This window comes from Pseudomonas sp. B21-021 (assembly GCF_024749205.1).
In the GTDB taxonomy this organism is placed as follows: domain Bacteria; phylum Pseudomonadota; class Gammaproteobacteria; order Pseudomonadales; family Pseudomonadaceae; genus Aquipseudomonas; species Aquipseudomonas paraglycinae.
Map to the genome: position 1 here is coordinate 875,172 of NZ_CP087192.1, position 57,671 is coordinate 932,842.

42 protein-coding genes, 1 other RNA gene and 2 pseudogenes (2 of these 45 cut by a window edge) are annotated in these 57,671 nt (G+C 57.3%); 27 read left to right on the top strand and 18 right to left on the bottom strand.

Features of this window, described 5'->3' with window-relative positions:
- Nucleotides 1-54, top strand: the end of a protein-coding gene (locus LOY31_RS03760; RefSeq protein ID WP_258712865.1) for a DUF1329 domain-containing protein. 1,320 nt of this gene lie to the left of the window's left edge; the window shows 54 of its 1,374 coding nt (coding positions 1,321-1,374); its start codon lies beyond the left edge, outside the window; the stop codon is at nucleotides 52-54.
- A gap of 109 nt (nucleotides 55-163) precedes the next feature.
- Here LOY31_RS03760 and LOY31_RS03765 read toward each other — a convergent pair whose 3' ends face one another.
- The 3 genes and pseudogenes from LOY31_RS03765 to LOY31_RS29440 all read right to left on the bottom strand — a co-directional run.
- On the bottom strand, nucleotides 164-547 hold the full coding sequence (locus LOY31_RS03765; RefSeq protein WP_007953801.1) for a DUF6124 family protein: 384 nt from the start codon (nucleotides 545-547) through the stop codon (nucleotides 164-166).
- 470 nt (nucleotides 548-1,017) lie between these two features.
- The gene (locus tag LOY31_RS29435; RefSeq protein WP_371321019.1) at nucleotides 1,018-1,881 is read right to left on the bottom strand and encodes a methyl-accepting chemotaxis protein; all 864 of its coding nucleotides are present in this window, start codon (nucleotides 1,879-1,881) and stop codon (nucleotides 1,018-1,020) included.
- 42 nt (nucleotides 1,882-1,923) lie between these two features.
- Nucleotides 1,924-2,937 (bottom strand): annotated as a pseudogene (locus LOY31_RS29440) (methyl-accepting chemotaxis protein); the annotation flags it as partial.
- A gap of 243 nt (nucleotides 2,938-3,180) precedes the next feature.
- Between LOY31_RS29440 and LOY31_RS03775 the strand changes: the two are divergent.
- Nucleotides 3,181-3,852, top strand: a complete 672-nt coding sequence (locus LOY31_RS03775; protein ID WP_258712867.1) for a histidine phosphatase family protein — start codon at nucleotides 3,181-3,183, stop codon at nucleotides 3,850-3,852.
- Nucleotides 3,849-4,670, top strand: coding sequence for a phosphatase PAP2 family protein (locus LOY31_RS03780; RefSeq protein WP_221534443.1), 822 nt, complete (start codon nucleotides 3,849-3,851; stop codon nucleotides 4,668-4,670). Before LOY31_RS03775 ends, LOY31_RS03780 begins: the two co-directional genes overlap by 4 nt.
- 64 nt (nucleotides 4,671-4,734) lie before the next feature.
- Here LOY31_RS03780 and LOY31_RS03785 read toward each other — a convergent pair whose 3' ends face one another.
- The 3 genes from LOY31_RS03785 to LOY31_RS03795 form a co-directional block, all read right to left on the bottom strand.
- A complete protein-coding gene (locus LOY31_RS03785; protein WP_258712868.1) occupies nucleotides 4,735-6,168 on the bottom strand; it encodes a glycosyltransferase family 39 protein in 1,434 nt (477 codons plus the stop codon).
- A 68-nt stretch (nucleotides 6,169-6,236) separates the two neighbouring features.
- A complete protein-coding gene (gene rimJ / locus LOY31_RS03790) occupies nucleotides 6,237-6,824 on the bottom strand; it encodes a ribosomal protein S5-alanine N-acetyltransferase (protein ID WP_258712869.1) in 588 nt (195 codons plus the stop codon).
- Nucleotides 6,825-7,040: 216 nt separating this feature from the next.
- Nucleotides 7,041-7,409, bottom strand: a complete 369-nt coding sequence (locus tag LOY31_RS03795) for a DUF6124 family protein (protein ID WP_258712870.1) — start codon at nucleotides 7,407-7,409, stop codon at nucleotides 7,041-7,043.
- A 230-nt stretch (nucleotides 7,410-7,639) separates the two neighbouring features.
- On the opposite strand from LOY31_RS03795, the gene LOY31_RS03800 reads away from it, so the two are divergent.
- The 10 genes from LOY31_RS03800 to LOY31_RS03845 all read left to right on the top strand — a co-directional run bounded on the left by LOY31_RS03800 (nucleotide 7,640) and on the right by LOY31_RS03845 (nucleotide 30,126).
- A complete protein-coding gene (locus tag LOY31_RS03800; protein ID WP_258712871.1) occupies nucleotides 7,640-8,371 on the top strand; it encodes a GGDEF domain-containing protein in 732 nt (243 codons plus the stop codon).
- A 613-nt stretch (nucleotides 8,372-8,984) separates the two neighbouring features.
- Nucleotides 8,985-11,660: an ATP-binding domain-containing protein gene (locus tag LOY31_RS03805; protein WP_258712872.1), complete on the top strand. Its 2,676-nt coding sequence runs from the start codon at nucleotides 8,985-8,987 to the stop codon at nucleotides 11,658-11,660.
- 277 nt (nucleotides 11,661-11,937) lie between these two features.
- Nucleotides 11,938-13,611, top strand: coding sequence for a DUF262 domain-containing protein (locus LOY31_RS03810; RefSeq protein WP_258712873.1), 1,674 nt, complete (start codon nucleotides 11,938-11,940; stop codon nucleotides 13,609-13,611).
- A 554-nt stretch (nucleotides 13,612-14,165) separates the two neighbouring features.
- Nucleotides 14,166-14,360, top strand: a complete 195-nt coding sequence (locus LOY31_RS03815) for a helix-turn-helix domain-containing protein (protein ID WP_258712874.1) — start codon at nucleotides 14,166-14,168, stop codon at nucleotides 14,358-14,360.
- Nucleotides 14,360-14,605: a hypothetical protein gene (locus LOY31_RS03820; protein WP_258712875.1), complete on the top strand. Its 246-nt coding sequence runs from the start codon at nucleotides 14,360-14,362 to the stop codon at nucleotides 14,603-14,605. Before LOY31_RS03815 ends, LOY31_RS03820 begins: the two co-directional genes overlap by 1 nt.
- Nucleotides 14,598-19,892, top strand: coding sequence for a DEAD/DEAH box helicase (locus tag LOY31_RS03825; RefSeq protein WP_258712876.1), 5,295 nt, complete (start codon nucleotides 14,598-14,600; stop codon nucleotides 19,890-19,892). The genes LOY31_RS03820 and LOY31_RS03825 overlap by 8 nt, the downstream gene beginning before the upstream one ends.
- Entirely contained in the window at nucleotides 19,889-22,669 is a 2,781-nt protein-coding gene (locus LOY31_RS03830) for a DEAD/DEAH box helicase (RefSeq protein ID WP_258712877.1), read from the top strand. Before LOY31_RS03825 ends, LOY31_RS03830 begins: the two co-directional genes overlap by 4 nt.
- Before the next feature lie 22 nt (nucleotides 22,670-22,691).
- Entirely contained in the window at nucleotides 22,692-27,176 is a 4,485-nt protein-coding gene (locus LOY31_RS03835; RefSeq protein WP_258712878.1) for an Eco57I restriction-modification methylase domain-containing protein, read from the top strand.
- A 12-nt stretch (nucleotides 27,177-27,188) separates the two neighbouring features.
- The gene (locus LOY31_RS03840; RefSeq protein ID WP_258712879.1) at nucleotides 27,189-29,174 is read left to right on the top strand and encodes a hypothetical protein; all 1,986 of its coding nucleotides are present in this window, start codon (nucleotides 27,189-27,191) and stop codon (nucleotides 29,172-29,174) included.
- 169 nt (nucleotides 29,175-29,343) lie between these two features.
- The gene (locus tag LOY31_RS03845) at nucleotides 29,344-30,126 is read left to right on the top strand and encodes an HNH endonuclease (RefSeq protein WP_258712880.1); all 783 of its coding nucleotides are present in this window, start codon (nucleotides 29,344-29,346) and stop codon (nucleotides 30,124-30,126) included.
- A gap of 169 nt (nucleotides 30,127-30,295) precedes the next feature.
- Here LOY31_RS03845 and LOY31_RS03850 read toward each other — a convergent pair.
- The 8 genes and pseudogenes from LOY31_RS03850 to LOY31_RS03885 form a co-directional block, all read right to left on the bottom strand.
- Nucleotides 30,296-30,628: pseudogene (locus LOY31_RS03850) on the bottom strand (integrase arm-type DNA-binding domain-containing protein); the annotation flags it as partial.
- A gap of 185 nt (nucleotides 30,629-30,813) precedes the next feature.
- Nucleotides 30,814-31,202: a transfer-messenger RNA gene (gene ssrA, locus LOY31_RS03855) on the bottom strand.
- A gap of 95 nt (nucleotides 31,203-31,297) precedes the next feature.
- A complete protein-coding gene (locus LOY31_RS03860; RefSeq protein ID WP_007953788.1) occupies nucleotides 31,298-31,576 on the bottom strand; it encodes a hypothetical protein in 279 nt (92 codons plus the stop codon).
- Nucleotides 31,577-31,706: 130 nt separating this feature from the next.
- The gene (locus tag LOY31_RS03865) at nucleotides 31,707-34,529 is read right to left on the bottom strand and encodes an FAD-binding and (Fe-S)-binding domain-containing protein (protein WP_258712881.1); all 2,823 of its coding nucleotides are present in this window, start codon (nucleotides 34,527-34,529) and stop codon (nucleotides 31,707-31,709) included.
- Entirely contained in the window at nucleotides 34,526-35,197 is a 672-nt protein-coding gene (locus tag LOY31_RS03870) for a lactate utilization protein C (protein ID WP_258712882.1), read from the bottom strand. Before LOY31_RS03870 ends, LOY31_RS03865 begins: the two co-directional genes overlap by 4 nt.
- Nucleotides 35,197-36,651 carry a LutB/LldF family L-lactate oxidation iron-sulfur protein gene (locus LOY31_RS03875; RefSeq protein WP_258712883.1) on the bottom strand — a complete coding sequence of 485 codons (1,455 nt, stop codon included), beginning with the start codon at nucleotides 36,649-36,651 and terminating at the stop codon, nucleotides 35,197-35,199. Before LOY31_RS03875 ends, LOY31_RS03870 begins: the two co-directional genes overlap by 1 nt.
- Complete coding sequence (locus tag LOY31_RS03880) at nucleotides 36,648-37,472, bottom strand: (Fe-S)-binding protein (protein WP_258712884.1); 825 nt, start codon at nucleotides 37,470-37,472, stop codon at nucleotides 36,648-36,650. The genes LOY31_RS03875 and LOY31_RS03880 overlap by 4 nt, the downstream gene beginning before the upstream one ends.
- A gap of 150 nt (nucleotides 37,473-37,622) precedes the next feature.
- On the bottom strand, nucleotides 37,623-39,317 hold the full coding sequence (locus LOY31_RS03885; RefSeq protein WP_127796885.1) for a lactate permease LctP family transporter: 1,695 nt from the start codon (nucleotides 39,315-39,317) through the stop codon (nucleotides 37,623-37,625).
- Between the two features lie 262 nt (nucleotides 39,318-39,579).
- Here LOY31_RS03885 and LOY31_RS03890 point away from each other — a divergent pair, with 262 nt between their 5' ends.
- Nucleotides 39,580-40,347: an FCD domain-containing protein gene (locus LOY31_RS03890; RefSeq protein WP_258712885.1), complete on the top strand. Its 768-nt coding sequence runs from the start codon at nucleotides 39,580-39,582 to the stop codon at nucleotides 40,345-40,347.
- A gap of 50 nt (nucleotides 40,348-40,397) precedes the next feature.
- On the opposite strand, the gene smpB is transcribed toward LOY31_RS03890, so the two are convergent.
- Nucleotides 40,398-40,880 (bottom strand): SsrA-binding protein SmpB, encoded by a 483-nt coding sequence (gene smpB, locus LOY31_RS03895; RefSeq protein WP_007953781.1) that lies wholly within the window; start codon nucleotides 40,878-40,880, stop codon nucleotides 40,398-40,400.
- 119 nt (nucleotides 40,881-40,999) lie between these two features.
- Here smpB and LOY31_RS03900 point away from each other — a divergent pair, with 119 nt between their 5' ends.
- From LOY31_RS03900 to LOY31_RS03910, 3 genes are read left to right on the top strand one after another with little or no spacing between them, the layout of a single operon-like run.
- The gene (locus LOY31_RS03900) at nucleotides 41,000-42,403 is read left to right on the top strand and encodes a sodium-dependent transporter (RefSeq protein WP_007953780.1); all 1,404 of its coding nucleotides are present in this window, start codon (nucleotides 41,000-41,002) and stop codon (nucleotides 42,401-42,403) included.
- 7 nt (nucleotides 42,404-42,410) lie between these two features.
- Nucleotides 42,411-42,845 carry a type II toxin-antitoxin system RatA family toxin gene (locus tag LOY31_RS03905; protein ID WP_003221509.1) on the top strand — a complete coding sequence of 145 codons (435 nt, stop codon included), beginning with the start codon at nucleotides 42,411-42,413 and terminating at the stop codon, nucleotides 42,843-42,845.
- On the top strand, nucleotides 42,838-43,152 hold the full coding sequence (locus LOY31_RS03910) for an RnfH family protein (RefSeq protein WP_085608030.1): 315 nt from the start codon (nucleotides 42,838-42,840) through the stop codon (nucleotides 43,150-43,152). The genes LOY31_RS03905 and LOY31_RS03910 overlap by 8 nt, the downstream gene beginning before the upstream one ends.
- A 61-nt stretch (nucleotides 43,153-43,213) precedes the next feature.
- Here the strand turns inward: LOY31_RS03910 and LOY31_RS03915 are convergent, their stop codons facing one another.
- Entirely contained in the window at nucleotides 43,214-43,741 is a 528-nt protein-coding gene (locus tag LOY31_RS03915) for an outer membrane protein assembly factor BamE (protein ID WP_007953775.1), read from the bottom strand.
- A gap of 97 nt (nucleotides 43,742-43,838) precedes the next feature.
- On the opposite strand from LOY31_RS03915, the gene fur reads away from it, so the two are divergent.
- Complete coding sequence (gene fur, locus LOY31_RS03920) at nucleotides 43,839-44,243, top strand: ferric iron uptake transcriptional regulator (protein ID WP_007953774.1); 405 nt, start codon at nucleotides 43,839-43,841, stop codon at nucleotides 44,241-44,243.
- 75 nt (nucleotides 44,244-44,318) lie between these two features.
- On the opposite strand, the gene recN is transcribed toward fur, so the two are convergent.
- Nucleotides 44,319-45,992, bottom strand: coding sequence for a DNA repair protein RecN (gene recN / locus LOY31_RS03925; RefSeq protein WP_258712886.1), 1,674 nt, complete (start codon nucleotides 45,990-45,992; stop codon nucleotides 44,319-44,321).
- Between the two features lie 240 nt (nucleotides 45,993-46,232).
- Between recN and grpE the strand changes: the two genes are divergently transcribed.
- The 8 genes from grpE (at nucleotide 46,233) to LOY31_RS03965 (ending at nucleotide 56,703) form a co-directional block, all read left to right on the top strand.
- Nucleotides 46,233-46,799, top strand: a complete 567-nt coding sequence (gene grpE, locus LOY31_RS03930) for a nucleotide exchange factor GrpE (protein ID WP_258712887.1) — start codon at nucleotides 46,233-46,235, stop codon at nucleotides 46,797-46,799.
- Between the two features lie 102 nt (nucleotides 46,800-46,901).
- Nucleotides 46,902-48,818 (top strand): molecular chaperone DnaK, encoded by a 1,917-nt coding sequence (gene dnaK / locus LOY31_RS03935; protein WP_258712888.1) that lies wholly within the window; start codon nucleotides 46,902-46,904, stop codon nucleotides 48,816-48,818.
- Nucleotides 48,819-49,115: 297 nt separating this feature from the next.
- The gene (gene dnaJ, locus LOY31_RS03940; RefSeq protein ID WP_007953765.1) at nucleotides 49,116-50,240 is read left to right on the top strand and encodes a molecular chaperone DnaJ; all 1,125 of its coding nucleotides are present in this window, start codon (nucleotides 49,116-49,118) and stop codon (nucleotides 50,238-50,240) included.
- 9 nt (nucleotides 50,241-50,249) lie between these two features.
- Complete coding sequence (dapB, locus tag LOY31_RS03945) at nucleotides 50,250-51,056, top strand: 4-hydroxy-tetrahydrodipicolinate reductase (protein ID WP_221534408.1); 807 nt, start codon at nucleotides 50,250-50,252, stop codon at nucleotides 51,054-51,056.
- Between the two features lie 256 nt (nucleotides 51,057-51,312).
- Entirely contained in the window at nucleotides 51,313-52,449 is a 1,137-nt protein-coding gene (gene carA, locus LOY31_RS03950) for a glutamine-hydrolyzing carbamoyl-phosphate synthase small subunit (RefSeq protein ID WP_258712889.1), read from the top strand.
- 126 nt (nucleotides 52,450-52,575) lie between these two features.
- Complete coding sequence (gene carB / locus LOY31_RS03955; RefSeq protein ID WP_007953758.1) at nucleotides 52,576-55,797, top strand: carbamoyl-phosphate synthase large subunit; 3,222 nt, start codon at nucleotides 52,576-52,578, stop codon at nucleotides 55,795-55,797.
- Entirely contained in the window at nucleotides 55,794-56,270 is a 477-nt protein-coding gene (gene greA, locus LOY31_RS03960; protein ID WP_007953757.1) for a transcription elongation factor GreA, read from the top strand. The genes carB and greA overlap by 4 nt, the downstream gene beginning before the upstream one ends.
- A 28-nt stretch (nucleotides 56,271-56,298) precedes the next feature.
- Entirely contained in the window at nucleotides 56,299-56,703 is a 405-nt protein-coding gene (locus tag LOY31_RS03965) for an MFS transporter (RefSeq protein ID WP_127796890.1), read from the top strand.
- Nucleotides 56,704-56,712: 9 nt separating this feature from the next.
- On the opposite strand, the gene LOY31_RS03970 is transcribed toward LOY31_RS03965, so the two are convergent.
- Nucleotides 56,713-57,021, bottom strand: coding sequence for a YhbY family RNA-binding protein (locus tag LOY31_RS03970; RefSeq protein WP_007953753.1), 309 nt, complete (start codon nucleotides 57,019-57,021; stop codon nucleotides 56,713-56,715).
- Nucleotides 57,022-57,122: 101 nt separating this feature from the next.
- On the opposite strand from LOY31_RS03970, the gene rlmE reads away from it, so the two are divergent.
- Nucleotides 57,123-57,671: the 5' portion of a 23S rRNA (uridine(2552)-2'-O)-methyltransferase RlmE gene (gene rlmE / locus LOY31_RS03975; RefSeq protein WP_007953751.1), read on the top strand. The gene runs 81 nt beyond the window's last position; 549 of the gene's 630 nt are visible here — the first part of the coding sequence; the start codon lies at nucleotides 57,123-57,125; its stop codon lies off the right edge, out of view.

Here is a 57,671-nt window from a genome sequence, read left to right on the forward strand (position 1 = left end):
CCGGAGGATTCGTATTTCATGCCTTCGGCGTTGCGGCAGCGGGGGACGCGGTGAGTGATTTGACTTAGCTGCATTTCCTTCCCTCACCACGCTGTGGAGAGGGAGGGATGGTTTTCGGTTTAGCAAAAAAATGGCGAGCACACCGCACTCGCCACCTCCCGCATCAATCAGTCGGCACGACCTTGTCCAGCGCACGGTTAACGGCCATTTCGGCGATCATCACGATCTGGGCGATGCCTTGCAGGGTCTTGCGGTGGCTGCCCTCGACCAGCGCAACATGATTGTTGAGCATGACGGTGGCGGAGCCGAGGGATTCGCTGGCGTCTACCAGCAGGGATTCGGTGTCGGCTTCGGGGTGAGCCTGATAGAGGGTGTTGGGTTTGTAGGGCGCGGCCATGATGTGGGCGCTGAGTGGGCCCAGGTGATAATCGAGGGCGCGTTCGGCGGCTTCGTTGAAGCGTTTCGAGCCGGGGCATTCGTACGGGGATGCCGGATCCGGGATGATTGTGGGGTCGGTGAGCGGTGGGTTTGGCGTTACCTTGAACATGGTGACTAACCTCTTGGTTGAGGCCGCACCTTTTCGCCGCTAAGCAAAAGGGTGGCAGCTGTGCGCAAGTTAGCGGACCGGTAGTCACCTTAAACCCGGCGCACCCGAAGGTGCCATGCGCACAGCCACCATCAAGTGCAGGCGAGTGCCTGACTGGATTCGACATGTGCAACCGTAAAGCGACTACCCGAGCCGCTAAGCTCGATCACTGGAAATCAGTGACGCAATCAAATTACGCAGCCAGCCCAAGGCGCACAAGCCGGCGGATTCTGGCGTAGCCGTAGGCAACGGCGCAAGGTTTTGTGGGCTTCGGGACGTATCACCGAGTGTCCTTAAACACCCATCGCCAACCGTGTGTAATTACGTTTCAGAACGCGTCATCTACTTCCTGAAGTTGGCAATTTAAGGACAAAAAAGAAGGGCAGCTTTTCAGCTGCCCTTCTTTGTACATCGGCTTTCGTGTGCAGGGTTTACACGCGGAAATGACTCACCATCTGCTGCAACTGCCCACCCAATCGCGCCAGTTCAACGCTGGACTTGGCCGTCTCATCACTCGCCGCAGCGGTCTGTTCCGACACGTCGCGGACGTTGATGATGCTGCGGCTGATTTCTTCGGCCACGGCGCTTTGCTGTTCGGCGGCTGCGGCGATCTGCTGGTTCATCGACTGGATGTTCGACACCGTGCGGGTGATGTTTTCCAGGGAGTCGCCGGCCTTGCGGGTCAGGGCGACGCTGCTGTCGGTCAGGGCGCGGCTGTTGTTCATCACGGCCGAGACTTGCTGAGTGCCGTTCTGCAGACCGGCCACCAGACCTTCGATTTCCTCGGTGGATTTCTGCGTGCGCTGGGCCAGACCACGGACTTCGTCGGCGACCACGGCAAAACCACGACCGGCCTCACCGGCACGGGCGGCTTCGATGGCGGCGTTGAGGGCCAGCAGGTTGGTCTGTTCGGCGACGGCCTTGATCACGTCCATGACGCTGCCGATCTTGTCGCTTTCCTGTTGCAGCACGCTCATGGCTTCGGTGGAACGCACCACTTCGCTGGCCAGACGCTCGATCTGGGCGATGGCTTCGTTCACGACCTTGTCGCCTTCGCGGGCTTCGCCGTCAGCGGCGGCTGCGGCTTGCGAGGCTTCTTCGGCGTTGCGCGCGACTTCCTGCACGGTGGCGGTCATCTCGTGCATCGCGGTGGCGACCTGATCGGTCTCGACCTTCTGGCTGTTCACGCCGGCGCTGGTCTGTTCGGTGACGGCCGACAGTTCTTCGGCGGCGCTGGCGATCTGGGTGACGCCGTCGCGGATGCCGCTGATCAGGTCGCGCAGGGTCACGCCCATGCGCGCGATGCCTTGTTGCAGCACGCCGAGTTCGTCGCGGCGGGTGACGATCACGTTGTGGCTCAGGTCGCCGCTGGCGATGCGGTCGACCACGGCCATGGTTTCCTGCAGCGGACGGGTGATCTGACGGGTGATGATGAACGCGGCGATGATACCGACCAGCAAGGCCAGCAGGGTGCTGATCAGTTGCAGGGTGCGGGCCTGGGTGCTTTCCACGTCACGACGGTCAAGCTGGATCTGATACAGCTGCTCGCTCAGGGTCACGATGGTCGCGCCCTGATCGGTCATTTCCTTGCGCGCCTGCACCGCATCGGTGTTGGCGTTCTTGAAGGCCTGCAACGCGCTGCGGTAGTTGGTCAGTGCGGTTTCCAGCTGACGCAGGGCGTCCTGCTGCGAACTGGCGAAATGCACGTTCAGTGGCTTGAGGCTGGCAATGGCCACGTCCAGTTGGCCGACGGCTTTCTGCTCGGTCTCGGCGTTGGCGGTGGCGGTGTAGCCGCGCACTTCGTAGCGCGCCAGGATGAACGCTTCCTTGGCGGCGGTGACAGCCTGGAACTGCTCGAAACGCTCATCGCTCAGCGGCATTTGCTGGACGCGGTTGCTCAGCGCTTCGATCAGGCCGTAAGCCGTCGCGGCACTGGAGGCCATCGAGTCGCGCGCCGTGTTGCCGGTGCGGTAGGCGTTACGCATTTTGTTCAGGGACGTCTGGTATTCGGCGATGGTCGCCGCCTGCTCCTTGAGCAGCTTGACGTTTTCCGGACTCTTGAAGCTGCTGATCAATTTCTGCTGTTGTGCGGCGAAACCGTCGAGGGTGGTCTGCACGTTCTGCGCGGCGGTTTCATCGCCATTCGTCAGCATGTATTGCAGGCGCACCACGCGCAGTTTGGTCAGGCCAGCGTTGAGCTGGGTGATATCGCTCATCCAGTTGCTGCGGTCAATCAGGCCGCCCAGGCTGGTCCAGCCGGTGAGTGCCAGGATGCAGGTCAGGGCCAGGACGAGGCCGAATCCGAGCCCCAGTTTCAGGTTAACGCTGATGTTGCCGAACCAGCTATTCATCACAAATCCTCCAGAAAACGTTGTGCGTCTTGATCGTCGGTCAGGCTGGAAGATTGTTGTTTTTTTGAGCCAGCAAGGGTGTTAGCAGGACTGTATCGGCCGCAAATCCGAGAGCTGAAAGGATTTTGTCCTACGGAATTTGTAACAATGGATCCGAAGATTTTTTTCACATAGGTTTCACTGCCTGCCCACAGCGTCCTCTCTACCCTCGCCGCATCGAATGACAAGTGATGGCGGCTTTTTGTGGAATTGCGACTGAGTCTGTTCGGCGTCAAGCGCTCGATTGATCTGAGCGGTCTGGCCCGTTTTCGAAACACCTGGGTGGTATTGGCGGCGTCGGCGCTGGTGATTCCGCTGACCCTCTGGCTGCTGGCCCCGGCGGCGGTGCCGGACCTTGCCCACGGCAATGTGGCCGGAGCGCAGGCGCTGAAGGAGGGCTGGAACAAAGGCGAAATCATCGTGCTGGTGCGCCACGTCGAGCGCTGCGACCACTCGAAAGCGGCGTGCCTGAGCGGTCACGATGGCATCACCGATCGCTCGCGCAGTGTCGCGGTGAGCGTCGGCGCGCAGTTCGAGCAGTTGGGTCTGGACAAGGCCGACGTCTACAACAGCCCGATGATGCGCACCGTGCAGACCGCCGGCTACATGTTCAACAAGGCCGCGACCGGCGAAGACTGGCTGATCAGTTGCAAGGGCCGGATGCTGCAGGACGCGCTCGCGCACAAAGTCCCGGGGCGCAACCTGATTCTGGTGACCCACAGCGAATGCATGGCGCAGCTGGAAAAAGACCTCAAGGTGCCGGCCTCGACCCTCGGGTACGGCGCATCGCTGTTTGTTTCCGCCGCCAGCCCGGCGGCCCCACAGATGCTCGGCTTCATTGAAGCCTCCGACTGGCGCACGGTGACCACCCAATGAAATCCCGCTTTTATGCTTACAACTTCGGCATCCCGCTGCTGTGTGCCGCGCTGGTGTTCCTGATGTTCGACATGACCCGTATCGACATCGCCTTTAGCAATCTGCTGTTCGATCCACTAAGCCAGACGTTCCCGCTCGACAAGATCCACTTCTTCGAAAAACTGACCCACAAGTGGGCGCGGATCATTCCGAACTGGACGGCGGAAATTGCCTTGATCGGCGCCATGCTGTCGTTGGTCTGGCCGCTGGTGAAACCGCAAAAACATCCGCGTCTGGGCGGTTTTCTCGAGCGCTGCAAAGTCGCGCCGGTGCTGCGTTTTGCCGCCGATCACCGTAGGGACTTTCTGTTTGTGGTGGTGGCTTTTGCGGTCTGCACCGGGGTGATCCATTTCCTCAAGGCGCACACCAGCGTTTACTGCCCGATCGAGACCACGCTGTACGGCGGAAAGATGCCGCACATCGAGTGGTACAACAATTTCCAGCTGTTCCACGAAGCGGGTGAAGGGCGTTGCTGGCCGGGTGGCCATGCTTCCGGTGGCTTCACCATGCTGGCGCTGTATTTCGTGGCGCGTCGTTATCAATGGCGCTTCTCCAGCGCGTTGCTGTGGGGCTCGCTGCTGCTCGGTTTTGTCTACGGCACCACGCGAGTCCTACAGGGCTGGCACTACATGTCTCACACGTTCTGGGCCGGCATCTTCGTGTGGCTGGCGTGTTTGCTGACGGCGCTGGCGTTCTACGGGCGGGCTCGCCTGGAATTGCCGGTGTTGAGCAAGCGTGAGCGGAAGGTGTTCGGCGCACAGCCTGAGGTTTCTCTCTGACGCGTCGCCGTTGAAATGAGAAACCCGCCATCGCCGGCGGGTTTTTCGTTTGTGCTGTCGTGGCTCAATAGCCCACGAAGTAATACGCCTGGCGCCCGACCATCATGGTCTTGTGGACTTTCAGCGGGGCGGCGGGTTCGCTGTCTCCCGAGATCACGGCGATGTTCGATGGTGAGGCGCTGAGGAAATCCTGAAGCTGTGCATCGGTGTCCAGGCCTTTGAGGACACTCTGGGTATAGAACACGCTGGCGCCGCCGACCCGTTCGTTGGCTTGAAACAACGCGACCTGACTGCCGCTCGCCTGCAGGGCCTGAATGTGTTCGGTCAGCGGCAGGAACGACAGGTGTTTATCGGCGTTGGGCAGTGCCCATTGTGCGGCGCCAAGGTAGCTGGCGATGACCACCGTCAGTATCCCCGCCGCCACTGTCTGACGATGACGGGCGATTCGTCCGACAAAACCGTTCTTGTGATCCTTCAGCTTGTCGAACAGCACGTTTGCGTATTCCGCCGCGATCGCTGCCGCTGCGGGTGTCATCGACATCAGGTACACCGTGCGTTTGCTTGAGGCCAGGGTGAGTAGGATGAACTGCGCGATGATCCACAGGCTGAAAAACAGCAGATAACGGTTGGCTTTCAGCTCCTTGCGAAAATGCCACAGGCCCAGATAGACCAGAATGTTCCAAGGCAAGAACGCCTGCGGCAGCTTGGCGAGGTAGTAGTAGAACGGCTCGTAGTGGCCGGCTTCGACGAACGATCCGCTGAAACGTCCTACGCTGTTGGTCAGCAAGACTTCTCTGACTGCTTGGGCGCCGCCGTGCTGATAAAGCACCGCGAGCCAGATCATCAGCGGGATCAGGCCGAGCGCTGTCAACAAACCGGGCCGCAACCACTCGGTCAGTTTGAAGCGCTTGTCCATAAGATTGTCAGCCAGCAGATAAGCGAAAATCACCACCCCCGGCATCGCCAGACCGAGCACGCCTTTGCTCAGCGTGGCGATGGTGATCCCGGCTACAAACAGCAACGAATTGCCTGGAGTCGGTGCTCGCTGCGCCTGAAAGAACGCCAACAGCGCCGTGGTCACGCCGAGGGCGAGCAACGCATCCTCGCCGACGCCACGCACGTTGCTCCAGTAACTGGCCATGGTCGCCAGCAGAATCCCCGCCGTCCAGGCGATGGCCTCCGGGCGTTCGAAGCGGCGCAACATGGCGTACAGCAGCATCACGCTGAGCAATCCGGCCACTGCTGACGCCAGTCGCACCGCCCAGGGTGAGACGCCAAAAACGCGCATGGCGCCGGCGTCCAGCCACAGGCTCAGGGGCGGTTTTTCCAGAAAGGGCTCGCCAAACAGACGCGGTGTTACCCAGTCGTTGTCCAAGTGCATTTCCATCGCAATGCCCGCAACCCGGGCCTCGGTGGAGCCTTGCAGTTGATGGTTGCCGAGGGCGAAAAAGAACAGCAGGGCGGCAAGCAGAAGCAGGGAAGAGGCGGCACGCGACATGGGTTCAGGCAACCGGAAGTGAGCGGAAACCCGAGCTTACGCGGCCAATCCTTAATAATTTGTGAACGTCAGGACAGCGGTCGTGACCAGCGTTGCTCCGGCGTTTCAAAACGCGGATTGACCCGCGCCGTCAGCACATGATCCTGCCAGCGCCCGGCAATGTTCAGGTACGCCTTCGCATAGCCTTCACGCTCGAACCCGAGGCGCTCCAACAACCGTGCGCTGCGTTCATTGCCGGGAATGTAGTTGGCCATGATCCGGTGCAGATTCTGGGTGTCGAACATGTAGGCGATGGCCGCCTCCAGCGCTTCCTGCATCAAGCCCTTGCCCTGATGCGCCTCGTCGATGTGATAACCCAGATAACACGCCTGAAACGCACCGCGGATGATCCCGCTGAAATTGCAGGCTCCGATCATCTGCTCGCCGCCCGGAGTCAGCAGCGCCATATGCACCGCCAGTCCGGCCTCGAAGGCGCTGGCTTGTATCTCCAGGCGTCGGCGGATCTGTTCGGTGGAGAAATAGTCGGTGGTGCGAATCGGTGACCACGGTGCGAGATGGCGCAGGTTGCGTTGATAGAAATCGCTTTCCAGAGGCGCTTGATCCGGGTCGAGTACCGCGAGCGTCAGGCGTTGACAGGGGAGGGTCAGCAGCGGCATCGGGTGCTCCGGGTCTCGGGATTGATCACCAGAATTGCCCGGTGGGCGGGAAAATACAAATCGCCGCCAAATTGCGGGCGAAAAAAAGCCCGCAGGAGCGCGGGCGAACCGTAGTTTCTTGAATGAGCGAGGCCAATGTACACGGCCAACACCGCCGCCGGGGTGAAGAAAAGTTCATGTCGATGAACGACTTGCGTCATCGACGAACGGTCGTTTTCAGTGCACGACAGGCGCCGCCGTACGGGGCACCAGATTCACCGGATCAAGGTTCTCCACGGCACGATTGACCAGCATTTCGGTCATGATCGACAGCTGCCGGATCGCCAGCAACCGGCTGCGTTGAGAACCCGTGAAATCATCGGCAATGTTGGCTGTCACCATGTTGAGCGCCGCCAGGGTTTCGCAGGCATGGGTCAGCAGAGTGGCCGTGTCCACGTCAGTGCGCACGGAGAAAATCTCGTTGAACGGCAGGGTGCGACGCGGCTTTCTCACGTACTCCTGAGGCTGGGCAAGCACAGCCGGCTCTTTCGATTCGGTTTCGTGAGACGGTGTTCGATCAGGCAGGCTTCGGGTGTCTTTTTTCATGACGAGGCTCCATGGTTTCAGGCTCCCGGCGAATTCCTTTGGTAAACCATCTGCCGGGTTGCAGCGGAGCGCGAAGACTAGCGTTTGGAAGCATCTTGAACCAGTTCATGGAAGTCGACGCGGGTTGCGGGAAATTTCCTAGGATGCCTAGTCGTGCGTTGGACAGGGTGATGGCAAGATAGTGGCGTCGCCGATTTGGCCGTGCTATTCGCAGATGTTCAGGGGTATACGTGAGTAATTTCAATCTGAGAGAGAGTATAGAAAACCTCGCCGAGCGAGCAAAAGGGCACGATAGCTACTTTGCCGAGAACGCTCTCTTGGCGCAGTTCAATAAACTATTGAATGCAGCGAAACTGAAGTTCCCTGAGCGCTTGGATCTCGAAGCTTTGCCCGAGGTGCGGGAATATAGTGAGCACAAAGCGTTGGTGAGATCCATCAATCACTTGCTGGATGCCACAAAGTTTCTCGCTCAAGGGACGGTAATTTACGGAAAATTCGGAATTCTAAGGGCTGAAGCACAACTTCCTCAGGATTTCCAAGAATTGGCAAGGTCTGGCAGGCCGGTAGGACTAGTGTTCTTCGACATCGATCATTTCAAAGACCTGAATACCAAGCACACAGAAACGATGGTGGATCTCCATGTGCTCAAGCCTTTCATGATTTTCATCAAGGATCTGGTCCAAACGCGAGGGTATGCCTACAGCGTGGGTGGGGACGAGTTCATGATAGTGCTTGGCAACACCGGAGCGTTGGAGACCGAAGCCTTTGCTCGAAGGTTGCTTGAGGAAGCGGCAGCATACCGATTTGACGTCGATGGTACTCAAGTAAACATCACGCTCTCTGTTGGTACATGTAGCACCCATCCGGGCAACTTCTCTGCCGATGAAGTTCGGAGGAAAGCCAACGAAGCGGAAAACTCAGCCAAAAAGCAGGGGCGAAACTGCGTGGTCAGATACGACTAGTAATTCCTGGTGCGGGCGGTGCACGTTGGCTCAGCAAGCCGTGTTCTTGCTCAGGTTGAGGCGATAGCTGTGTAGGCACTGTGGCATTCAAACCTGCGGTCCTGCCACCATAGATCTGGTGTCAATACTTTCTGAAATTGGCCAAAAAAAGGCGCTTGCGATTATTCGCTAAGTGCCTTTTTTCGTTTGAGGCTACAGAACAGGACGAGAGGATCGCCGGTCCGACTCAGCGTCGGGCTATGCACAAATAGCCCACGGACTCGTCTCGCGCACGAGGTAGCTACACATTTGTGCCTGTTTGCGATAGCCAGCAATATCGGCGGAGTCATCACCTTGTAGCCAGTTCAACCATCGTGTCTACTGGTGCCACTGGTTGTGCCATCATGGCGCTAGCGCCGATTTGTTCAATATAAAGAGTCTAGGGAATTACGGCCGAGGCGATAAACATCGCGAAGGTGGCGGAGAAGCTTTCCGATTACTTCCTTGGTGAGTTCACAGCTGGAGGGGCTGGATAGTTATTTTCAGAGTTATGGCCAACACAAACCAGTTATTTACCCTACCCAGAATGTAGTGTTGGAAGCTTTGGACAAACAGAACAGGGAGTGCTGCACTAATGAAACGGGATCAACATCTGGTAGAGCTGGCCCAAGAAACGTTGGACACCTTCACACATATTGTCGAACTGGCTCAGCAAAAACAGAGAGCGGTGCATGGTATCGATGCTGGCGCCTTTGCCAACGCCAACACATTCACTGATACAGGTGCGTCACGAACCCTTGCGACTATCAACCGCGAGAACCAGGACGGTTATGCCTCGTTGATCAGGGAGCCGGCTATCGCCAGATTGCTACTGGAAGATGAGCAGGGCGATCAACAGCTGCTTTACGTGACGCGTAAGTTCCAGGTATCTCTTCAAAACGATGCGCAGCTAGCCAGTTACCACTCCGCTAAGGGCCGGCTGGCATCTTTGCCGGTGGGCGATGCGCTGGAGGTCAACGGCCATGAGTACACAGTAATTGAGTCCGCGTTTTTCAAGCCTAAGCTGGATGAGTTGGGTTGGGATGCGCTGGATACTCGCTTCGATCATGAGGAATTGAATGCCTGCACCATCGATTCGCTTCGGGCCTTGTTGCGTGCATTGGACGCGGAGGCGGCGGATGACTTTGATGCAATGCTGGAGGCTGGAGCTACAGAGCAGCATATCCATCAAGGGCTGATGCATCGTATCCGTCAATCCATGGCGCTGCGCGATCAGCCGATCCTCGACAAGTTTCAAGACGAGATTTTCCGACTACCTCTCGACAGCCAATTGATGATCATGGGACCGCCGGGCACTGGTAAAACCACTACCCTGATCAAGCGGCTGAGCCAAAAGCTCGAAATTGAGTTTCTGGACGAGCGAGAGAAACGTCTGGCAGTGGATGATGCTGCCGGCAAGACACACGTCCATAGCTGGGTGATGTTCACTCCTACAGAACTGCTGAAACACTACCTCAAGGAAGCATTCAGTCGAGAGGATGTACCTGCATCGGATGAGCGAATTCTGACCTGGGAAAACCGTCGTCGCGCGCTGGCGCGTAATGTGCTGAATCTGCTGCAAACCGGGGATGGGCGTGGTGCTTTTGTGCTCAAGCAAGATCTTGAGGTGCTCAGCGATGGTGTGCTGATCTCACCCCAGATCTGGTACGAGCAGGTGTCAGCTTTCCATCGTCAGCGACTGTTCAGCCAACTACAGGCCGGTGCCGAGCAATTGAGCAAGCTGGGCGATACTACTGACGGTGCGGTGATACAGAAACTTGTTTCAATCATGGCGCAAGCCAGGCCTGAGGCGCTGGTACCGCTCTATACCGAGCTGGCACCCATAGAACTCGCCATCAAAAACACCCTTGATGGTTTAAAGCAGCAGATCGATCGCAGTGCAAAGGCGTTGATTAAAGCTGAGTACGATAAGGACAAGACGTTTTTCATCCTGTTGGTCGATTTTTTGACGGGGCTTGGCGCTGTCGATGAGCAGGATGAGGACGAAGTCTTTGATGCTGAAGAGGAGGATCCGCAGCCGTCCCCTCCTTCCGCGGGTAAAGTCTCCAATCCGGAGGCGCTCAAGGAGTATCAGAAAGCAATTGTGGCCTTGGCGCGTTCACGCTTTCAGAAGAAGCGCCTATCCGCTACCGGGCGAGCGCACACCATTGTCGCTTGGCTGGGGGAGCGTTTGCCTGATGAGGAAACCTTACTGGATATAGGCCAGCGTGCGGCTCTGCAAAATGCCTTGCGGCGCTTCCTGAACGCCCATCGGCGTTATGTAACGGATGTAGCTGCAAGCTACAAAGCCTTTCGCAAGTTGTACCAGACCGACCAGACGTTGTACCGCATAGACGGTATCAATGTAAGGCATCTATCGAGCTTCGAGCTGGACGCGCTGGTGCTGCTCGGTCTGCGCAATGCCCGCGAGCTTCTGGGAAATCGCTCACTCACCCTCAGTCGCCAGGGTAATCTGCCGGAATATTTGGCCACTATTGCTTCCAACTTCTGCAATCAAGTGTTGGTGGATGAGGCCACCGATTTTTCCTCCTTGCAGCTGGCAGCCATGTACAGCCTAACTTCGCTCAATACTCATTCCTTCTTTGCCTGCGGTGATTTCAATCAGCGCATCACCGGCATCGGTATTCGTAACAAAGAGCAGTTGCAGTGGGCAGCCAACGGTTTAGATATTCGGCCTATCAACACCGTGTATCGCCAAAGTCGTTTGCTCAACGATCTGGCCAGTGAGTTGTTGAATCTAAGCGGCAGTGATCAGGAAGCCACAGCTGAGCTGCCCAATGCCATGGCGCACGAAGATGTTGCGCCGATCCTACTGGAGCAGGCCGGTGATCTTGGGGTTGTAAGTGCCTGGTTGGCGGACGCAGTTGTTGCAATCGAACGGCAGCTCAAGACATTGCCAACAATCGCGGTGCTGGTACACGACGATGAGCAGGTGACAGTGCTGGCCAAGTTGCTCAATCAGGATCTGGAGGATTATGGCATTAAGGTCGATGCTTGTTTGGGTGGGCAGGCCTTGGGCGGGGAGAACAATGTGCGGGTGTTTGCTGTTGAGCATATCAAGGGGTTGGAGTTTGAGGCCGTGTTCTTCGTCGATGTTGATACTCTGGCGCAGCGTATGCCGGAGTTGTTCGAGAGGTTTCTTTATGTCGGCTTCACTCGTGCGGCAACTTATCTGGGTCTGACCTGCAGCGGGCAGTTGCCCGCGCCCCTTGAAAGTCTCCGCGAGCGTTTCGCGCAAACCTGGACCTGATTTGTAAGGTACTACTGATATCCCGCAATAACGATAGGGTAAATACCCACCCCATTCTGGCGGCCAGAGTTCGTTGGAGTGGGCTGAGCGGGCGTTGGGATAACTGCCATTCCTACCCCGCCGGATTACGGCCGCACTAGGGCATGATGCCCCTAAGCGTAAGCGACGGAACAATCCAGAAATAGAACTGCATAAAGCTGGAAATATTTGGTGCGTGGTTTCGATTTTTTAATCTGGTTCCTGCAGGCTGCGGGAAGTGACGAGTGAGTTATTCAGGATGAGCAAGAAAATCAGTGGCGCCGAGTACCAGCTTGCGAAGATCTTTAGTTCCGAGTTCGACTATGTGATTCCCCCGTATCAGCGACCTTATGCTTGGACACGAGACCAGGCGGGTGAACTGTTCGACGATCTATACGACTTCTTCGAGAAGGAGGCGGAGGACAGTTATTTCCTGGGTTCCATTGTATTGATCAAGGACGAGGGCAAGCCTCTGGCTGAGGTGATCGACGGCCAGCAGCGTTTGACCACTTTGACTATCCTGCTGGCAACGATTACATCGTTGCTGACCGGAGAAAATCACTCGGCTTTCTATAGCTTCATCCGCGAGCCTGGAAACGTAGCTCTGAAGCTGAATTCCAAGCCGCGCCTGGCGCTGCGTGAACGGGACCGGGTCTTCTTTACGCAATTTGTGCAAGGGCTTAAGTTTGAGAGTCTTGCGCGGATTGATCCGGCGCAACTGGAGAATGAGTCGCAACGGAATATCCATGGTAATGCTCGGCTGCTGCTGGAGCGCCTCGCAGCGCAGTTCGCCCGCGACGAGACGAGCATCGTCGATTTCGGTTCTTTCTTGCTAATGCGTTGTTTTTTAGTTGTGGTGACCACGCCAAGCCAGCAGTCGGCGTTTCGGGTTTTTTCCGTGTTGAACAATCGCGGTCTCGATCTTCTGCCCACAGACATCATCAAGGCGGAAGTGATCGGCAAGTTACCTGAGGACAAGCGCGAGGCTTTCAATGATCGCTGGGAGGATCTTGAGGTTGCTACTGGGCGTGATGGCTTCAGTGAGCTGTTCAGTCATATCCGCATGATCTACGCCCGCTTCAAAGCGAGGCGGATGCTGCTGGAGGAGTTCCGTGACCATGTGTTGAGCAAAGTGACCTCATCCGAGGCGCTGGTTGAGCAGGTGGTTGCTCCATATGCCGAGGCTTACTTGGTGGCAAAGAATGCACAATACGTGTCTTCCACAGATGCTGGGAAAATCAACGATTTGTTCACTTGGCTAAATAGGATCGACAACTCTGACTGGCTGCCGGTCGCGATTGCGTTTCTTGCCCGTTATGGTGGCGCTGCCCAGGTAGTGCTGGACTTCCTCACTCGCTTGGAGCGCTTGGCGGCCTATCTGCATGTCACCGCCAAGAACGTAAACCAGCGGATTGAGCGCTATGCCCTCGTCCTGGAGGATCTCCAAAATAGTGTTCTAGTCGACCGTATCGAACTGACACCGGCAGAATGCGACGAGATGCTCAGGGCATTGAACGGCAACGTCTATGAAATGACCGCACGTCGGCGTAACTATCTGATTCTGCGTCTGGACTCCTACGTTTCCGATCAAGCGGCCAACTACATGCCCAATGTGCTGACTATAGAGCATGTCCTGCCGCAGACGGTGGACGCAGCCAGCGAGTGGGCGCAAAACTGGCCAGATGTCGACGAGCGCGCGCTCTGGCTACATCGCTTGGCCAACCTGGTGCCGCTCAACCGAGCACGTAATTCCAAGGCACTGAACTATGACTTCGATAGGAAGAAGTCGGCGTATTTCGTGGGTACCAGTGGCGTTTGCTCATATGCGCTAACTAGTCAGGTGCTGCATACGGATGGCTGGACACCGACGGTAGTCGCTGCGCGGCAGGACGCGTTGCTGGATGTACTGCAGCGCAGTTGGAGGCTGGCGTGAGTCGATATTCGATGGGTATTAATCCATGAAGGAGTAGGACACAACTTTCGGGATCGTTGGTGGGGCAGTGCGCTTTCAGCTGTCCTTGCTTGCGTGACCTACAGATTCTGATTGATATTTCAGCACACGCTTGGTCAATAGGCTCCAGTTTTACGGAATGAAAGCTGATAGGTTCTTGAGCCGCGTCTCGGTAAAGCGGGGCTGCCTGAAGAGTCTACAAGTCAGCGCCATCGTGCTGGCTCTGATTTTCCTAAGCTGTTATCTGCCATCTGAATCAGGCAATGCTGTCACGGGTGGCATTCTTCTCTGAATAGTTTTACCTACCCGCCGAGAGTGACTGCTGGCACAGTTAGCTGCACATTCCTTTTTTTATAGTCGTAGATGATTGTGCGTACGGCACCGGACATTGCAGCCGGTGATTGCTGCCTGGGCTGCAATGGCCTGGGATTGCTGACCTGCTAAGCCTCTTGCGCTTCTGCTGCCGATCCGGTTAATCCTTTTAAATCAGGCCAAATCCGCTAAGATCCGCGATCTTGTTTTCCGTGGATCTAGTCATGACAGACCGTTGGTTTAGCGTTGAAGAGATCACTGAGCACCTCGGCGTCAGCAAGGACACTGTGTACGCCTGGATTGTGAAGCGCCACATGCCGGCCCACAAGGTCGGCCGGCTTTGGAAGTTCCAGAAAACAGAGGTGGATGCCTGGGTTAAGGCCGGTGGCGCTAGTGACAGCTGCGCACGAGGCTCGTGATGATGTCTGAACGCTATCGCTTGTCTTATGCCGCGAGAGTATTGTTTGCTCGGCAGGATGAGCGGGTTGTCGGTCGCAATTTTTCATTGCACAACGCTGGGGATCTGGGGAAACCCGTCTGCGGGTACGTGAACTTCCTTGCGCACATTCTATTGAAGCGTCCGCAGACGCCCGAAGGCGAGAGCAACGCATTCATGACTGCTGGTTATCAAATCGAAGTGGAAGGAGAAACAACGCATGGATAACGTATTCAATTTCCGCGATCAATTGATAAATGAATACAGCAGCTTTTCCCGCAGCTTCTCCCGGATTCAGGCTGCCGACATCCGAGAGGAAGTCGAGCGCCAGTATGCCAGTGGTCGTTATTGGCCTGAGCCTCTTATCCAGATCAACCCAAACTATCAACGTAAGGGGACGGTGCAGCAACTTGCTGCGGACGGTCTATTGCACAAAGCCTGTGCCGAGCTTTTTCAGGTAGGCAAAACTGAGGGGCGTCCAGAACCGCTGCACCTTTATGCCCACCAGCTACAAGCTCTGGCGAAAGGTCAGGGTCGTCAGAGCTATGTAGTCACAACTGGCACAGGATCCGGTAAATCTTTGTCCTTTTTTATTCCTGTGATCGATCGGATCTTAAAAGCCAAGGATCAGGATCAAAGTCCGCGTACCCGCGCCATCGTGATCTATCCAATGAACGCCTTAGCCAACAGCCAGTTGGAAGAGCTAGACAAATTCTTGCATGGTTACCCAGAAGGGTTACAGCCATTCACCGTCGCTCGTTACACCGGACAGGAGTCGCGTATCGAACGCGCGGCCATTGCTGACAATCCTCCGGATATTCTCCTCACTAACTTCATGATGTTGGAGCTTATTCTTACTCGGTTTGATGAGGACGATCGGCGGGTGGTTGAGCATTGCCATGGTCTGGAGTTCTTGATTCTTGACGAGCTGCATACCTATCGTGGGCGGCAGGGGGCTGATGTTGCGTTGCTGGTGCGACGGTTGCGCGAGCGTTTGCAAGCCGATGAGCTAGTTTGCATTGGCACCTCTGCGACTATGTCCAGCACAGGAAGCCAAGCCGACCGCAACAAGACGGTGGCAGAGGTAGCTAGCAAGCTTTTTGGAGCTTGCATTACTGAGCAAGACGTCATTGGCGAAACGCTGGAACGGGTAACAGATCCGCTCAAGGATGTCTCGGCCATTCTGCCGAAACTGAAAATCGCATTGAGCCGCAAGGGGTTTGCCTGGGATGGATTCGAGTCTTTCCGCACTGACCCGATGGCAATATGGGTAGAGCTAAATCTTGGGATCGATTTGCCGGACAACGAACCTCCACGTCGTGCTAAGCCCATGACTTTGCATGATGCCAGCGCCAAACTTGCAAAGGAGGCCGGAATCACTCCGGAGGAGGCTCGCGTTAGTTTGCAACGCTTTTTAGTAGCAGCTCATGAAATCAGAACCCCGCAAGGCCGCCCGCCCTTTGCCTTCAAGCTGCATCAGTTCATCAGTGGTCCGGGCAAAGTTCTGGCTACTCTGGAGGCTCAGGGTACGCGCCATGTGACTCTCGACGCACAGCGCTTTGCGCCGGGAAGGCAGGACGAAGGCGTTCATCTGTATCCAGTACATTTCTGTCGCGACTGCGGCCAGGAATACCACCCGGTGTGGCTTTCCAAGCAACTGCCCACCAGCTACCAGCCGCGCGAAATCGATGATATAGCCTCCGATGACAACGAAGATGTTGCCTTTGGTTTTCTCTGTCCGGTGCAATCCGGCCAGCAGTATGGTGGGCTGTTAGAGGATTTACCCGAGACTTGGCTGGACTTGAGCAAAGACGAACCTAAGCTCAAGCAGAATTACAAAAAATTAGTGCCCCACCAAGCATCAGTGAGCGTGAGAGGAGATGAGGGTTCCGGCGAGCCTTTCTGGTATATCCCCGGCAAATTCCGTTTCTGCCTAAAATGCTCGCAAGTGCATGAAGCCCACGGCAAAGACATAAACCGCCTCGCTAGCCTTTCGGGAGAGGGTCGTTCATCTGCCACGACCATCCTTACCTTGAGTGCGTTGCGTCAACTGTTTGCTGAGGGAGAGCCGGGTCCAGGGCAAGCCGATCCTCGTAAACTTCTGGGCTTTACCGACAACCGTCAGGATGCCGCCCTGCAGGCTGGGCATTTCAACGATTTTGTTTTTCTGTTGACACTGCGTTCCGGCTTGATCGGCGCGTTGCAAAATAGCCAGGGGCTCCTTACCGAAGAGCAGTTGGCCGACTCGGTGTTCAAGGCGCTCGGCTTTGACCAACTGAATGACGCCACTCTCGTTGAATACCTGCGTACTCCCAAGCTCATGGGACTGGCACGACAGGAGGCGCAACGCACGCTGCGTTTCATCATCGGATATCGCCTGCTGCGCGACCTTCGCCGAGGCTGGCGCTTCAACAATCCGAACCTTGATCAGTTGGGTCTGCTTGCCATTCGGTATCGCAGCTTGGATGAGTTCTGTGCAGACGACGCCTCCTTTGCCAAAAACTCCACACTGAGCAAACTGAATGCGCACAATCGCGCAATCCTCTGCCAGCAAGTTTTTGATGCCATGCGGCGCGGTCTGTGTTTGGAGAGCCGGTACCTAGATGCTGTGGAGCAGGATAAAGCCCGTACTAGTGCTTTCTCCTACCTTAATGATCGCTGGGCATTTGCCGCTGACGAGCAGTTGGAAACCGCCAAGTACCTAATCCTGGACAAGCGTCCTGACTACAAGGGCAAACCGCGTACCGATCTGATGCCAGGTGGCCCACGTTCGCGCCTACTGCGCGACATAAAAACAGCGCCTTTCTGGAAGCAAACTTCAGTAGCTGGCCAAGTGGCGAGCTGGAAAGATGTTGACTGGCGCGACTTAGTGGAAGCCTTGCTGCAGGCCGCTAACCTTTATGGCTATGTGCAAAAGCACCCGATTGACCAGCGACTGGTGGGTTGGCGTCTGAATGCTGCCGCGCTGGACTGGTGCCTTATCACTGACGATACGCACGGTGACGATAGCCGAGCCAATGCTTTCTTCCGTACGCTTTATCTCAGTGTCGCCACTGTGCTGAGACAGAGCGGCCATTCGCTATTCGACTTTGAAGCCCATGAACACACTGCCCAAGTCGATGCAGGAAGGCGGCAATTGCTGGAGCAGCGCTTCCGCTACACCGAGAAAGACCGTAAGGATTGGGCGAGCAACCCAGCACATGAAGCGCCGCTTGAGCGTTTACCAGTCATGTTTTGTTCACCAACCATGGAGTTGGGTGTGGATATCTCTGCGCTCAACACCGTTTACTTACGAAACGTGCCACCGACCCCTGCTAACTATGCGCAGCGTAGTGGCCGGGCCGGGCGCTCCGGACAGCAGGCGTTGGTTATCACTTACTGTGCTTCTCAGAGCCCGCACGACCAATGGTTTTTCCATCATGCCAACGAGATGGTGTACGGCGTAGTGCGGGCGCCCACCCTCGACTTGGCCAACCGTGATCTCGTACAAAGTCACCTGAACGCCGTCTGGCTGGCCTGCGCGCAAGTAGCCCTAGACTCCAGCATCGCACTTATGCTCGATCTAGATCCGCCAGAAAAACCACTTATCCAGCATTATTACGATGCCCTCAATGACCCCGCGGTTCAGGCAAGAGCACAGATCAGCGCTTCTCGAGTCATCGCTCAGTTGCAAAACGAACTAAATGGCAGCGACTGGTTTAAACCCGACTACGTACAGCAGGTCATTAAAGAGGCGCCACAAGAGTTCTCCAACGCACTTGAACGCTGGCGGGTCTTGTTCGATGCTACCCGCGCACAGATGAATATGGCCGACCAAATTGTAAAGAGTCATACAGCCTCCCACAGCGAAAGACAAAACGCCCAGCGTCGCTATGGGGATGCCGCTCGCCAATACGCCATACTGCTCAAGAGTGGCAATACGCAGAACTCGGATTTCTATACTTATCGCTACTTGGCCAGCCAAGGCTTCCTGCCCGGTTACAACTTCCCACGTTTGCCGCTTATGGCTTGGATTCCCGCCCGTGGCGGTATTTCTAATTCCGGCAAGGACGACGAAGGCAGTATGGTAAGCCGTCCGCGTTTTCTAGGGCTCTCCGAATTTGGCCCGCGCAGCCTTATCTACCACCAAGGTCGTATGTATCGCGTGGTGCGTGCCAAACTTAACGTCGGCTCGTCTGATCACATTTCGGGCAACAGTCAATTGGCTACTGTTGCCTCATTGGTCTGCAACCAGTGCGGCTATGGTCACGTGGGCGAGCCCGGCGGCGGGCAGCTCGCCGTTAACACCTGCGAAAACTGTGATGCACTGCTAACCGAGCATGATTGGGTGCGTGAGCTTTATCGCGTCGAGACTGTCGAAACCGCAGCTGTCGAGCGCATCTCCATTAATGATGAAGACCGACAACGTCAAGGCTTCGACTTACAAACTACCTACCGTTTCCTGCCTGGGCCTGATGGTGTCATCCAGAAGCGTAAGGCGGAAATCCAGCAAGGCGGAGACGTACTGGCCGAGCTAACCTATGCTCCCGCCGCCCGCTTGTGGCGGATAAATCGAGGCTGGCGCCGGCGTAAGAACAAGGAACAGCTTGGCTTCTACATTAATCCCATCACTGGTACCTGGAGCAAGCAGGACGATCCTAGTGGCAGCGAAGACGGCGGCAATGATGAAGCCTTACTCGACAAGATACCCAACCAGCGCATCGTTCCTTTTGTCGAGGATCATCGAAATCTGTTGATTTTGGCACCGCTGCACCCGCTGTCCACCGAGGCGATGGCTACCTTGCAGGCGGCGCTCAAACGCGGTATTGAAATGACCTTCCAGATCGAAGAATCCGAACTGGTCGCTGAGCCATTGCCCAAAGGCGATGAACGCCGAGCGTTGATGTTTTACGAGGCGGCCGAAGGCGGTGCAGGAGTGCTAACCCGCCTAGCAAGCGAGCCTGCCAGCCTTGCGCAAGTCGCTAGCAGCGCCCTGAGTCTTATGCATTACAACGTACCGCAAGGTGAGTGGCAGTTCGACAACCTACCCGAGCTGGAACAAACCGACGCACTGGGCAGCCGTATCTGCGAAGCCGGCTGCTACCAATGCCTATTGTCCTACTTCAATCAGCCCGATCACGAACACATCAATCGCCGCAATGCTGATGCACTCAAGCTTCTGGTGGCGCTGGCCAACGCCCAAGTACAATCGAGTCAGGTGCCTGTTGTTGCGGCGGCACTCAATTCAGCCAGCAGCGGTGATGACCTTCTGGAGCAATGGCTGCAAATCCTTAGTCGGGCAGGGCACCGCCAGCCCGATGCCATCAATGTGTCAGTCCTTAATGGGATGGCTACTGCAGCCGGACAGTACAAAACTGTCCGCGCATTGGTATTCCTTAAGGCGGTATCCAATGAGTTGCATAGCCTACTATTCGACAAAGGCTGGCAAGTGCTTGACTTTTCCGACTCATCACAATGGTCAGTCAAGTTCGCCCGCCATGCTGACGTGTTTGACATGCCAGAGAAACAACAATGACTACGCTCGAACACGATTTCATGCCCGGAAACTTGATTCGCGCCCGTGGGCGCGAGTGGGTAGTACAAAGCGACTCTCGACGCGACTGGCTGCGTTTGCGCCCATTGGGTGGCGCAGATGACGACATCATCGCCTTGATTCCTGAGCTTGAGTTTGAGCCCGTTGAGCCGGCTACCTTCCCATGGCCACAGCCCGAACAGGCTGGCAACCATGCGGCGGCTCTGTTATTGCGCGACGCTCTGCGTTTAAAGCTTCGCAACGGTGGTGGCCCGTTCCGCTGCTTTGGCAATATCGCCGTCGAGCCGCGTGGTTACCAGTTGGTGCCGTTGTTGATGGCCCTGCGCTTGACGACTGTACGTTTACTGATTGCCGATGACGTAGGTGTCGGCAAAACTATCGAAGCCGGCTTGATCGCCCGTGAGCTGATGGATCGTGGTGAGATCAGCCGTCTTGCCGTACTTTGTCCGCCGCACCTCGTCGAACAATGGCAAAGTGAGTTGGAAGCCCGCTTCAATCTGCAAGCCGTGGCGCTTACCTCTAGCAGCGCTAGCCGCATTGAGCGCGACCTGCCACACGGTGTTAGCCTGTTTGACCACTACCCTGTGGTGGTAGTCAGCCTCGACTACATCAAAAGCGAACGCCACCGCGAACACTTCCTTTCCATTGCTCCGGAATGTGTAATCGTCGATGAGGCACATACCTGCGTTAGGAGTGGTGCTGGCAAGCAACTGCGCTTTGAGCTGTTGCAACGCTTAGTGAAAGACGAAAGTCGCCACCTGCTGCTGCTCACCGCCACCCCGCACTCTGGCGACGAAGTCGCGTTCTACAACTTACTTTCCTTGCTTGACCCGCGCTTTGTTGCTCTGCAAGGACGTATGTCCACCACTGATCCGTTGCGCCAGGAACTCGCTCGCCATTTCGTCCAGCGTCGCCGCAAGGATATAGCCGAATGGCAAGCGGAAACCGGCGATGGCCGTGGTTTTCCGCGTCGCATGAAAACCGAAGTTACCTACCAGCTTAGTGGTGACTGGGGCCGCTTTTTCGATGCAGTACAAAGCTACTGCCGTGAGCTGGCCGAAAACATTGAGCAGTCAAAGTCCGGCAGCGTGCGTCTGATCTGGTACGCCACCCTTGCCCTATTGCGTTGCGTTGCCTCCTCTCCAGCAGCGGCAGTTAAAGCCTTGACCACCCGGATTGAGGGCGCTCTCGAATTCGACGATCTGCTGACCGACGAACGTTTGCATGACGGCGAGGCTGACGATCTGGAAAGCAGCGACTTGGAGCCACCAGCTCAACTCCAAGATGCCAGTCACCTGCAAGCACTCATCAAAGAGGCTGAGCGCCTTTCTGGCAAAGCCGGCGACCCTAAACTCTCTAGCCTTATTCAGCACCTGCAATCCCTGATTAAGGACGGATACCAGCCGGTGGTGTTCTGTCGCTATATCGCTACCGCGCACTATGTGGCCGAGCACCTGAAAAAAGCCTTCCCCAAGGTCACCATCGAAGCCGTCACCGGCGAATACACACCAGAAGAACGTCGCGAACGGGTCGATGCGATGGAGGAGTGCAACCAACGCATTCTGGTCGCCACAGACTGCCTATCTGAAGGCATTAATCTGCAGCACTTGTTCACCGCCGTCGTCCACTACGACCTGGCTTGGAACCCTACCCGTCACGAGCAACGTGAAGGCCGTGTCGACCGCTTTGGTCAGCAAGCGGCGGAAGTGCGCTGCACGATGCTCTATGGACAAGACAACCCAGTTGATGGCTTTGTGATTAACGTCATTCTGCGCAAGGGCGAGGCCATCCAGAAAGAACTCGGCGTATTAGTGCCCATGCCCGAAGACGAGCAGCGCATCAGCCAGGCGCTGGTGAAAGCTGCGCTTATGAAGCGCGGCGGCATCACCGCGCCCTATACGCCAGATATGTTTGCTGCCGCGAATGTCGAACTGCAGCCGCTGCAAGCCCAATGGCAGGACGCATTGGAAAAAGCCAAGGCCAACCGCACGGTGTTCGCCCAGCGACGTATTCGTCCTGATGAAGTGTTACCCGAATGGCAAAAACAGCAGCAGGCTCTCGGTACTCAGGCCGACGTTCAACGCTTTGTACAAAGTGCTTGCGCCCGATTGAATGCCCCGCTGGAGCCCACGCATAAGCCGCATCACCAGCGATTGCTGCCACAGCACTTGCCCGAGGCTTTGAGGATGCGTCTAGCCGATGAAGGCATCGGTAAACCGCTGATGATTGATTTTAACGAGCTGCACCGCAGCCATCCACTGGTTACCGTGCTGGCTGAATATCTGCTCGAAGATAGCCTTTCCAGTGAGCATGCCATCGCTGCCCGCAGCGCTGCCACTCTCACCGATGCGGTGGAAGTGGTTACCACCATTTACCTGCTGCGACTGCGCCACCAACTCGGGTATGTACGCCGCCGCGAACCCTTTCAGATGATGGCCGAAGAAACTGTGGCGCTGGCCGTCAAAGGTCGCAGTAATCCGCAGTGGTTGAGTGATGAGTCGGCCAGCAAACTGCTGCAATGTACCCCTAGTGGCAACCTACCCACTGAGACCATGCAGCGCGAAATCCGCACCGCTCTTGATTTCCTTGTCAGCAACCAGCAGCGGCTAGAAACGTTGGCTACTGAGCGCGCCAACTCGTTGTTGGACGACCATCGTCGCGTGCGCGAAGCCGCTCGAGATGTTGGTCAGTACAGTGTTAGCCCCTGTCTACCGGTGGATGTGATTGGTGTGTATGTACTGCTACCGGATTCGCTGTAAGCGGGCCTAAGGAAAGTCAAAAATGAAAAAGCTCCGCAAAACCCAGGCCGCGCTCAATCTACCTACACTTAAGCTCGAAGGCGGTCTGTTCCTGCCTGACCAGTTGGAAAAGGCCGCCCTCGGCAGTGGAAAATGGCAAACCGAAACTGATTACCTCATCCCTAAGGGGCTCAAGCTCAAGGACGAATACAGCCGGGCCTTCCAGATTGCCAACGCCCAGTACAAACACTTTGCTGCGCAAATCGATCGAGCGGATGTAGATGCTGCTGCGATCACGCAACACTTGGTGCTAGAGCTGTTGCGCGATGCATTCGGTTACAGCGATCTTTCGCAAGTCAAGAGCATCACCGTCGGTGAGAGGCACTACCCGGTGCAGCTACTCGCAGGCAGGCTGCCCATCGTCGTCGCACCGCACACATTGGGCTTGGATGATCCCGATGCACGCTTTGCTATCGCCGACAGTGGTAGCCGAAAAAAGTCTGCGTTCCAGCTCGCCCAAGAACTGCTTAACGCAAGCTCCGAGCACCTCTGGGCTATTGTCTGCAACGGCAAACAACTACGTCTGCTGCGAGATGCAGCCACACTCACCCGCCCAAGCTTTCTGGAAGTGGACCTGCAAGACCTACTGAGCGGTCAGCGTTATGCCGAGTTCACCAACGTCTGGCGCCTGTTGCATGCCAGCCGTGCCGGCAATGGCCTACAAAGTTGCATCTGGGAGCGTTGGCGCGAAGCAGGGCAGGAGGAAGGCACCCGTGTGCGCGACGGTCTGCGCTTGGGAGTTACCCAAGCCCTGCTCACCCTGGGCGAAGGCTTTTTGCAACACCCCAGCAACGAGGTCCTGCGCCGTGCCTTGCACGACGGCGAGCTGAGCAAGGATGCGTATTTCCAGCAATTGCTGCGCCTTATCTATCGGCTGATCTTTCTGTTCAGCGTGGAGGAGCGTGGCCTGCTGCATCCAGCAGACGAGAGTAAGGAAACTATCTCCGCCCGTCGTGCTTATTCCGAGGGGTATGCTGTATCTCGCTTGCGCGAGCTATGTTTGAAACGTCGTGCCCGCAATCGCTTCGATGACCACTGGCAAGCCCTGCGTATCGTCTTCAGGGGGTTGATCGAAGGAGAGCCACGCTTGGCCCTACCTGCCCTGGGTGGCCTGTTTGCACAAAGCCAGTGCCCGCAGCTCGATGCTGCCAGCCTGAGCAACGCTCATCTTCTGGCCGTGATGCAAAACCTGCGTTGGGCCAATCATGGCGGAACGTTGGCCCCGGTGGACTACCGCAATATGGGGCCGGAAGAACTGGGCAGCGTTTACGAGAGCCTGCTAGAACTGGTGCCGGAAATTGACCTGCCCGCCAAACAATTTGGCTTTGTCGGCTTAACCAGCGAAGGTAGCACCGCTGGCAACGCCCGTAAGCTCACCGGCAGCTATTACACGCCAGATTCTCTGGTTCAGGAGCTGATCAAGTCCGCACTCGACCCTGTAATCGAGCAGTGTTTGGCCCGCAATACCTCCAACCCGGTGGAGGCGCTACTGGCCATCCGTGTGATTGATCCGGCCTGTGGCAGTGGACACTTTCTGCTTGCCGCTGCCCGCCGTTTGGCGGAAAAACTGGCGCAACTGCAAGCATCCGAAGGGACGGTAAAACCGCAAGATTACCGTCACGCTCTGCGCGAAGTAGTCAGCCGTTGTATTTTTGGGGTGGACCGCAATCCGATGGCGCTAGAGTTGGCGCGCACCGCTTTGTGGTTGGAGGGTTTCGAAGAAGGTCGTCCTCTTGGATTTCTCGATCACCACCTGCAATGCGGCGATGCCTTGCTCGGCCTTACAGATCTGAAGGCGCTGGAGTTGGGCATCGCCAAGGAAGCGTTCAAGCCATTGAGCGGTGATGACAAAAATGTGTGCAAGATCCTCGCTAAGACCAATGCTACTGAACTAAAAGACCTGAAGAGGAAACGCGACGCACATTCTTTTGGTCAGCTTGATGTCTCCTATACAGAAGGTAGTGGGTTGGCCGCCCTGCAAACCATCGAAGCTTTGCCGCAAGACAGTTCTCAAGAGATTGCTAATAAGGAGGCCGCTTACCGCGAGTTTTTGGCGAAAGCAAAAAATAGCCGCCTAGCCTACGCTGCTGATTTAGCGCTGGGTGCATATTTATTACCCAAAACCGAGACCAATCAAGGGGCGATTCCCACCAGCGCCACTCTCTATCTCACGTTGAAAGGTGACATGCTTCCTGCCGCGAATGCCCTGCAACTCGCCGCTGCGCAAGCAGTGTGTCTAGAGTCTCGCGTACTGCACTGGCCGCTGGCTTTTCCGCAAGTGTTTGCTGCTGGCGGCTTTGATTGCGTGCTGGGCAACCCACCGTGGGAGCGCATAAAGCTGCAAGAGGAAGAGTTCTTCGCTACTCGCCACCGCGATGTCTTTGATGCAAAAAACAAGGCTGAGCGTAGTCAGCGCATCCAGTGGTTGAGTGAAGGCAAGCTGGCCAAGCTTCTTTCCCCACAACTTGAACACAGCGTGTCCGATTGCGAAGCCGAGCAGCGCTTACATGCAGAGTTCATCATTGCGCGTCGCTCGGCCGAAGCGGCTAGCCTGTTTGCCCATGTCAAGGGCGAGGACGGTGGGCGCTATCCGTTGACCGGCGTGGGCGACGTTAACACTTATGCACTATTTGCCGAAACCATCAGCCAGATTACCGCAACAAGCGGGCGTGCGGGCTTTATCGTGCCCACCGGCATTGCCACGGATGACAGTACAAAGGCTTTCTTTGCCTACCTGACCCAAGGTGAACACCTTGTCGCACTTTATTCGTTTGAGAATGAGGAGTTCATTTTTCCTGGCGTTCATCACGCGATGAAGTTCTGTCTGGTTGTTATTTCTGGCGGAAAAAACGAGAGTGGTGCGGCTGAGTTTGTCCATTTCGCACGGCAGGTTGGCTATCTCGAAAGTCCTGCACGTCGCTTCCGCTTGACTCCAGACGAGTTCCTCCTGATCAACCCCAATTCCCTAACCTGCCCGGTGTTCCGCAGCGAGAGAGATGCCGAGCTGACAAAAAAACTCTACCGTGCCGCACCTGTGCTGATCGAGGACGGTCGATCGGACGGTAATCCATGGGGCATCTCGTTTATGCGCCAACTGGACATGGCTACCGACAGCCACTTATTCCGAGACGTCGCCGCAGAAGATCGCTTGCCCCTGTACGAGGCGAAAATGATTAATTCCTTTGATCATCGGGCAGGAACATATGCCGGGCGAAACGATGATAGGGGGTTTCGGGTTCTTCCCAACCCAACCCTAAGTCAGTATCAGGATTCAGACTATTCTGTCACCCCGTTTTATTGGGTTTCCAGACAAGTTGTATTAGAGAGGTTGCCCCAGCAATGGAAACGTAACTGGTTGTTAGTTTTTAAAGATGTTACTGCGTCGACCAATGAACGAACGGTTATAGCGGCAGTCATTCCAAAAGCCGGTGTTGGACACACCGCGCCAATTATCTTTTCAATGCAATCGCCTCTGTTTACAGCCGCATTACTCGCAAATTTAAATTGTTTGGTGTTGGATTATGTGGCCAGACAGAAGGTTGGCGGTTTGCATCTGACGTACTCTTATTTGAAGCAGTTTTGTATGCTGCCGCCAGAGCGATACAGCGATGCTGATTTCAACTTTATCGCGCAGCATGTCCTAGAGCTGACTTACACAGCGCGCAATATGGAGCCGTGGGCAAAAGATCTGGGCTACAACGGTCCGCCGTTTACATTCGATCTTGATCGCCGTGCGCTGTTACGCGCTGAGCTCGATGCCTACTATGCTCGGCTTTACGACCTGACACGCGACGAACTGCGCTACATACTCGATCCTGCTGATGTGATGGGTACAGACTATCCCAGTGAAACATTTCGCGTGCTCAAGAACAACGAAACCAAGGTGTTCGGCGAGTATCGTACTCAGCGTCTGGTTTTGCGTGAGTTCGACCGAATGACTTTTGCGGAAGCCAGCGGCGAGTCCTATGTCAGTCTTCTGGTTCCACCGCCTGGACAACAGGCACAGCCAACTTATTCGGAGCGTGGCGTTATTCGCGATGAGATAGATGCTCGTTTGGCTGGCCTGCTGCTCACGCTGATTCAGAAAGCAGGGTGTTTGCAGCGTCGTAAGCTCAACGATGCCTCGCTTCTAGCGGCACGTTCTGAGTTGTTGTTGGCTTATGTAGGGGAGACGAATGCAGAAAATGTAGCGGCCTACCAAAATCAGTACGCAGGGATCTTCGAATCCACACGACTGGCAGGTGATCGGATACAGGATTGGATTCGTTATTTTGAAGCCGCTGGGCTGGTGCGGGTGGAGTCCAATCAACTCGTCGCGCTAAAGGGACAAGATATCCCTGCTCATCTGATTGTCGATACTCAAGCTGCATCGGTCGCCAGCATTCTGTTGAACGCTGTGGAACAGATGCAGCTTGGTGCCGGTGACGAAGAGATTCAGATCAGCCAACAATCAAGTAAACAAGCCTAAGCAGGGAGCGAAATGGTGCAGGAATTGATCCAGCAATTACCGGAAGTTAGGCGCAGCCCACGTTTATGGTTCGAGCGTCTGACTCTTTTTCGTGAAGCGGGTCCTGAACACGTCCTTCGCACCGTTACTTTTCAGCGTGGGCTGAATATTGTCTGGGCTAAGGAACCGGTGGCTGGTAGCGCCTCTGGAGTGCGTGCAGCAGGCCATGGAGTTGGCAAGACCTCGTTATGCCTGTTACTGCGCTTGTGTCTGGGAGATACAGCCAAGGCAGTCAGTGAGGTGCGTGAGGAGTTGTTCGGTGAGTTCCCGCAAGGTGGTGTCGCGGCCGTTCTACATGTAGAGGACCAAGTATTCACTCTGTTCCGTCATTTCAATACCTACAAGGACGGTATTGCTCTGGAGAGTGACGACATCAATGCGCTATGGGGCGAGGAAACCGGCGATACAGACCGCTCATTCATACAACACCTTTCCGACACAATGATGGCTAAGGTTACGCCAAGCGCCATTCCGGAAACAGATCAGGCTATTGAATGGCGCCACCTCTTGGCTTGGATCAGCCGCGACCAAGGTTCGCGCTTTAAGTCTTTTTTCTCTTGGCGCGAGGGCGAGGGCACGGGTTTGCAACGCAGTCGCCAGGATCCACCCATTATCATGCGTGCAGTGTTGGGTTTGCTGGATCAGGCGGAATCAAGTCTCATGAGTCGCTTGGCTGAGTTGGAAACGGACCTGGAGCTTGCGAAGAAGCAAACGGCCGCATTGCTGCATGAGCCAGTATTGATCCGCCGGCGCATTGAGTCGGACCTACGTGCTTGGCGGAATCTACCGGATAGCTTGCCGATGCACGCTGAGGATTTGTTTGCTGACTCGGTGGTAAAGGAAGTGCGTAGTGCTGCAGATAAGACAGCATCTGCATTGCAGGACTGGAATGAGCGTCAAGACGAAGCCGAACAAAATCTGGCAAAGCTGCGTGCAGAAGTAACGGAACTACAAACTCAGCTCAACAGGGCAAGCTTGGAGTACGACTATGTTGAGGCAGCAAGGGTGGGAGATGAGGACGCCTATAAAACAATTGGCGTAAAACTACTGAGGCTCACTCAACTTGCAGGGGACTGCCAAGAGGGAAATATTCCATTTTCGAAATGCCAGCACATCCAAGCAGAAGTTGAGCGCTTGCAGGTAGCTAATCTAAGAGATGAGCGTGATAAGAAAAGCCTGAATCGTGCCATGGAAGAGTCTGCATCACGGGCGGTAGCTGTACTTCAGCGTAAGAAGCAACTCGAAGTTAAACTTCAAAGTCTGGAGATGACCGAAACTGAGTTGGTTGGTAAACGCAATAAAATTCGTGAAGTTCGGGATAAGACGTCTCATGAGGCACGTCGCGGAGAAGAACTGCTTGTTGAGATGGAACGTTGGGAGAAGTCGGCAGGCTCCTTAGTTTCCCAAGCTGCTATTGATCAGTCCTGTGCCAAGTCTGACGGCATCGGGCGAGATATAAGTAGCACCCGAACTCAGTTGGCGATAGTGCAGAAAGATTTATCAAGCCGAGAAAAACGTATAGCCAGCATCATGGATCGTTTTACGGGAGAACTGCTGTCCAATGACGCGTTCGGCGCATTCGATCCCCGCGATGAAAACCGACCTTTCCGTATATCGATGCGAGGCGGTGAAGCCTACCGTGTGTTGGAGGTTCTATTGGGCGATATCGCATGCCTTATGGAAAGCGCAGGGGATGGTAGTGCGTTTCCTGGTTTGGTCATTCACGATTGCCCACGCGAAGCAGATATGAGTGCCGGGTTGTATGAGGGGTTTCTCCTATTAACCAATCGTCTGCAGAAAGCTTTTGAAGTAGGCGAGAATATCCCGTTTCAGTACATAGTGACCACGACCACACCTCCGCCAGAGGAACTGATCGGTAGCGAGCAGGTATGCTTGGTACTTGATCCGAGTTTTGACGATGGCATGCTTTTCAAACGCCGATTTTCTGAAGCGATATGAAAGCAACGAATTTCTCTCAATTGTTCAGCAAAGTTTGCCGATTACGGCTTAATTGTCGCATTTTCTCGATACAAGGATTTTTTGCGATGACGTTGACTGGAGAATCCCGAAACCGTGTGCAGCTCTTTTGCCTATTCGACCAGCACAAGCAAGCACGGATGAGGCTTCGATGAATTCTCTTGAGCGAGCCTTAATAGAGAAAATCGGCACGGACAATGGTTTTGAGCACACTCTAATTGTCGAGATGAGTAGTGTCACCCTTGCGTCGGCTCGACATCCAGCCTGTGCCACGGTAGCGGTCGTGGGTAGTGGTTTTGACATCTACTTCAAGTCAGACATGGTTTCGTTGCTTCCTGAGTTGATACGCAGCTTTCCAGTAGAACAGCAGGTCGGCGGCGGATTCAGGGTAGCCGACGAAGCAGCATTAGCGGCTTTACTGCGTCGAATTGCTAGTATATCCAGTGCACTACCTAGCCAAGCTGCAACTGGCCACGGTAAGGTTGTTGTCGAGGCGTTGTCGGCTCTGCCTGATGGTTTGGCAGGTACCGAAATTGAGCGTTTGGTACTTCTACGCGTGGGCCAGCAAAAGTTCCGCGAGTCTTTGCTTGAGTATTGGGGTAGCTCGTGTGCCGTGACGGGGGTTGCGCTGCCTGAGTTATTACGTGCCAGTCATGCCAAACCTTGGGCGGAATGTCTATCGGATTCGGAGCGGCTAGATGTTTTTAATGGATTTCTGCTTACCGCTAATTTGGACGCTTTGTTCGATAAATTTTTGATCAGCTTCGATGATCAAGGGGGGCTACTGGTATCTTCTCGCATTCCTGTTGCGGATCTACAACAGTTGGGCATTCATCCCGGGATGAGGCTGCGCTGGTTGGCTGCTGAGCACAGGAAATACTTGTGCTTCCATCGCTCGATTTATGAATCTTGCGGCGAAGTAGGAGAGGTCTAATTACACTTGTGTATATCCCATTCGTTGCCAGATCAGTAGGTTCGTGAGCCGAAAATGATATCGGGTAGCCTGGAACTACTCTTGAGGTCCGGTCAGTAAGCCGCTCAGAAACAGCGTTATATCGAATGGTTGGCACGCTCGACCTTCAATGTAAGCCGACGCCGCATCGAGCCACTTTCTCAAAAGTATGTTCGGTTTCAGCCAGCTTGATCTGTTTCACCTCATCGCGGTGAGCTCTGGGATCTATGCCCTGAGCAAGCAGCTCCCTCGCTTCAATTGCCTTCTTCCTGGCATTCGCGAGAGAAAGATCCGGATAAGGGCCAAGAGCCATGTTGATTCGATTTTTCGTCACGGGATGCCTGTAATTGAAATTCCACTGCATCGAGCGATTTACCCTCACTCGCAGTTGCAGGCCGTCCCCGTCGGTGAGGACATAATCCTTGTCTGTTGATTTGATGGCTTTGAGTTGGCGGTCAGAGAGGCGGGTGGTGTAGGCGCACATAGGCAGGGCTCCGTGCTGTTTTTAGTATTCCCAAAATTATCAGCGGGAGATTGGGAATACCATTGGGTATACCCAGGCGACCGGAACTCAAAAGTATCTGCGGATTTCAGTGGCGCCCAAACCCTTGATTTTGCTGGATTTTAGGCACAAAAAAAGACGTCCGTGGACGTCTTTAGATGATGAAGTGGTGGAGCCGGGGGATTTGAACCCCCGTCCGCCAGTACTCCGCTGTCGGTACTACATGCGTAGCCGTGTCTATTAAGTTAACCCTCAGCGACCCGACGGGCAGGGTGCTTTGGGCGAGTTGTGTAAGTTTTAGCCGCTTCGTCCACAACGTACTGCACGGCGATTCTGTTCTATATGACAATCATTTTGGGTTTACAGACATCCCCTGATGATTGCTGGACCCGAAGGTACCAGGAGTGCATGTCAGCTGCAATTAAGCAGCGAGAGCAGCACCGTATTGGTCGTCATTGGCAACTATAAGAAGTTGCAACAGTGGATTTACGACTTCTGTTACCAAGTCGGCATGCACCTAGAGTTTCGCAACCGGCGTCGAATCCTAAACGGCCCCGAGCCTGGCGCTCAGTGTGGCTTATGAGCAACAAGCCTGCGCAGTGTACGCCAAACGGCTCACAAGGCCAACCCGAAGGTTGGCCTGAGCTTCGATCAGTTGTTGGTTCCGCTGGTTTTGCGGATTTCCAGAATGGTTTGCTGGGTTTCAGCCACGCATTCGTCGATCTTGCCCTGGGCCTTGAGTGCCTGGGCTTTTTGCACACTGGCTTCTACCCGTTGATTCAGGTCGGGAGATGCCATTGCCTGGGCCTTGGCGTTGTTGATGGTTTGCAGATTGGCATCGCACAAATCGGCGGGCTTGTCGGCGGCGAACGAAGCAGACGCCATCATCGAGGCAGTAACGAACAGACCTAACAGTACAGAACGTTTCATATGAATCTCCTTGAACTGAGGGATCCAGACTTCGCTGGCCGTCAGGACGGGCAACCGAATGGAGGACAAGCCCCGATTGTTCGGGGCCTGTTCTGTGGACTGCGGTCGCTCGCAAGGGTTCTATTTTTCTTCAGAGGGCGGTAGCGGGGGCTTTTGCGCGGGTCACCCGGTCCACCAGATACACCAGGCCGTGGTAGTCGATTCCACCGTGTTGCGTCAGACCGATCTCACAGGTGCGGCTGGTGGAAATCCCCTCGCTGCATTGTTGTACCGCATCCTTGAGCGTGCGCAGGGAATAGCTGTTGAGCTCAGGTGTGGTGAAACCCTTGTCGCCGGCGAAACCGCAGCAGTGAATGCCTTCCGGAATCACCACCGTCTTGCTGCATTTGCGGGCCAGGTCGATCAGCGCCTGGCTTTCCCCCAGGTGCTGAGTGCTGCACGTGACATGAACTGCAATCGGTGCTTCCTGCGGCATGAACTCCAGACGATCCATCAGATGCGTACGGATGAATCGGACAGGGTCATACAGATCCAGGCGAACATTTCCCACATCCTGCACCAGCCGCAACGTGCAGGGGCTGGTGTCGCAATAGATCGGATCGAGCCCGCCGCGACTGGCCTGGAGCAATGCGCCGATCAGCTCCTGACGCTTGTGCTCGGCCTGTTCGGCATAGCCCTTTGACGCGAAAGGCTGGCCGCAGCAGAGGTTGTCCAGATTGTCCGGGAACACCACCTGATAACCGGCCTTTTCCAGCAGGCCACGGGTTTTGTCGTACAGCGACATCTGCTCCTTGTCGCCCGCCGCCGGCCCCATCACTCGCGAGACGCAGGCCGCCAGATACACAACGCGCGGACGTTCATCCGACACGGCCGGGCTGAAGCGAATGGCTTTTTCCGGCTGCGGCATCGCGTTGGTCCACAGCGGCACCTGACCTTTAGACAGCCGCGTCAGGGTCGCCGAAAGCTTCGCCAGACGAGGTGCACCCAACAACATCCGCGCTCCATTGGCCACATGCAGGGTGAAACGCGCACCTTGCAGGGTGGTGGCGAAATTTCCTTCGATCAAGTTGGCGGTTTTCGTATGGGTGGCGTGACGGCCGCGAAGCTTTTTCACCAGCTCGCCGGTGTTGATGCCTACAGGGCAGCGTTGCGCACATAAGCCGGTCGCGGCGCAGGTATCGATGCCTTGGTAGTCGTAGGCTTTTTCCAGTTCGGTGGTGTCGATTCCGGCGCGCTTTCGCGCCTGAATATCGCGCCAGATCACGATGCGCTGGCGCGGGCTCAGGGTCAGGCCTTTCGAGGGGCAGACCGGCTCGCAGAAACCGCACTCGATGCATTTATCCACAATCTCGTCGGCCGCCGGCAGCGGTTTCAGGTGCTTGAGGTGAATCTGCGGGTCTTCGCTGAGGACCACGTCCGGATTGAGAATGCCGTTGGGGTCGAGCAGGCGTTTGAGCTGCCACATCAACTGATAGGCGTCACTGCCCCATTCCAGTTCGACGAAGGGCGCCATGTTGCGTCCGGTGCCGTGTTCCGCCTTCAGCGAACCGCCGAACTCCACGGCCACCAGTTGCGCCACGTCGTCCATGAACGCCTGATAGCGTGCGACTTCTTCCGCGCTGTTGAAGCCTTGGGTGAAGACGAAGTGCAGATTGCCTTCCAGCGCGTGTCCGAAAAGGATCGCTTCGTCGTAGTGATGTTTGTCGAACAGCTCGATCAGACGGTTCACGCCGATCGCCAGTTGTTCCACCGGGAAGGTGACGTCTTCGATGATCACCGTGGTGCCGGTCTTGCGCACGGCCCCGACGGCTGGGAAGGTGTCTTTGCGGATCGCCCAGAGGCGGGCGTTTTCGACCGGGTCTTCGGTGAAGTCGACCTGTTTTTCCACCGGAAAGGCGCTGAGCGACGCCATGATCTGCGCCAGTTGTTCCTGCAGCAAAGTGGAAGAGGCGGCGCGGGATTCGATCAAGAGCGCGCAGGCATTGTTCGACAGCTGCTGTACGAAAGCCGGCATGCCGGGTTTGTCCTGCACCGAGCGCAGGCTGCGGCGGTCGAGCAGTTCCACGGCGGACACCGGTTGGCTTTTCAGCACGGTGACGGCGTTGCAGCAGGTTTCCACATCCGGGAAAACGATCAGCGCCGAGGCCTTGTTCGGGTGGTCGATCACCGTGTCGTAGGTCACGGCGCTGATGAAGCCGAGAGTGCCTTCGGAGCCCACCAGCAAGTGACTCAAGATATCCACAGGCTCATCGAAATCCACCAGGGCGTTGAGCGACAGGCCGGTGGTATTTTTCAGACGGTATTTGTGGCGGATTCGCGCGGCCAGTTCGGCATTGGCGCGGGTCTCGCGGCCCAAAGTCGCCAGACGTTCCAGCAATTCACCGTGGCTGACTCGAAACGCCGCAACACTGGCAGCATCTTCGGTATCCAGACGTGTGCCGTCGGCCAGCACCAGACGAATTCCTGCCAGCGTGTGATAGGTGTTTTGCGCGGTGCCGCAGCACATGCCGCTGGCGTTGTTGGCGACGATGCCGCCGATCTTGCAGGCGTTGATCGACGCCGGATCCGGACCGATCTTGCGCCCGAATGGCGCCAGCCATGCGTTGGCCTGGGCACCGATCACGCCCGGTTGCAGGCGGATTTGCGTACCTTGTCCTCGGATCTCGCGGGCGTTCCAGTTATCCCCAAGCACGATCAGCACCGAATCGCTGATCGCCTGGCCGGAGAGGCTGGTGCCGGCGGCGCGGAAGGTCACCGGGACCTGATCGCGCTGGGCCAGTTTCAGCAGTGCCACCACTTCATCTTCGGACTCGACGCGGATCACCAGTTGCGGAATCAACCGGTAGAAGCTGGCGTCGGTGCCGAAGGCCAGGGTCGACAGCGGATCGTCGAAACGGCGTTCGGCAGGAATCAGTTGCTGCGCATCGCGCAGGAAAGTCGCCGGTAAGGTCATTGGTCCTCCAGGATCAACACCACCAGGTCTTTCGGGCCGTGGGCGCCGTAAGCCAGGACTTGTTCGATGTCGGCGGTTTTCGACGGGCCGGACACCAGCAGCGCATTGGTCGGCATGCCTTGGGACCACTCGAATTCCTGCTGCACCTGATAGAAGTTGTCGCGGATCTGGCTGGCCTTGAGCAGGGCGAAATGCACCGGCGGTACCAGGCTCATCAGCCGTGGTTCTTCGCGGGTCGGCCACAGAATCAGGCTGCCGGTGGCGGCAATCGCGCCGAGGGTGCCGGTCAGGCTGGCCGGGGTGTCGTTGAACAACTCGGCTTTCCACTCTTCCATCGGGCGGTCGTAGGACTTCAGCGCCGGCAGATCAGGATTGTTCGCCCAATGTTGTGTGATCCGTTGCCCGTGGGGCGTCGTCGGTGCGATCAGCAGGCTCGGCAACTGGCGGTCGCGCAGCAATTGCGCCAGCAGCGCCGGCCAGCCATCAGCGGAAGTCAGGTGGATTTCGGTGTGCACCGCTTCCATCAGTTTGCGCAGTTGCGGGATGCGTTGTTCGGCGCTGTAGGTGTAAGGCTGGGTCACCAGATCGACATCGAAGTTGTCGGCAATCGGCGTGGTGCCGGTCAGACTTTTGCGCAACTTGCCGAGGATATTTTGCTTGGCGCTCATCAACGGTCTCCTTGTTTGGCCAGGTGTTCGCGAGCCATGTCATGCAATGAGCGGGCGGCGGGTTTCGGTGCGCTGTGGTTCTGCGTCCACGGGCCGACGTTGTTTGGCGCCAGGGCGCGCAGGCGTGTGGCGAAAAAAGCAAACATTCGATACAGGGTCGGCGAGCTGTTGAGCTTCGCCCAGGCGTTCCAGATGAAACGTTCCTTGCGCGAATACTTGCTGCCCTGACCGCGCATCACTTGATGAGGACTGTCGGGGGCTTTGACGTTCTCTTCGCGTAGGCGGCGCAGCAGTGCGGGAATAGGAATTTTTACCGGACACACTTCACCGCAGGCTCCGCACAACGAAGACGCACTCGGGTGATCCGGGACTTTCGCCAGGCCGACCATGTGCGGGGTGATGATTTTGCCGATCGGGCCGGGGTAAACCTCGCCGTAGGTATGGCCGCCGACGCGGGTGTAGACCGGGCAATGGTTCATGCAGGCGCCGCAGCGGATGCAGTTCAGGGTCTGGCGCAATTCACTGTCGGCAAAGGCCTGGCTGCGACCGTTGTCGAGCAGTACCAGATGCACTTCCTGCGGGCCGTCGAGTTCGTGTTCCTTGCGCGGGCCGGAGATCATGTTGACGTAGGTGGTGATCGGAATGCCCAGCGCCGAGCGGGTCAGCAATGACAGCAGCGGCACCACGTCGCGCAGGTTTTCCACGACTTTTTCGATGCCGGTGACGGCGATGTGCACCGGCGGCACGGTGGTGGTCATGCGGCCGTTGCCTTCGTTTTCCACCAGCAGCAGGGTGCCGGTTTCGGCCACCGCGAAGTTGACGCCGGAGACGCCGATGTCCGCTTCGAAGAATTTCTGCCGCAGGACCCTGCGACCGATCTGAATGAGTTGGTCAACGTCCTTGGTATATTCCACGCCAAGTTTGTTATGGAACAAGGACGCGACCTGACCGGCATTCTTGTGGATTGCCGGCATGATTATGTGTGAAGGCTTCTCGTGGTCGAGCTGGACGATGTACTCCCCCATGTCGGACTCCAGACATTCAATGTCCCGAGCCTCGAGGAAATGGTTCATCTCCATCTCTTCGCTGACCATCGATTTGCCCTTGATCACTTGCCGCGCCTCGTGAGCGCGGATGATCGAAAGGACGATGCCATTGGCCTCGTCCACCGTTTCCGCCCAGTGCACTGTCACACCGTTGCGGGTCAGGTTCTGTTCCAGTTGCTCGAGCAGGTCGGGCAACTTGGAGAGCGCGCGGGCACGGATTGCATTGCCCAGTTCACGCAGATGTTCTCTTTCGTGGGCATCGCTGAAAGCCGCTGCCCGCTTGGTCATCAATGAATCCATCGCGGTGCGGAAATTGTTCCGTAACTGCGAATCGCCCAGGGCGTTGTGCGCCCGGGTGCGGAAATCTTCTTCTACGGCAACCGTAGGAATAATCGTGGAAGTGCTCATCGCGCACCTCCGGTTCGTTGCCAGAGAAAGCTCGCCAGGTGTTGCCCGCGCAGCGCTTCCTTCTGTTTTTCCAGCGAGCCGTTGATGTTCATCAAGCAGCCGCAGTCGGCACTGAGTACCTGATGCGCGCCGGATTCCTTCAACGCCCGGGTCTTGTCAGCCACCATCGCGCCGGAAATGTCTGGCATACGGACGCTGAATGTCCCACCGAAGCCACAGCATTCGCTTTCGTGATCGTGGTTGACCCGTTCCACGTTGCTCAACTGCGCCAACAACTCGCGGCCGTGCAGGTGGGTGTTCATTTCCCGTCGCGCCGAACACGAGGTGTGCAGCGCCACTTTCACCGGCTCGCCGCTGTCCTTGAGCTGCACCTTGCAGACGAACAGCAGAAACTCGGCCAATTCATAGGTGCGGGCCGCGAGGGCCTGAACCAGTTTCAACGTTTCCGGCTCGTCCTTGAACAAGTCGGCATAATGCTCGCGGATCATCCCGGCGCAGGAGCCCGACGGCACCACCACCGGATAATCCCCGGCAAACAGCGCCAGTTGCGAGCGTGCCACCGTCCGTGCCTGCTCGGTGTAACCCGAGGTGTAGGCCGGTTGTCCGCAGCAGCTCTGCCCTTGCGGGTAGTCGACCCGGATGCCTTCGCGTTCCAGCAAGTGGATCGCGTCCATCCCGGCTTCCGGGTAGAACAGGTCGACCACGCACGTGCCGAACAGGTAAACCCGCGACGGTTTCTCGCTGGGGTATTGCCGGGGTTCGGGCAGTGGCGGTGCGACGCGAGTGGCGTTGGGCACAGCGTTGTAAAAAAGCTCGCTCATCAGGCGTGTCTCCGGGTGGGCCCGGTTATCCGTCTGTTGAGGCTGCCGAATATAGAGCGCGTTGCTTTCAGCAGCCTTACAGACCGGGTTGTGAATTGCTGACGCCGGAATCACGAACCGGCGTCGGTTATTTCCATGTCGCTTGTAGTCTTAATGCACCAGCATGCCGGTGAACCAGTAGGCCTGAGCCAAAGTGATCAGGCCGACGATCGTGGCAAAGAATAGGCTGTGCTTGAGGGTGAAGCGGAACAGATCGGATTCCTTGCCCACCAGACCGGTCGCGGCGCAGGCCACGGCGATCGATTGTGGCGAGATCATCTTGCCGGTCACGCCGCCGCTGGTATTGGCCGCCACCAGCAAGGTGTCGTTGACCCCGATCTGGTGCGCGGTGGTCGCTTGCAGCGAACTGAACAGGGCGTTGGACGAAGTATCGGAGCCGGTCAGGAACACGCCGAGCCAGCCGAGAAACGGCGAGAAGAACGGGAACGCTGCGCCAGTACCGGCCAGCACCAGAGCCATGGTCGAGGACATGCCGGAATAGTTGGTGACGAAGGCAAACGCCAGCACCATGCCGATCGACAGGATCGGCCAGCGCAGTTCGTAGAAGGTCTCTTTCAAAGTGGTCAGACCAGTTTTGAAATTGATCTTCAGCACCAGCATCGAGATCAGCGCGGAGAAGAAAATCGCCGTGCCGGTCGCGGAAATCGGGTCGAGTTTGAACACGGCCGGAATCGCGGTCGGAGCAGCAACAATCGGTGCGGTTTTGATCACCAGTTGATCGAGGTGCGGAATCGCGAAGTTGAACACCCAGGCGTACATCGAACCGCCGGCAGCGAACATGGCTTTGAAAGGCTTGAGGGTCCAGATGGTCACCAGCACGGTGAGGATCAGGAACGGAGACCACGCCTTGAAAATTTCCCCAAGGCTGTAAGGCGAAGCGACGGTGGTGCGCTTCTGGCCGAAACCGCCGACGCTGGCAGTCACCACCGAAGCGGAAACAGCACCGGCAATGTGCTGTCCGGCGGCACGTTTCGGCTGCCAGACCTTCAGGAACAGGGTTAGCGAAATCAGGCTGGCCAGGGCCGACGTTATGTCCGGCAGTTCCGGGCCGATGAAGTTCGAAGTGAAGTATTGGGTGACGGCGAAGCTCAGGCCGGCAACCAGTGCGGCTGGCCAGGTTTCACGCACGCCGCGCAGGCCGTCCATCATGAACACCAGCCAGAACGGCACGAACAGCGACAGTAGCGGTAGCTGGCGGCCGGTCATGGCGCCGATCTTGAACGCGTCGATGCCGGTGACTTGCCCGGCCACGATGATCGGAATACCCAGCGCGCCGAACGCCACCGGTGCGGTGTTGGCAATCAGGCACAGGCCTGCGGCGTATAGCGGGTTGAAGCCCAGGCCAACCAGCAGCGCAGCGGTAATCGCCACTGGCGCGCCGAAACCGGCGGCACCTTCCAGGAATGCACCGAAGCAGAAACCGATCAGCAGCACCTGCAGGCGCTGGTCGTCAGTGATCGACAGCACCGAGCTGCGGATGACCTCGAACTGACCACTCTTGACCGTCAGTTTGTACAGGAACACCGCCGCCACAATGATCCAGGCAATCGGCCACAGACCATAGGCGAAACCATATCCGGCGGCGGCGAACGCCATGTCGACCGGCATCTGGAACGCGAAGATCGCTACGGCGATGGCCAGGGCGAGCGTGATGCTGCCGGCCACATGACCTTTGAGGCGGAACACCGCCAGGGCGAGGAAGAAGAAAACGATGGGGATGACGGCCGCGAGTGCGGACACGCCGAGACTGCCGAGCGGGCTGTATAGCTGTTGCCAGGTTTGCATATGGGGTGGCCCCTAATTGTTGTTGGTCAGGCACTGTCAGCGTTCTTGGTTAATTGGTAAGACCAATTTACAATCGCTGTTGGCTAGGGTAAAAGCCTTGATATCGGTGTGTCAATTTGCCGCCCTAAAACTTTTGTCGAATCACCGGTGCAGAGCTCGATCTGATCCGGTCGCCCAAGTGTCATCTGGCAGGTGTCGGCAACGCGCCGATAGGCCAGAATAGAGAGCCCGGCGAGCGGTCGGGATGGTGGAGAGTTGAGTGATGGGGTTTGATCAGATACGTCAGCGCCGTTTGTCTGACGACATTGTCGAGCGACTGGAAGGGATGATTCTCGAAGGCACGCTGAAGTCCGGCGAACGTCTGCCGGCCGAGCGGGCACTGGCGGAGCAGTTCGGCGTTTCCCGGCCCTCGTTGCGTGAGGCGATTCAGAAGCTTGCGGCCAAGGGCTTGCTGGTCAGCAAGCAGGGCGGCGGCAACTATGTCGTGGAAAGCCTCGGTTCGACGTTCAGCGATCCGCTGCTGCAATTGCTTGAAAGCAATCCCGAGGCGCAGCGCGATCTGCTGGAATTTCGCCACACGCTGGAGGCATCGTGTGCCTATTACGCGGCCTTGCGCGCCACGGATGTGGATCGCGAGCGGCTGACGGCTGCATTTGAACAGTTACAGGACTGCTATTCGCGTCATGATGAAGTGAGCCGGGCGGAAGAGGGCGCGGCGGATGCGAAATTCCATCTGGCGATTGCCGAAGCCAGTCATAACGCGGTGTTGCTGCACACCATTCGCGGGCTGTTCGACCTGCTCAAGCGCAATGTGGTGACCAACATCGGCGGCATGTACAAGCAGCGCACGGAAACCCGCGACATGCTGATCACGCAGCATCGGGAGTTGTATCTGGCGATTATCGAGGGGCGCGCGGAACAGGCGCGTGAGGTGTCCAGCCGACACATACTGTATGTGCAGGAAGTGCTGGAAGAGGTGCGGCAGGAAGTGCAACGCATGGCTCGCGCCGAGCGGCGCAAAGGGATGTAGGCATGACCGTTCCCGTGCCGGGCGCGGGAACGGTCATTCGGGCAGAAGAATCAGTCTTCCTTGCCCTTGTTGCGCACCGCACGCTGCAACTCGCGACCGGCGTCGCGTTCGCGTTCGGTATCACGCTTGTCGTATTCCTTCTTGCCCTTGCCCAGCGCGATCTCGCACTTGACCATGTGCTTGCTCCAGTACCAGGACAGGCACACGCAGGCGTAACCCTTTTGCTGCACGGCGGCGGCGAGCTTGTCCAGCTCGCGGCGGTTGAGCAGCAGCTTGCGGGTACGCACCGGGTCGGCAATGACGTGGGTGCTGGCGGTCATCAGAGGCGTGATGTGGCTGCCGAGCAACCAGGCTTCGCCATCCTTGAGCAACACGTAACTGTCGACCAGTTGCAGTTTGCTTGCCCGCAGACTTTTTACTTCCCAGCCGGCCAGGACCAGACCAGCCTCGAACTTGTGCTCGATGAAGTAATCGTGTCGCGCCTTTTTGTTTTGCGCGATGGTCCCTGTTGGGTGTTTCTTCTGTTTAGCCATAGGGGCGGCATTATATGGAGATAAACGGCTGTCGGCTACGGTGATGCTGCGTGCTTGAGCAGGTTGAGTGAATCCCGGACAATGCGGCCTCTTTTTCTAACGCTTGGGCGTGATAAACGATGTCGACAGACAAGGTTTCTGTCCACGGCAGTTGGGCTAGCCGCTGGGTTTTCATATTCGCCGCGACCGGTTCGGCCGTGGGATTGGGCAGCATCTGGAAATTCCCCTACATGGTCGGGGTCTACGGTGGCGGCGCCTTCGTGCTGATGTTTCTGGCGTGTATCGCGCTGATCGGCATCCCGGTGATGCTCGCCGAAACCCTGATCGGACGGCGTGCCCGTCAGAGTCCGGCGAATGCCCTGAAGGTGCTGGCGCTGGAAGCCGGGCACTCTGGCAAATGGTCATGGGGCGCGTTCGCCGGGATGATCACGGCGTTGCTGATCCTGTCTTTCTATAGTGTGGTCGGCGGCTGGTCGCTGGATTACATCATTGATATGGGGCGCGGGGACTTCCAGGGCGCGACGGCCGATCAGGTCGGGGCGTACTTCGGTAATGTCATCGCCGACCCGTGGCGCATCACGCTGTGGCATACGGTTTTCATGCTGCTGTCGGCTGTGGTGATCGCCAAGGGCGTGGTCGCCGGGCTCGAGCGCAGCCTGCGGATCATGATGCCGCTGCTGTTCGTGATGGTGCTGGTGCTGCTGGGTTACAGCATGACCACCGGGCATTTCATGGAAGGCGTGCACTTCATGTTCGACTTCCACCCGGAAAAAGTCCTCGACGGCTTGCTGCCGGCCATGGGCCACGCGTTCTTCTCGCTGAGCGTGGGCGTGGGTTCGATCATGATCTACGGCGCCTACATGACCAAGGAAGCCTCGCTGTCAGGTACGGTCGTGGGTGTGGCGCTGCTCGATACCTTTGTTTCGTTGGTGGCCGGTCTGGCCTTGTTTCCGATTGTGTTCGCCGGTGGTTTGAATCCGAGCGAAGGCCCGGGGCTGATGTTCGTCAGCCTGCCATTTGCTTTCGGTAACGTGCTTTTCGGCCAGTTGATGGGCGTGGTGTTCTTCGTTCTGGTGGCCATTGCCGCCTGGAGCTCGGCAATTTCCCTGCTGGAGCCGATGGTCGCCTATCTGGTCGAGCGGACTAAAATCAGTCGTGCCTGGGTGACATTCTGGTTGGCGTTCACCTGCTGGTTCGTCGGCCTGGGCACGGTGTTTTCCTTCAATATCTGGAAGGAAGCCAAATTTTTCGTGAACGATGGCGGGGTGTTCCATCTCTACCAATGGGGTGCGGCCGGTGGCCTGGACTTCTTTGGCGTGATCGACTTCTTCACCTCGCGGATCATGTTGCCACTCGGCGGACTGTGCTTCGTGCTGTTTGCCGGTTGGGTGATGGGGCGTGAAGCGGTGCGTGACGAATTGTCGATTCGCAGCCCGGCGCTGTTCGCCCTGTCTCTATTCTTGATGCGCTATGTGGCGCCCATCGGCATTCTTGTAGTGTTTGCCGCCCAGCTCTGGAAGTGACGCTTACATGACGACACATATTCAACGATCGGCGCTGCTGCCTTACCCGGCGCAATTTCTCTACGACCTGGTCAATGACGTGGCGCGCTACCCCGAGTTTTTGCCGTGGTGTTCGTCTGCTGAAGTCCTGGAAAGCTCGCCTGAGCATATGCGCGCTAGTGTCGGTGTGGCCAAGGGCGGTCTCAGTCAGCACTTCGTGACGCGCAATACGCTGGTGCCGGGGCAGTCGATTGAAATGAACCTGGAGGAGGGGCCGTTCAATCAGTTGCATGGCGTCTGGGTGTTCAAGGCGCTGAACGAGAAGGCCTGCAAGATCAGTCTGGATCTGTCTTTCGACTACGCCGGGCCGCTGGTTCGCGCGACGCTCGGTCCTTTGTTCAATCAGGCGGCCAATACGCTGGTGGATGCGTTCTGCCAGCGTGCCAAGCAGATGCATGGTTGAGCCGGTGATCGAAATCGAAGTGGTGTATGCCGCCGTTGATCGTCAGGTGTTGCGTGTAATCAGTGTCGCTGAGGGTACAACAGTGCGTGCGGCGCTGATGGCGTCCGGGATTGATGCTGAATTTCCGGAGCTGGATCTGAAGAGTTGTCCTTTGGGGATCTTCGGCAAAGTGATTGCTGATCCGGATGCTCGACGGGTTCAGGAGGGCGATCGCATCGAGATCTATCGGCCACTGTTGGCTGATCCGAAAGAAGTGCGTCGTCTGCGCGCTGCCAAGGCTGCCGAGGCCAAGGCGCGAAATCAGTAGGCTGGCCAAACGGCAGGCAATAAAAAACCCGGAATTTCCGGGTTTTTTATTGCGTCGCAAATTATTGCGGCGAGGTGTCCAGCGGTTCTGGCGTTGGAACCGGAACGGTTTCCACACCATCGACGTCCTTCTGGATCTGATCCAGCAAGGAGCCTGGCTTGGCCGGTTTTTCCGGTTTCGGCTGCTCGACGTTTTCAGCAGGAGCGGTCACGCTGGTGCCACTGTCCTTGCCGAGAATGGCTTCGTCACGGCTGACGCCCGGCATGAAGTCACCGGACAGGCTGACAAGGCGGTCATTCGAGTCGAAAATGACACTCATGCGTTCCTGCTGGCGTTCACCGCCACCAGGTTGCAGGCTGTACAGATAATCCCAGCGGTTGGCATGGAACGTGTCGGCAAGCAGAGGGTTACCCATGATAAACCGTACTTGCGGCCGGGTCATTCCCGGGCGTAACTGGTCTATCATGTCCTGCGTGACGACATTGCCCTGCTGGATGTCGATTTTGTAAACCCCGGGGAATGAACAACCGGCGAGTGCGAGCAGTCCCACAAAGGTGAAACTGGTTAGCAAGAGCTTGGTGTTTTGCATCGGTGGGCGACTTCCACTATCTTGGCTGGGACAACGTAAACGCCGATCATACCCGCATTAAGAGAAGCTGCGAAGCAGCATCGCGAGAAAGCTGACCATGGTTGAAAATAGCGAACTACGCAAAGCCGGCCTCAAAGTGACCCTGCCACGGGTCAAGATCCTGCAAATGCTCGACTCTACAGAGCAGCGTCACATGAGTGCCGAGGACGTCTACAAGGCGTTGATGGAAGCTGGCGAGGACGTCGGTCTGGCCACGGTTTACCGTGTTCTGACCCAGTTCGAAGCGGCTGGCCTCGTGGTCCGTCACAACTTCGACGGCGGCCACGCGGTATTCGAATTGGCCGACGGTGGCCACCACGACCATATGGTCAACGTGGAATCCGGTGAGGTCATCGAATTCGTCAGTACCGAAATCGAAAAACTCCAGAAGGCAATCGCCGAGGAGCACGGTGTCGAGTTGGTGGATCACAACCTGGTGCTGTACGTACGCAAGAAAAAGTAAGCATGTCGCGCGAATTTCAGGTTCGCGAAACGAGCGAAGGCGACCCAAGGGTCGCCTTCGTGCTTTCTGTGGTGCTTAAACCTTTGTGGTAACGACCATCTTTTTCGCGTGCGCCAAAGACTCTTTGGTCAGATCGATGCCGCCAAGCATCCGCGCGACTTCTTCTATACGGTCATTCTTGCTCAGCTTCGAAACGGCCGTGTGAGTGGCCTGCTCGCCTCGAACCTTGTGCACGAACAGATGCTGATGTCCCTGAGCCGCGACTTGCGGCAAGTGCGTGACGGTCAGTACCTGTCCGCGATCCCCGAGGCGACGCAACAACTGGCCGACGATTTCGGCCGTCGGACCGCCAATGCCCACGTCCACTTCGTCGAACACCAGCGTAGGTACGCGAGAGGTCTGGGCGGTAATCACCTGGATGGCCAGGCTGATCCGTGACAGCTCACCGCCGGACGCCACTTTGGCCAGTGCCTTCAAGGGTTGGCCCGGGTTGGCGCTGACCAGCAGCTCGACCTGCTCCAGGCCATTGGGCTGCAGTTCGCTGCTGTTGTTGGCGCGCAATTCGATGGTGAAGCGACCGCCGGGCATGCCCAGGCGCTGAATCTCTTGCTCCACCGCGCTGGCCAGACTGCCGGCCGCCTGATGGCGCAGCTCGCTCAGCTCCCGGGCCTTTTCCTGATAGTGGCGGGCATAGGATGCGAGTTCTTCGGCGAGGCGTTCGATGGATTCATCATTGGCGTCGAGGGCTTCGATTTCGTCGAGCAGCTTCTGCTGCATCTCTGCCACTTCTGTCGGCTGAATGCGGTGTTTGCGTGCCAGCGTGTAGATGGAATCCAGACGTTCTTCCAGATATTGCAGGCGCGCCGGATCGGCATCGAAGTTGTCGAGAAAGCGATTGAGTTCGCCGACGGCTTCTTCGACCTGGATCTGCGCGCTGGTCAGCAGGCTGCTCGCTTCACCCAGCGCGCCGACCGAGTTGTTCACGCTCGACAGGCGATTGAGGCTGGCCGTCAGGGCATTCAGGACGTTGCCGGAATCGCTTTCGCTACATTGCTCGACCACTTGTCGGCAGATGCCGAGCAGGGTTTCGGCGTTGGTCAGGTTCTTGTGTTCCTGCTCCAGTTCTTCCAGCTCGTTTTCGCCGAGGCCGAGGTTTTCCAGTTCTTCGAGCTGGTAGCTGAGCAACTGATGGCGCGCGCGCTGTTCGTCGCCGGAATTGGAAAGGCGTTCCAGCTCCTGGCGGGTCTGGCGCCAGCGCTGGGCGGCCAGGTGAACCTGGCGCGCCAGATCGGTGGCCCCGGCGTACTCGTCGAGCAGGCGTCGGTGGGTATCGGTCTTGAGCAGGGATTGGTGTTCGTGCTGGCTGTGGATATCGATCAGCAGCTCGCCGAGCGCCTTGAGGTCGCCGAGCGGGCAGGGCGTGCCATTTATATAGCCGCGTGAGCGACCTTCGGAAGTGATGACCCGGCGCAGGATGCAAGGGCCGTCGATTTCCAGGTCGCGTTCCGCCAGCCAGGCGCTGGCCTCGGGGATGTCGGCCAGATCGAAGGTCGCCAGGATATCGGCCTTGTCGGCGCCCGGTCGAACCACGCCGCTGTCGGCGCGATCACCGAGCGTCAGGCCCAGGGCGTCGAGCATGATCGACTTGCCGGCGCCGGTTTCCCCGGTAATCACGCTCATGCCGCGATCGAGTTCGAGATCGAGATGTTCAACGATGGCGTAGTTGTGTACGGACAGGTGCACCAGCATAAAGGCCGCTCCCAGGCTTCAGGTCTGGTTATTTATACAGTGTTTTGTTTCAGGCTGACAATGCCCTCGCTTAGCTCGATGGGGATGATCCGATCAAATGCTTGTCGCGCCCGGGAATGACAATGCAGCACTTTTTTGTAGGGTTAATCGTTGTCAGCCCTTGAAGCCTGATTTTGCGGCCCCATATACCGGGGCAGAAGCGCGAATCGAACTCGCGGACGATATTGAAAGGAGAATTCTATGGCTGACGAACAGACAGTAGATACGCAACCAGAAGCCAATCAGGCGCCCGAGACTTCGGGTGATGACCTGGCGACCCGTGTACAAGTGCTCGAAGAGCAATTGGCCGCCGCGCAGGATCAATCGCTGCGCGTAGCTGCCGATCTGCAGAACGTCCGCCGCCGTGCCGAGCAGGACGTCGAAAAGGCGCACAAGTTTGCGCTGGAAAAATTCGCAGGCGACCTGCTGCCGATCGTCGACAGCCTGGAGCGCGGCCTCGAGCTGTCGAACCCGGATGACGAGAGCATCCGTCCGATGCGAGAAGGCATCGAGCTGACTCTGAAAATGTTTCACGACACCCTCGCGCGCTATCAGCTTGTCGCTGTAAGCCCGCAGGAAGGTGAGCCGTTCAACGCCGTGGAACATCAGGCAATGGCCATGCAGGAAAGTGCAGACCTGGAGCCGAACAGCGTTCTGAAAGTGTTCCAGAAGGGCTACCAGCTCAACGGTCGCCTGTTGCGTCCGGCGATGGTCGTGGTCAGCAAGGCGCCGGCGCCAGTTTCGCCTTCGATTGACGAGAAGGCTTGAAATTAGCCGCAAGGCCCCCATTTACAAGTCAAGCGTTTAAGTATTACCGCAGTCAGCCACCACTGCTGCGGCAAAAAAATCCAAAGTTTCGGGAGAGTGAACATGGGCAAAATTATCGGTATCGACCTGGGGACTACCAACTCCTGCGTCTCCGTGCTGGAAAACGGCGTAGCCAAAGTTATTGAGAACGCTGAAGGCGCGCGTACCACGCCGTCGATCATCGCTTACGCCAACGATGGTGAAATCCTGGTGGGTCAGTCCGCCAAGCGTCAGGCTGTGACCAACCCGCACAACACACTGTTCGCGGTGAAGCGCCTGATCGGCCGCCGCTTCGACGAAGAAGTCGTGCAGAAAGACATCAAGCTGGTGCCTTACAAGATCGTCAAGGCCGACAACGGTGACGCCTGGGTCGAGGCTTCCGGCAAGAAGATGGCTCCGCCGCAAATCAGCGCCGAAGTCTTGAAGAAGATGAAGAAGACCGCTGAAGACTACCTCGGCGAAGCAGTGACCGAAGCGGTGATCACCGTTCCGGCCTACTTCAACGACAGCCAGCGTCAGGCGACTAAAGATGCCGGTCGCATTGCTGGTCTGGACGTAAAACGTATTATCAACGAACCAACCGCAGCTGCTCTGGCTTACGGCATGGACAAGGCCAAGGGCGATCACACTGTGATCGTTTACGACCTGGGTGGTGGTACCTTCGACGTTTCCGTGATCGAAATCGCTGAAGTTGACGGCGAACACCAGTTTGAAGTACTGGCCACCAACGGTGATACCTTCCTGGGTGGTGAAGACTTCGACATGCGTCTGATCGACTACCTCGTCGACGAATTCAAAAAAGAGTCCGGCATGGACCTGAAGAACGACCCTCTGGCCTTGCAGCGTCTGAAAGAAGCCGCTGAGAAAGCCAAGATCGAGCTGTCTTCTTCGCAGTCGACCGACGTCAACCTGCCGTACATCACAGCAGATGCGACTGGTCCTAAGCACCTGAACGTGAAGATCTCTCGTGCCAAGCTCGAGTCGCTGGTCGAAGATCTGGTGAACCGTACCATCGAGCCATGCCGTATTGCTCTGAAGGACGCCGGTATCGACGCCAGCAAAATTGACGACGTGATTCTGGTTGGTGGTCAGACTCGTATGCCGCTGGTGCAGAAGGCAGTTACCGATTTCTTCGGTAAGGAAGCACGTAAAGACGTGAACCCGGACGAAGCCGTTGCCATGGGTGCTGCCATCCAGGGTGCCGTTCTGGCCGGTGACGTGAAAGACGTTCTGCTGCTCGACGTCAGCCCGCTGACCCTGGGTATCGAAACCATGGGTGGCGTGATGACCGCGCTGATCGAGAAAAACACCACGATTCCTACCAAGAAATCGCAAGTGTTCTCGACTGCCGACGACAACCAGGGCGCCGTGACCATTCACGTCCTGCAAGGCGAGCGCAAGCAAGCCGCACAGAACAAGTCCCTGGGCAAGTTCGACCTGGCCGAAATTCCACCAGCTCCACGCGGTGTGCCACAGATCGAAGTGACCTTCGACATCGACGCCAACGGCATCCTGCACGTAGGTGCGAAGGACAAGGCTACCGGCAAGACCCAGTCGATCGTGATCAAGGCCAACTCCGGTCTGTCCGACGAAGAAATCGAGCGCATGGTGCGTGACGCCGAGGCAAATGCCGAGGAAGACCGCAAGTTCGAAGAGCTGGCCGCTGCCCGTAACCAGGGTGATGCACTGGTTCACTCGACTCGCAAGATGATCGCTGACGCTGGCGACAAAGTGACTGCAGAAGAGAAGACTGCAATCGAAGCGGCCGTGGTTGCCCTGGAAGCCGCCGTCAAAGGCGACGACAAGGCTGCCATCGACGCCAAGGTTGAAGAGCTGTCGAAAGTCTCTGCGCCGGTTGCCCAGAAGATGTACGCCGAACAGGCTCAGCCTGCTGAAGGCGCGGCACCGCACGACGAGAAAGCTGAAAAGGCTGACGATGTTGTCGATGCCGAGTTCGAAGAAGTCAAAGACCACAAGTAAGTTGTTGGTCGGCCGGTTGACTGCCTTTGGGCACTGACTGGTAGGATGTCGCCGCGCGGGAGCTTGCTCCCGCGTTGGCGTATCTGGAATACGCGAATTTTTACAGCATGCGACAAGGTTCGGATGCTGGTGGTATGGCCGAAGATGCTCCTGCTTTTCGCGCCGAAAGTACCGCATGAATCAAAGACCAGGATCGTTGAATTGACGTGAGTTGGGTCCGGGCCTGTATTGGGGCTCAACGAGTTTGGCGAAGCTCAGGAGGGGTTTGCCGAACGTCCTCAAGAGTATGAAGAACTTATGGCTAAGCGTGACTATTACGAAGTGTTGGGTGTTGAGCGCGGCTCAAGCGAAGCAGACCTGAAAAAGGCCTATCGCCGTCTGGCGATGAAGCATCACCCGGACCGTAATCCCGATGACAAAGCGTCGGAAGAGCTGTTCAAAGAGGCCAACGAAGCCTACGAAGTGCTGTCCGACTCCAGCAAGCGTGCAGCGTACGACCAGTACGGTCATGCCGGCGTCGACCCGAGCATGGGTGGCGGCGGTGCAGGCTTCGGCGGTCAGAACTTCTCCGACATCTTCGGCGATGTCTTCAGTGACTTCTTCGGTGGCGGTCGCGGCGGTTCCCGTGGCGGCGCCCAGCGTGGCAGCGATTTGCGCTACACCCTGGAGCTGAACCTGGAAGAAGCGGTGCGCGGCACGACCGTGAATATCCGCGTTCCGACACTGGTCAACTGCAAGCCTTGCGATGGTTCGGGTGCCAAGAAAGGCTCGTCGCCTTCGACTTGCCCGACTTGCGGCGGCATCGGTCAGGTGCGCATGCAGCAAGGCTTCTTCTCGGTGCAGCAGACCTGCCCGCGCTGCCATGGCCAGGGCAAGATCATTTCCGATCCGTGCGATTCCTGCCACGGTGACGGTCGCGTTGAAGAGTACAAAACCCTCTCCGTCAAAGTGCCGGCCGGTGTCGACACTGGCGACCGCATTCGTCTGTCCGGCGAAGGCGAAGCGGGCACTCAGGGTGGCCCGACCGGCGACCTGTACGTGGTGATCAACGTCCGCGAACACGACATCTTCCAGCGCGACGGCAAGCACCTGTTCTGCGAAGTGCCGATCAGCTTCGTCGACGCAGCCCTGGGTGGCGAGCTGGAAATTCCGACCCTCGACGGTCGCGTCAAACTGAAGATTCCGGAAGGGACTCAGACCGGCAAGCAGTTCCGCGTACGCGGCAAAGGCGTTGCGCCAGTGCGTGGCGGTGGTGCGGGCGACCTGATGTGCCGTGTGGCTGTCGAGACGCCGGTCAATCTGAACCGTCGTCAGCGTGAACTGCTGGAAGAGTTCCGCAGCTCCTTGGCGGATGACAACAGTCACTCCCCGAAAACCACCGGTTGGTTCGACGGTGTGAAACGCTTCTTCGGCGATCTGTAAGGAGTCGGCATGCGACGTATAGCTGTGATGGGCGCTGCCGGGCGCATGGGCAAGATTCTGGTCGAGGCGGTGCAGCAACGCGCGCCGTTGACCGGTCTGACGGCCGCGATTGTCCGCCCTGGCAGTACGCTGATCGGTGTGGATGCCGGTGAGCTGGCTTCGCTGGGTCGAATCGGCGTGCCGCTGTCCGGGAATCTGGAATCGGTGGCGGAAGAGTTCGATGTGTTGATCGACTTCACCCTGCCAGAAGTCATGCTGAAAAACCTGGCCTTCTGCCGCAAGGCCGGCAAGGCGATGGTGATCGGCACGACCGGACTGGACGCTGCGCAGAAGCAGTTGCTGGCCGAGGCGGGCAAGGATATTCCGATCGTCTTCGCCGCCAACTTCAGTGTCGGCGTCAATCTGTCGCTGAAGCTGCTCGACATGGCGGCACGGGTGTTGGCGGATGATGCGGACATCGAAATCATCGAAGCCCATCACCGGCACAAGATTGATGCGCCGTCGGGTACGGCCCTGCGCATGGGTGAAGTGATTGCCAATGCGCTGGATCGTGATCTGCAGAAAGTCGCGGTCTATGGTCGTGAAGGCCACACCGGTGCTCGTGAGCGTGAAACCATCGGTTTCGCCACTGTTCGCGGCGGTGATGTGGTGGGCGATCACACGGTGCTGTTCGCCTGTGAAGGTGAGCGTCTGGAGATCACGCACAAGGCTTCGAGCCGCATGACGTTCGCCAAGGGCGCGGTGCGTGCGGCGTTGTGGCTGGATGCTCGCGAGCCTGGTTTGTACGATATGCAGGACGTGCTCGACCTGCATTGAGATGTTCTGAAGCCGGCGCAAACGCCCTGTTTGTGCCGGTTTTGCTCCGCCGAGCGACGCCCTGTCGCATTCTCCGGCCTTTCGGCCTCATTGGCGGTAGACCAAAAATCCCTTTTTCTGTAAGCTACAGCTTTAGTGTGTCCACTAAAAGCGCGCAGAATAATTCAGTGAAGAAGCGGGGTGACGTGTCCATACGTCACTCCGCTTTTTTACAACCTGCGATTGCCCTTTCATGCGTTATTTACGGGAGGTCTTCTTGACTAAGCCAGCCATACTCGCCCTTGCTGATGGCAGCATTTTTCGCGGCGAAGCCATTGGAGCCGACGGTCAGACCGTTGGTGAGGTGGTGTTCAACACCGCAATGACCGGCTATCAGGAAATCCTTACCGATCCTTCCTACGCCCAACAGATCGTTACCCTGACTTACCCGCACATCGGCAACACCGGCACCACGCCGGAAGACGCCGAGTCCGACCGCGTCTGGTCCGCTGGCCTGGTCATCCGTGACCTGCCGCTGGTAGCGAGCAACTGGCGTAACACGATGTCTCTGTCCGATTACCTGAAAGCCAACAATGTTGTGGCGATCGCCGGTATCGACACCCGCCGCCTGACCCGCATCCTGCGTGAAAAAGGCGCACAGAACGGCTGCATCATGGCCGGCGACAACATCTCCGAAGAAGCGGCCATCGCCGCGGCGCAAGGCTTCCCGGGCCTGAAGGGCATGGACCTGGCGAAAGTCGTCAGCACCAAGACCCAATACGAATGGCGCTCCACTGTCTGGGATCTGAAAACCGATAGCCACGCGACCATCGAAGCCTCCGATCTGCCTTACCACGTGGTTGCCTACGACTACGGCGTCAAGGTCAACATCCTGCGCATGCTGGTCGAGCGCGGCTGCCGCGTCACTGTCGTTCCGGCACAAACCCCGGCTGCCGACGTACTGGCTCTGAAACCGGACGGCGTGTTCCTGTCCAACGGCCCTGGTGATCCGGAGCCATGTGACTACGCGATCAAGGCAATCAAGGACGTGCTGGAAACCGAAATTCCGGTCTTCGGCATCTGCCTCGGTCACCAGCTGCTGGCTCTGGCCTCCGGCGCCAAGACCCTGAAAATGGGCCACGGTCACCACGGTGCCAACCACCCGGTTCAGGATCTGGACACTGGCGTCGTGATGATCACCAGCCAGAACCACGGTTTTGCGGTAGACGAAGAAACCCTGCCAGCCAACGTCCGCGCGATCCACAAATCGCTGTTCGACGGCACCCTGCAAGGCATCGAGCGTACCGACAAGAGCGCGTTCAGCTTCCAGGGTCACCCTGAAGCGAGCCCGGGCCCGAACGATGTTGCCCCTCTGTTTGACCGCTTCATCAACGAGATGGCCAAGCGACGCTAAGCGCTCGCCTTGAGACTGTAGCGAGAAGCCCCCCGAGGGCGGCCCCGGAACCGGCGGCCCCCTCGGGACTTCAGAAATCGATCAAGACGGCTTGCCGACTGACCTGCGGATTTGAGTGACAAACCCATGCCAAAACGTACAGACATTAAAAGCATCCTGATTCTCGGCGCTGGCCCGATCGTTATCGGCCAGGCCTGCGAATTCGACTACTCCGGCGCCCAGGCCTGTAAAGCCCTGCGCGAAGAGGGTTACCGCGTCATCCTGGTGAACTCCAACCCGGCCACCATCATGACCGACCCGGACATGGCCGACGCGACCTACATCGAGCCGATCAAGTGGCAAACCGTTGCCAAGATCATCGAAAAAGAGCGTCCGGATGCGGTGCTGCCAACCATGGGCGGCCAGACTGCTCTGAACTGCGCCCTGGACCTGGAGCGCGAAGGCGTTCTGGAGAAGTTCGGCGTAGAGATGATCGGTGCCAACGCCGACACCATCGACAAGGCTGAAGACCGCTCGCGTTTCGACAAGGCGATGAAAGCCATCGGCCTGGAATGCCCGCGTTCCGGTATCGCCCACAGCATGGAAGAAGCCAACGCGGTGCTCGAGCGCCTGGGCTTCCCGTGCATCATCCGTCCGTCCTTCACCATGGGCGGCACCGGTGGCGGTATCGCTTACAACCGTGAAGAGTTCGAAGAAATCTGCGCCCGTGGTCTGGACCTGTCGCCAACCAAAGAGCTGCTGATCGACGAATCGCTGATCGGCTGGAAAGAATATGAAATGGAAGTTGTCCGCGACAAAAAGGACAACTGCATCATCGTCTGCTCGATCGAAAACTTCGACCCGATGGGCGTGCACACCGGTGACTCGATCACCGTTGCCCCGGCTCAGACCCTGACCGACAAGGAATACCAGATCCTGCGTAACGCCTCGCTGGCGGTACTGCGCGAGATCGGCGTCGAGACCGGCGGTTCCAACGTTCAGTTCGGCATCTGCCCGGACACTGGCCGCATGGTCGTGATCGAAATGAACCCGCGTGTATCCCGCTCGTCGGCTCTGGCCTCGAAAGCCACCGGCTTCCCGATCGCCAAGATCGCGGCCAAGCTGGCAGTCGGTTACACCCTCGACGAACTGCAGAACGACATCACTGGCGGCCGTACCCCGGCGTCCTTCGAGCCGTCCATCGACTATGTCGTGACCAAGCTGCCGCGCTTCGCTTTCGAGAAGTTCGCCAACGCTGACGCGCGCCTGACCACTCAGATGAAGTCGGTCGGTGAAGTCATGGCCATCGGCCGTACCTTCCAGGAATCCCTGCAGAAAGCTCTGCGCGGTCTGGAAGTGGGTGTTTGCGGTCTGGACGAGAAGGTCGACCTGAGCAACCCGGAAAGCATGAGCGTGCTCAAGCGCGAACTGACCGTGCCGGGCGCCGAGCGTATCTGGTACGTGGCGGACGCCTTCCGCGCTGGCATGACCGTCGAAGAAATCTTCGGCATGAACATGATCGATCCGTGGTTCCTGGTACAGATCGAAGATCTGATCAAGGACGAAGAAAAGGTCAAGACCCTCGGTCTGTCCGCTATCGACCGCGACCTGATGTACAAGCTCAAGCGCAAAGGTTTCTCCGACCAGCGTCTGGCCAAGCTGCTGGGCGTCACCGAGAAGAACCTGCGCACTCACCGCCACAAGCTGGAAGTGTTCCCGGTCTACAAGCGCGTCGACACCTGCGCGGCCGAGTTCGCCACCGACACCGCCTACCTGTACTCGACCTACGAGGAAGAGTGCGAAGCTGCGCCGTCCGGTCGCGACAAGATCATCATCCTCGGCGGTGGCCCGAACCGTATCGGCCAGGGCATCGAGTTCGACTACTGCTGCGTACACGCGGCACTGGCGCTGCGCGATGACGGTTACGAGACCATCATGGTCAACTGCAACCCGGAAACCGTTTCCACTGACTACGACACTTCCGACCGTCTGTACTTCGAACCGGTGACCCTGGAAGACGTGCTGGAAATCTGCCGCGTCGAGAAGCCGAAAGGCGTGATCGTGCAGTACGGTGGCCAGACTCCTCTGAAACTGGCTCGCGCCCTGGAAGCGGCCGGCGTGCCGATCATCGGCACCAGCCCTGACGCCATCGACCGTGCCGAAGACCGTGAGCGCTTCCAGCAAATGGTTGAGCGCCTGAACCTGCGTCAGCCGCCAAACGCCACCGTGCGCAGCGAAGACGAAGCCGTTCGCGCTGCTGCGAAAATCGGTTACCCGCTGGTGGTGCGTCCGTCCTACGTACTGGGCGGCCGGGCGATGGAAATCGTCTACAAGGAAGAAGAACTCAAGCGTTACCTGCGTGACGCGGTGCAAGTGTCGAACGACAGCCCGGTGCTGCTCGACCACTTCCTCAACTGCGCCATCGAGATGGACGTGGATGCGGTCTGTGACGGTAAGGACGTAGTGATCGGCGCGATCATGCAGCACATCGAACAGGCGGGCGTTCACTCCGGTGACTCCGCGTGCTCGCTGCCGCCGTACTCGCTGCCGGCGCACATCCAGGACGAGATGCGCGAACAGGTCAAGAAAATGGCCCTGGAACTCGGCGTGGTCGGCCTGATGAACGTTCAGTTGGCGCTGCAAGGCGAAGACATCTACGTCATCGAGGTCAACCCGCGTGCTTCCCGTACCGTTCCGTTCGTGTCGAAGTGCATCGGTGTTTCCCTGGCGATGATCGCGGCTCGCGTGATGGCCGGTAAAACCCTGAAGGAAATCGGCTTCACCAAGGAAATCATTCCGAACTTCTACAGCGTGAAAGAGGCGGTGTTCCCATTCGCCAAATTCCCTGGCGTTGACCCGATCCTCGGCCCAGAGATGAAGTCCACCGGTGAAGTGATGGGCGTCGGCGACACCTTCGGCGAAGCCTTTGCCAAAGCCCAGATGGGTGCCAGCGAAGTGCTGCCGACCGGCGGTACCGCATTCATCAGCGTACGCGACGATGACAAGCCGCTGGTTGCAGGCGTGGCTCGTGATCTGATCAACTTGGGCTTCGAAGTCGTCGCCACTGCCGGCACTGCCAAGCTGATCGAAGCCGCAGGTCTGAAAGTGCGTCGTGTGAACAAGGTGACCGAGGGTCGTCCGCACGTGGTCGACATGATCAAGAATGACGAAGTCACCCTGATCATCAACACCACCGAAGGTCGCCAGTCGATCGCCGATTCCTATTCCATTCGCCGTAACGCCTTGCAGCACAAGATTTACTGCACCACCACCATTGCTGCTGGCGAAGCTATCTGTGAAGCGCTGAAGTTCGGTCCCGAGAAGACCGTACGCCGCTTGCAGGATCTACACGCAGGATTGAAGGCATGAATAAATACCCAATGACCGTCCAGGGCTCCAAGGCCCTGGAAGAAGAGCATGCTCACCTGACCAAGGTCGTTCGTCCGAAGCTCAGCCAGGACATCGGTACGGCCCGCGAGTTGGGTGACTTGAAAGAAAACGCTGAATACCATGCCGCGCGCGAACAGCAAGGTATGGTCGAGGCGCGGATCCGTGATATCGAAGGTCGCCTGCAGAACGCGGTGATCATCGATGTGACGACCATTCCGCACACCGGCAAAGTGATTTTCGGCACTACCGTCGAAATCGCCAACGTCGAGACTGATGAAAGCGTGACTTACCAGATCGTGGGTGAGGACGAGGCGGACATCAAACTCGGCAAGATTTCGGTCGGCTCGCCGATCGCTCGCGCCTTGATTGCCAAGGAAGAGGGCGATACGGTCGTCGTGAAAACGCCAGGTGGCGATATCGAGTACGAGATTGTCGAAGTCCGTCACATCTGAGGGTGGGCGCCCGCTGCATGCGGGCGCGATGCTCTGGCAACTGGCCCAGATGTTGTGGGTCGGTGGCCTGTGGTTGGTACATCTCGGTCTGCGGCCGGTGCTGGGTCAAATTGGCCTGGCGCCGCTGCTGATCGATGAGGTTGCAAGTACGTTTGAAGTGGCGGTGGTGGGTTTTGCCGTCGCGTGCGTGATATTTCAGGCCTTGGTGCTGTTACAGGCCGAGGGCCTTGCCAGTCTATGGCGGGATTTTCGCGGGCAGGTGTTGCTGATGGCGTTGTATGCGTGTGCGATGTTTGTCGCAGTGCGTGTCGGCTGGCCGGATGCGCAGCGCTGGCAGGTGTTCAGCTTTCTTGTGTTGGGTTTTTCCGGGTTGGTGCTGGTATTGCAGCCGGTGCCGGGATGGAGTGGCAGGGTGCGCGAAGCACACCCTTGACCCTTGCCATCACTTGAAGCGATGGACGTTCGACAGCTGCTTGTTGACGCTGAAGTTCTTGCGGTAAATCAGTGCCATCTTGCCGATGACTTGAACCAGATCGGCCTTGCCGGTCTTGCACAGCTCTGCAACGGACGCCAGGCGCGCCTCGCGATCGAGAATGTTGAGCTTGATCTTGATCAGCTCGTGATCTGCCAATGCGCGTTCGAGTTCGGCTAAAACACCCTCAGTCAAACCGTTGTCAGCCACAGTCAGAACTGGTTTCAGGTGGTGGCCAATGGATTTGTACTGTTTCTTCTGCTCTGGAGTGAGCGGCATAATCTGACCCTTTCGTCTGGATTCTGTAAAATGGCGGCCATTTTACCCGAGGGCTCGTGGATCCGCCCAATTAATCACGACCCTAATCAACGAGGTGCCCAATGGCGCGTTCCAAGACAAGCCTTGGTTGGCTGAAAAGACATGTCAATGATCCCTATGTGAAGCAAGCGCAGAAGGACGGCTATCGTTCGCGTGCGAGTTACAAGCTTCTGGAGATCCAGGAGAAATACAAACTGATCCGTCCGGGCATGAACGTCGTCGACCTGGGCGCGGCGCCTGGCGGCTGGTCGCAGGTCACCAGCCGGCTGATCGGTGGTCAGGGGCGACTGATCGCCTCGGACATCCTGGAAATGGACAGCATTCCGGACGTCACTTTCATCCAGGGTGACTTCACCGAGGACGCAGTGCTCGCTCAGATCCTTGAGGCTGTGGGTAATTCGCAGGTGGACCTTGTGATTTCCGATATGGCCCCCAATATGAGTGGTACGCCTGAAGTGGACATGCCAAAAGCCATGTTCCTTTGCGAGCTGGCGCTTGATCTGGCGGAACGGATACTCAAGCCGGGTGGCAATTTCGTGATCAAGATTTTTCAGGGCGAAGGGTTCGACGTTTACCTGAAGGATGCTCGCAAGAAGTTCGACAAGATCCAG

Coding starts and splice junctions, on each gene's coding strand:
- LOY31_RS03910 (WP_085608030.1), top strand. CDS start 42,838: ATGGTTGAGCCGGTGATCGAAATCGAAGTGGTGTATGCCGCCGTTGAT.
- LOY31_RS03830 (WP_258712877.1), top strand. CDS start 19,889: ATGACTACGCTCGAACACGATTTCATGCCCGGAAACTTGATTCGCGCC.
- greA (WP_007953757.1), top strand. CDS start 55,794: ATGAATAAATACCCAATGACCGTCCAGGGCTCCAAGGCCCTGGAAGAA.
- grpE (WP_258712887.1), top strand. CDS start 46,233: ATGGCTGACGAACAGACAGTAGATACGCAACCAGAAGCCAATCAGGCG.
- LOY31_RS03905 (WP_003221509.1), top strand. CDS start 42,411: ATGACGACACATATTCAACGATCGGCGCTGCTGCCTTACCCGGCGCAA.
- LOY31_RS03885 (WP_127796885.1), bottom strand. CDS start 39,317: ATGCAAACCTGGCAACAGCTATACAGCCCGCTCGGCAGTCTCGGCGTG.
- LOY31_RS03825 (WP_258712876.1), top strand. CDS start 14,598: ATGGATAACGTATTCAATTTCCGCGATCAATTGATAAATGAATACAGC.
- LOY31_RS29435 (WP_371321019.1), bottom strand. CDS start 1,881: ATGGGCGTGACCCTGCGCGACCTGATCAGCGGCATCCGCGACGGCGTC.
- LOY31_RS03840 (WP_258712879.1), top strand. CDS start 27,189: ATGGTGCAGGAATTGATCCAGCAATTACCGGAAGTTAGGCGCAGCCCA.
- LOY31_RS03875 (WP_258712883.1), bottom strand. CDS start 36,651: ATGAGCACTTCCACGATTATTCCTACGGTTGCCGTAGAAGAAGATTTC.
- LOY31_RS03970 (WP_007953753.1), bottom strand. CDS start 57,021: ATGCCGCTCACTCCAGAGCAGAAGAAACAGTACAAATCCATTGGCCAC.
- dapB (WP_221534408.1), top strand. CDS start 50,250: ATGCGACGTATAGCTGTGATGGGCGCTGCCGGGCGCATGGGCAAGATT.
- LOY31_RS03965 (WP_127796890.1), top strand. CDS start 56,299: ATGCTCTGGCAACTGGCCCAGATGTTGTGGGTCGGTGGCCTGTGGTTG.
- LOY31_RS03860 (WP_007953788.1), bottom strand. CDS start 31,576: ATGAAACGTTCTGTACTGTTAGGTCTGTTCGTTACTGCCTCGATGATG.
- dnaJ (WP_007953765.1), top strand. CDS start 49,116: ATGGCTAAGCGTGACTATTACGAAGTGTTGGGTGTTGAGCGCGGCTCA.
- LOY31_RS03810 (WP_258712873.1), top strand. CDS start 11,938: ATGAGCAAGAAAATCAGTGGCGCCGAGTACCAGCTTGCGAAGATCTTT.
- recN (WP_258712886.1), bottom strand. CDS start 45,992: ATGCTGGTGCACCTGTCCGTACACAACTACGCCATCGTTGAACATCTC.
- LOY31_RS03880 (WP_258712884.1), bottom strand. CDS start 37,472: ATGAGCGAGCTTTTTTACAACGCTGTGCCCAACGCCACTCGCGTCGCA.
- LOY31_RS03795 (WP_258712870.1), bottom strand. CDS start 7,409: ATGAAAAAAGACACCCGAAGCCTGCCTGATCGAACACCGTCTCACGAA.
- LOY31_RS03820 (WP_258712875.1), top strand. CDS start 14,360: ATGATGTCTGAACGCTATCGCTTGTCTTATGCCGCGAGAGTATTGTTT.
- smpB (WP_007953781.1), bottom strand. CDS start 40,880: ATGGCTAAACAGAAGAAACACCCAACAGGGACCATCGCGCAAAACAAA.
- LOY31_RS03900 (WP_007953780.1), top strand. CDS start 41,000: ATGTCGACAGACAAGGTTTCTGTCCACGGCAGTTGGGCTAGCCGCTGG.
- LOY31_RS03805 (WP_258712872.1), top strand. CDS start 8,985: ATGAAACGGGATCAACATCTGGTAGAGCTGGCCCAAGAAACGTTGGAC.
- LOY31_RS03865 (WP_258712881.1), bottom strand. CDS start 34,529: ATGACCTTACCGGCGACTTTCCTGCGCGATGCGCAGCAACTGATTCCT.
- LOY31_RS03780 (WP_221534443.1), top strand. CDS start 3,849: ATGAAATCCCGCTTTTATGCTTACAACTTCGGCATCCCGCTGCTGTGT.
- rimJ (WP_258712869.1), bottom strand. CDS start 6,824: ATGCCGCTGCTGACCCTCCCCTGTCAACGCCTGACGCTCGCGGTACTC.
- LOY31_RS03815 (WP_258712874.1), top strand. CDS start 14,166: ATGACAGACCGTTGGTTTAGCGTTGAAGAGATCACTGAGCACCTCGGC.
- LOY31_RS03835 (WP_258712878.1), top strand. CDS start 22,692: ATGAAAAAGCTCCGCAAAACCCAGGCCGCGCTCAATCTACCTACACTT.
- LOY31_RS03870 (WP_258712882.1), bottom strand. CDS start 35,197: ATGAGCGCCAAGCAAAATATCCTCGGCAAGTTGCGCAAAAGTCTGACC.
- carB (WP_007953758.1), top strand. CDS start 52,576: ATGCCAAAACGTACAGACATTAAAAGCATCCTGATTCTCGGCGCTGGC.
- LOY31_RS03845 (WP_258712880.1), top strand. CDS start 29,344: ATGAATTCTCTTGAGCGAGCCTTAATAGAGAAAATCGGCACGGACAAT.
- LOY31_RS03765 (WP_007953801.1), bottom strand. CDS start 547: ATGTTCAAGGTAACGCCAAACCCACCGCTCACCGACCCCACAATCATC.
- LOY31_RS03890 (WP_258712885.1), top strand. CDS start 39,580: ATGGGGTTTGATCAGATACGTCAGCGCCGTTTGTCTGACGACATTGTC.
- fur (WP_007953774.1), top strand. CDS start 43,839: ATGGTTGAAAATAGCGAACTACGCAAAGCCGGCCTCAAAGTGACCCTG.
- LOY31_RS03785 (WP_258712868.1), bottom strand. CDS start 6,168: ATGTCGCGTGCCGCCTCTTCCCTGCTTCTGCTTGCCGCCCTGCTGTTC.
- dnaK (WP_258712888.1), top strand. CDS start 46,902: ATGGGCAAAATTATCGGTATCGACCTGGGGACTACCAACTCCTGCGTC.
- LOY31_RS03915 (WP_007953775.1), bottom strand. CDS start 43,741: ATGCAAAACACCAAGCTCTTGCTAACCAGTTTCACCTTTGTGGGACTG.